50 protein-coding genes and 1 pseudogene (2 of these 51 cut by a window edge) are annotated in these 56,414 nt (G+C 71.3%); 18 read left to right on the top strand and 33 right to left on the bottom strand.

The window, feature by feature from the left end; translation table 11 throughout:
* Both ACLIN4_RS23070 and ACLIN4_RS23065 read left to right on the top strand, forming a co-directional pair.
* Positions 1 to 445, top strand: partial view of a heavy metal transporter gene (locus ACLIN4_RS23070; RefSeq protein ID WP_307653549.1) — the 3' portion only. Its footprint begins 470 nt before the window's first position; the window shows 445 of its 915 coding nt (coding positions 471-915); its start codon lies off the left edge, out of view; the stop codon is at positions 443 to 445.
* A 344-nt stretch (positions 446 to 789) separates the two neighbouring features.
* A complete protein-coding gene (locus tag ACLIN4_RS23065; RefSeq protein WP_289904157.1) occupies positions 790 to 1,221 on the top strand; it encodes an ATP-binding protein in 432 nt (143 codons plus the stop codon).
* Between the two features lie 196 nt (positions 1,222 to 1,417).
* On the opposite strand, the gene ACLIN4_RS23060 is transcribed toward ACLIN4_RS23065, so the two are convergent.
* Entirely contained in the window at positions 1,418 to 2,515 is a 1,098-nt protein-coding gene (locus ACLIN4_RS23060; RefSeq protein WP_290014957.1) for a bifunctional succinyldiaminopimelate transaminase/glutamate-prephenate aminotransferase, read from the bottom strand.
* Positions 2,516 to 2,632: 117 nt separating this feature from the next.
* Positions 2,633 to 2,950 (bottom strand): ferredoxin, encoded by a 318-nt coding sequence (gene fdxA, locus ACLIN4_RS23055; protein ID WP_005480604.1) that lies wholly within the window; start codon positions 2,948 to 2,950, stop codon positions 2,633 to 2,635.
* Positions 2,951 to 3,091: 141 nt separating this feature from the next.
* On the opposite strand from fdxA, the gene ACLIN4_RS23050 reads away from it, so the two are divergent.
* Entirely contained in the window at positions 3,092 to 4,099 is a 1,008-nt protein-coding gene (locus tag ACLIN4_RS23050) for a GNAT family N-acetyltransferase (protein ID WP_289904179.1), read from the top strand.
* Positions 4,100 to 4,129: 30 nt separating this feature from the next.
* Positions 4,130 to 5,014 carry a transglutaminase-like domain-containing protein gene (locus ACLIN4_RS23045; protein ID WP_269955368.1) on the top strand — a complete coding sequence of 295 codons (885 nt, stop codon included), beginning with the start codon at positions 4,130 to 4,132 and terminating at the stop codon, positions 5,012 to 5,014.
* Between the two features lie 110 nt (positions 5,015 to 5,124).
* Here ACLIN4_RS23045 and ACLIN4_RS23040 read toward each other — a convergent pair whose 3' ends face one another.
* From ACLIN4_RS23040 to ACLIN4_RS23025, 4 genes are all read right to left on the bottom strand, one after another.
* Positions 5,125 to 7,512, bottom strand: a complete 2,388-nt coding sequence (locus ACLIN4_RS23040) for a hypothetical protein (protein WP_289904183.1) — start codon at positions 7,510 to 7,512, stop codon at positions 5,125 to 5,127.
* 157 nt (positions 7,513 to 7,669) lie between these two features.
* A complete protein-coding gene (locus ACLIN4_RS23035) occupies positions 7,670 to 8,092 on the bottom strand; it encodes a DUF6113 family protein (protein ID WP_107476884.1) in 423 nt (140 codons plus the stop codon).
* Positions 8,089 to 8,976, bottom strand: a complete 888-nt coding sequence (mshB, locus tag ACLIN4_RS23030) for an N-acetyl-1-D-myo-inositol-2-amino-2-deoxy-alpha-D-glucopyranoside deacetylase (protein ID WP_411576164.1) — start codon at positions 8,974 to 8,976, stop codon at positions 8,089 to 8,091. Before mshB ends, ACLIN4_RS23035 begins: the two co-directional genes overlap by 4 nt.
* Positions 8,977 to 9,126: 150 nt before the next feature.
* On the bottom strand, positions 9,127 to 9,321 hold the full coding sequence (locus tag ACLIN4_RS23025; RefSeq protein WP_043380305.1) for a hypothetical protein: 195 nt from the start codon (positions 9,319 to 9,321) through the stop codon (positions 9,127 to 9,129).
* A gap of 187 nt (positions 9,322 to 9,508) precedes the next feature.
* Here ACLIN4_RS23025 and ACLIN4_RS23020 point away from each other — a divergent pair, with 187 nt between their 5' ends.
* Complete coding sequence (locus tag ACLIN4_RS23020; protein WP_411576163.1) at positions 9,509 to 11,635, top strand: prolyl oligopeptidase family serine peptidase; 2,127 nt, start codon at positions 9,509 to 9,511, stop codon at positions 11,633 to 11,635.
* 116 nt (positions 11,636 to 11,751) lie between these two features.
* On the opposite strand, the gene ACLIN4_RS23015 is transcribed toward ACLIN4_RS23020, so the two are convergent.
* From ACLIN4_RS23015 to ACLIN4_RS22960, 12 genes are all read right to left on the bottom strand, one after another.
* On the bottom strand, positions 11,752 to 12,873 hold the full coding sequence (locus tag ACLIN4_RS23015) for an ABC transporter ATP-binding protein (protein ID WP_411576162.1): 1,122 nt from the start codon (positions 12,871 to 12,873) through the stop codon (positions 11,752 to 11,754).
* Entirely contained in the window at positions 12,866 to 13,849 is a 984-nt protein-coding gene (locus tag ACLIN4_RS23010; protein ID WP_100046217.1) for an ABC transporter ATP-binding protein, read from the bottom strand. Before ACLIN4_RS23010 ends, ACLIN4_RS23015 begins: the two co-directional genes overlap by 8 nt.
* 8 nt (positions 13,850 to 13,857) lie before the next feature.
* Entirely contained in the window at positions 13,858 to 14,844 is a 987-nt protein-coding gene (locus tag ACLIN4_RS23005) for an ABC transporter permease (RefSeq protein WP_179342330.1), read from the bottom strand.
* Positions 14,837 to 15,760, bottom strand: coding sequence for an ABC transporter permease (locus ACLIN4_RS23000; protein WP_100046216.1), 924 nt, complete (start codon positions 15,758 to 15,760; stop codon positions 14,837 to 14,839). The genes ACLIN4_RS23005 and ACLIN4_RS23000 overlap by 8 nt, the downstream gene beginning before the upstream one ends.
* A gap of 9 nt (positions 15,761 to 15,769) precedes the next feature.
* On the bottom strand, positions 15,770 to 17,398 hold the full coding sequence (locus tag ACLIN4_RS22995) for a peptide ABC transporter substrate-binding protein (protein ID WP_100046215.1): 1,629 nt from the start codon (positions 17,396 to 17,398) through the stop codon (positions 15,770 to 15,772).
* Between the two features lie 225 nt (positions 17,399 to 17,623).
* Entirely contained in the window at positions 17,624 to 18,763 is a 1,140-nt protein-coding gene (locus ACLIN4_RS22990) for an ABC transporter ATP-binding protein (protein WP_100046214.1), read from the bottom strand.
* Positions 18,764 to 18,790: 27 nt separating this feature from the next.
* A complete protein-coding gene (locus ACLIN4_RS22985) occupies positions 18,791 to 19,852 on the bottom strand; it encodes an ABC transporter ATP-binding protein (protein WP_107476888.1) in 1,062 nt (353 codons plus the stop codon).
* Between the two features lie 10 nt (positions 19,853 to 19,862).
* Positions 19,863 to 20,840, bottom strand: coding sequence for an ABC transporter permease (locus ACLIN4_RS22980; RefSeq protein WP_100046212.1), 978 nt, complete (start codon positions 20,838 to 20,840; stop codon positions 19,863 to 19,865).
* Between the two features lie 113 nt (positions 20,841 to 20,953).
* The gene (locus ACLIN4_RS22975) at positions 20,954 to 22,753 is read right to left on the bottom strand and encodes an ABC transporter substrate-binding protein (protein WP_107476889.1); all 1,800 of its coding nucleotides are present in this window, start codon (positions 22,751 to 22,753) and stop codon (positions 20,954 to 20,956) included.
* A gap of 112 nt (positions 22,754 to 22,865) precedes the next feature.
* On the bottom strand, positions 22,866 to 23,897 hold the full coding sequence (locus ACLIN4_RS22970) for an ABC transporter permease (protein WP_100046210.1): 1,032 nt from the start codon (positions 23,895 to 23,897) through the stop codon (positions 22,866 to 22,868).
* A gap of 910 nt (positions 23,898 to 24,807) precedes the next feature.
* Positions 24,808 to 26,715: a translational GTPase TypA gene (typA, locus tag ACLIN4_RS22965; RefSeq protein WP_100046209.1), complete on the bottom strand. Its 1,908-nt coding sequence runs from the start codon at positions 26,713 to 26,715 to the stop codon at positions 24,808 to 24,810.
* Between the two features lie 155 nt (positions 26,716 to 26,870).
* Positions 26,871 to 29,120 carry an ABC transporter substrate-binding protein gene (locus ACLIN4_RS22960; RefSeq protein WP_411576161.1) on the bottom strand — a complete coding sequence of 750 codons (2,250 nt, stop codon included), beginning with the start codon at positions 29,118 to 29,120 and terminating at the stop codon, positions 26,871 to 26,873.
* A 347-nt stretch (positions 29,121 to 29,467) separates the two neighbouring features.
* Here ACLIN4_RS22960 and ACLIN4_RS22955 point away from each other — a divergent pair, with 347 nt between their 5' ends.
* The 4 genes from ACLIN4_RS22955 to ACLIN4_RS22940 are packed head-to-tail and all read left to right on the top strand — an operon-like array spanning position 29,468 to position 33,356.
* Positions 29,468 to 29,758: a hypothetical protein gene (locus ACLIN4_RS22955; RefSeq protein ID WP_100046220.1), complete on the top strand. Its 291-nt coding sequence runs from the start codon at positions 29,468 to 29,470 to the stop codon at positions 29,756 to 29,758.
* Between the two features lie 27 nt (positions 29,759 to 29,785).
* Positions 29,786 to 30,622, top strand: coding sequence for a hypothetical protein (locus ACLIN4_RS22950; RefSeq protein WP_411576160.1), 837 nt, complete (start codon positions 29,786 to 29,788; stop codon positions 30,620 to 30,622).
* Positions 30,623 to 30,648: 26 nt separating this feature from the next.
* The gene (locus ACLIN4_RS22945) at positions 30,649 to 32,592 is read left to right on the top strand and encodes a fumarate reductase/succinate dehydrogenase flavoprotein subunit (RefSeq protein WP_411576159.1); all 1,944 of its coding nucleotides are present in this window, start codon (positions 30,649 to 30,651) and stop codon (positions 32,590 to 32,592) included.
* On the top strand, positions 32,589 to 33,356 hold the full coding sequence (locus tag ACLIN4_RS22940; RefSeq protein WP_107476891.1) for a succinate dehydrogenase/fumarate reductase iron-sulfur subunit: 768 nt from the start codon (positions 32,589 to 32,591) through the stop codon (positions 33,354 to 33,356). The genes ACLIN4_RS22945 and ACLIN4_RS22940 overlap by 4 nt, the downstream gene beginning before the upstream one ends.
* Here ACLIN4_RS22940 and ACLIN4_RS22935 read toward each other — a convergent pair.
* The 7 genes from ACLIN4_RS22935 to ACLIN4_RS22905 all read right to left on the bottom strand — a co-directional run bounded on the left by ACLIN4_RS22935 (position 33,353) and on the right by ACLIN4_RS22905 (position 41,490).
* Entirely contained in the window at positions 33,353 to 34,549 is a 1,197-nt protein-coding gene (locus ACLIN4_RS22935; protein ID WP_289904220.1) for a hypothetical protein, read from the bottom strand. The genes ACLIN4_RS22940 and ACLIN4_RS22935 overlap by 4 nt on opposite strands.
* 239 nt (positions 34,550 to 34,788) lie before the next feature.
* Positions 34,789 to 37,371 carry a SpoIIE family protein phosphatase gene (locus tag ACLIN4_RS22930; RefSeq protein WP_100046203.1) on the bottom strand — a complete coding sequence of 861 codons (2,583 nt, stop codon included), beginning with the start codon at positions 37,369 to 37,371 and terminating at the stop codon, positions 34,789 to 34,791.
* Positions 37,372 to 37,616: 245 nt separating this feature from the next.
* A complete protein-coding gene (locus ACLIN4_RS22925; protein WP_289904224.1) occupies positions 37,617 to 38,027 on the bottom strand; it encodes an ATP-binding protein in 411 nt (136 codons plus the stop codon).
* Between the two features lie 137 nt (positions 38,028 to 38,164).
* Positions 38,165 to 38,587 carry a (deoxy)nucleoside triphosphate pyrophosphohydrolase gene (locus tag ACLIN4_RS22920; protein ID WP_107476893.1) on the bottom strand — a complete coding sequence of 141 codons (423 nt, stop codon included), beginning with the start codon at positions 38,585 to 38,587 and terminating at the stop codon, positions 38,165 to 38,167.
* A 100-nt stretch (positions 38,588 to 38,687) separates the two neighbouring features.
* On the bottom strand, positions 38,688 to 38,879 hold the full coding sequence (locus ACLIN4_RS22915; protein WP_100046200.1) for an SPOR domain-containing protein: 192 nt from the start codon (positions 38,877 to 38,879) through the stop codon (positions 38,688 to 38,690).
* A gap of 490 nt (positions 38,880 to 39,369) precedes the next feature.
* Positions 39,370 to 40,122: a GntR family transcriptional regulator gene (locus ACLIN4_RS22910; protein ID WP_100046199.1), complete on the bottom strand. Its 753-nt coding sequence runs from the start codon at positions 40,120 to 40,122 to the stop codon at positions 39,370 to 39,372.
* 147 nt (positions 40,123 to 40,269) lie between these two features.
* Positions 40,270 to 41,490 carry a DUF4190 domain-containing protein gene (locus ACLIN4_RS22905; RefSeq protein WP_289904226.1) on the bottom strand — a complete coding sequence of 407 codons (1,221 nt, stop codon included), beginning with the start codon at positions 41,488 to 41,490 and terminating at the stop codon, positions 40,270 to 40,272.
* Positions 41,491 to 41,613: 123 nt separating this feature from the next.
* Here ACLIN4_RS22905 and ACLIN4_RS22900 point away from each other — a divergent pair, with 123 nt between their 5' ends.
* Positions 41,614 to 42,819: a serpin family protein gene (locus tag ACLIN4_RS22900; protein ID WP_290014211.1), complete on the top strand. Its 1,206-nt coding sequence runs from the start codon at positions 41,614 to 41,616 to the stop codon at positions 42,817 to 42,819.
* A 7-nt stretch (positions 42,820 to 42,826) separates the two neighbouring features.
* Here the strand turns inward: ACLIN4_RS22900 and ACLIN4_RS22895 are convergent, their stop codons facing one another.
* Positions 42,827 to 44,416, bottom strand: a complete 1,590-nt coding sequence (locus ACLIN4_RS22895) for a S8 family peptidase (protein ID WP_290014210.1) — start codon at positions 44,414 to 44,416, stop codon at positions 42,827 to 42,829.
* 259 nt (positions 44,417 to 44,675) lie between these two features.
* Here ACLIN4_RS22895 and ACLIN4_RS22890 point away from each other — a divergent pair.
* A pseudogene (locus ACLIN4_RS22890) lies at positions 44,676 to 44,786 on the top strand (LysR family transcriptional regulator); the annotation flags it as partial.
* Positions 44,787 to 44,809: 23 nt separating this feature from the next.
* Here ACLIN4_RS22890 and ACLIN4_RS22885 read toward each other — a convergent pair.
* Positions 44,810 to 45,385 carry a helix-turn-helix domain-containing protein gene (locus tag ACLIN4_RS22885; RefSeq protein ID WP_100046196.1) on the bottom strand — a complete coding sequence of 192 codons (576 nt, stop codon included), beginning with the start codon at positions 45,383 to 45,385 and terminating at the stop codon, positions 44,810 to 44,812.
* A 95-nt stretch (positions 45,386 to 45,480) separates the two neighbouring features.
* Here ACLIN4_RS22885 and ACLIN4_RS22880 point away from each other — a divergent pair, with 95 nt between their 5' ends.
* Positions 45,481 to 46,107, top strand: coding sequence for an SAM-dependent methyltransferase (locus ACLIN4_RS22880; RefSeq protein ID WP_100046195.1), 627 nt, complete (start codon positions 45,481 to 45,483; stop codon positions 46,105 to 46,107).
* 39 nt (positions 46,108 to 46,146) lie between these two features.
* A complete protein-coding gene (locus tag ACLIN4_RS22875) occupies positions 46,147 to 46,647 on the top strand; it encodes a DinB family protein (protein ID WP_411576158.1) in 501 nt (166 codons plus the stop codon).
* 86 nt (positions 46,648 to 46,733) lie between these two features.
* Here the strand turns inward: ACLIN4_RS22875 and ACLIN4_RS22870 are convergent, their stop codons facing one another.
* Positions 46,734 to 47,477 (bottom strand): ABC transporter permease, encoded by a 744-nt coding sequence (locus tag ACLIN4_RS22870; protein WP_107476898.1) that lies wholly within the window; start codon positions 47,475 to 47,477, stop codon positions 46,734 to 46,736.
* The gene (locus ACLIN4_RS22865) at positions 47,470 to 48,435 is read right to left on the bottom strand and encodes an ATP-binding cassette domain-containing protein (RefSeq protein WP_107476899.1); all 966 of its coding nucleotides are present in this window, start codon (positions 48,433 to 48,435) and stop codon (positions 47,470 to 47,472) included. The genes ACLIN4_RS22870 and ACLIN4_RS22865 overlap by 8 nt, the downstream gene beginning before the upstream one ends.
* A 110-nt stretch (positions 48,436 to 48,545) precedes the next feature.
* Between ACLIN4_RS22865 and ACLIN4_RS22860 the strand changes: the two genes are divergently transcribed.
* Entirely contained in the window at positions 48,546 to 49,304 is a 759-nt protein-coding gene (locus ACLIN4_RS22860; protein WP_290014207.1) for a TetR/AcrR family transcriptional regulator, read from the top strand.
* 152 nt (positions 49,305 to 49,456) lie between these two features.
* Here ACLIN4_RS22860 and ACLIN4_RS22855 read toward each other — a convergent pair whose 3' ends face one another.
* Entirely contained in the window at positions 49,457 to 51,637 is a 2,181-nt protein-coding gene (locus tag ACLIN4_RS22855) for a DEAD/DEAH box helicase (RefSeq protein WP_411576157.1), read from the bottom strand.
* Positions 51,638 to 51,784: 147 nt separating this feature from the next.
* Here ACLIN4_RS22855 and ACLIN4_RS22850 point away from each other — a divergent pair, with 147 nt between their 5' ends.
* Both ACLIN4_RS22850 and ACLIN4_RS22845 read left to right on the top strand, forming a co-directional pair.
* The gene (locus ACLIN4_RS22850; RefSeq protein ID WP_289904236.1) at positions 51,785 to 52,036 is read left to right on the top strand and encodes a hypothetical protein; all 252 of its coding nucleotides are present in this window, start codon (positions 51,785 to 51,787) and stop codon (positions 52,034 to 52,036) included.
* Entirely contained in the window at positions 52,036 to 52,428 is a 393-nt protein-coding gene (locus ACLIN4_RS22845) for a DNA-binding protein (RefSeq protein WP_107476902.1), read from the top strand. Before ACLIN4_RS22850 ends, ACLIN4_RS22845 begins: the two co-directional genes overlap by 1 nt.
* A 119-nt stretch (positions 52,429 to 52,547) precedes the next feature.
* Here the strand turns inward: ACLIN4_RS22845 and ychF are convergent, their stop codons facing one another.
* Positions 52,548 to 53,636 (bottom strand): redox-regulated ATPase YchF, encoded by a 1,089-nt coding sequence (gene ychF / locus ACLIN4_RS22840; protein ID WP_100046190.1) that lies wholly within the window; start codon positions 53,634 to 53,636, stop codon positions 52,548 to 52,550.
* 377 nt (positions 53,637 to 54,013) lie between these two features.
* Here ychF and ACLIN4_RS22835 point away from each other — a divergent pair, with 377 nt between their 5' ends.
* Complete coding sequence (locus ACLIN4_RS22835) at positions 54,014 to 54,415, top strand: DUF6542 domain-containing protein (RefSeq protein WP_411576156.1); 402 nt, start codon at positions 54,014 to 54,016, stop codon at positions 54,413 to 54,415.
* A 31-nt stretch (positions 54,416 to 54,446) separates the two neighbouring features.
* Here the strand turns inward: ACLIN4_RS22835 and ppgK are convergent, their stop codons facing one another.
* Both ppgK and ACLIN4_RS22825 read right to left on the bottom strand, forming a co-directional pair.
* Positions 54,447 to 55,211, bottom strand: coding sequence for a polyphosphate--glucose phosphotransferase (gene ppgK / locus ACLIN4_RS22830; RefSeq protein ID WP_289904241.1), 765 nt, complete (start codon positions 55,209 to 55,211; stop codon positions 54,447 to 54,449).
* Positions 55,212 to 55,240: 29 nt separating this feature from the next.
* The gene (locus ACLIN4_RS22825) at positions 55,241 to 56,272 is read right to left on the bottom strand and encodes a 4-hydroxy-3-methylbut-2-enyl diphosphate reductase (RefSeq protein WP_100046187.1); all 1,032 of its coding nucleotides are present in this window, start codon (positions 56,270 to 56,272) and stop codon (positions 55,241 to 55,243) included.
* Positions 56,273 to 56,388: 116 nt separating this feature from the next.
* On the opposite strand from ACLIN4_RS22825, the gene ACLIN4_RS22820 reads away from it, so the two are divergent.
* Positions 56,389 to 56,414, top strand: the beginning of a protein-coding gene (locus ACLIN4_RS22820; RefSeq protein WP_289904244.1) for an APC family permease. The gene runs 1,351 nt beyond the window's last position; the window shows 26 of its 1,377 coding nt (coding positions 1-26); its start codon is at positions 56,389 to 56,391; its stop codon lies beyond the right edge, outside the window.

The raw sequence follows: 56,414 nt of genomic DNA, 5'->3' as shown, positions 1-56,414 counted from the left end.
GACCGGGCGGTCCGCGGCGACGCTGACCTGCGAGGGCCGCCCCGGCGCCACCCGGGCCGGCGGGCCCGACGCCGTCCGTGCGGCGCTCGTACGGGACTTCGGGCGCGATGTGCTCCGGCCGGCCGGCGCGGAGGCGGGAAGCGACGTCGGCGCCCCGAAGCCGACGCCCTCACCGGCCGGCAGCGGCTCCGGCGGGCGGACCGTGACGCTGCCGGTCGCCACCGGCGCCGGCTCGGGCACGGAGGCGAGCCCGGAACGACGCGGCTGGCAGTTGGCGCACTGGGCGGTGGCCAACGCCTCCTCGCTGCGCATCGAGCGGGTCTCCTACGCGGGCCGGCAGTGGACCGCGGGGAACACCGACAGCAAGTGGTATCCGACGGGCGAGGGCGGCGCGCGGGGCGCTGAGCGGGCCGCGGGGGCGGTCCGGATCACCACCGCGCGGTAGCTGCTCCGGCCCGCGGGCCACGGCACTCATCCGTCCGATCCATCACCCCTGGGGGTTACCCGGGGCGGCGTCGTGTCGACGCGGGGCCTGGGATTTCCTCATCTCGCCGCCGAAACCGCTGGAACCCAGGGAAATCAAGGGATGTAAGGATTCGGCAGACTTCCGACCGACTCCCTTTTGCCCGTTTTTATGGGCACCCGATAATGCGACGCATTGCCAATTCTTTACGTTGTGCGTCCGCAACCTTCGTGGCCTTCGAGCGGTAGTCACTGCGTCCGAGCCCGGTCGATCACTCGCCGGGCACGGTCGGATTCCTCATCGTTGACTTCCGTCGAAGGAGCATCATGTCCCTCCCCCTGACCCGCCGGATCGCCCGTGCCGCGCTGCTCGTCGCTGCGGGAGCGGCCGCCGGGGTCGGTGCGGCCGGCTCCGCCAGCGCGGCTCCCGAACTGCCCGCCGCCCCGAACCTCGGCGGACTGACCGCGCTGGACGGGGCGAACGTCGGCAACACCGTCGACGCCGCGGCCCAGAACGTCACCAAGACCGCGGGCGACACCGGCAGCAAGGCCGTCAAGAAGACGGTGCCGGCCGCGGGCAAGACCGGCGGCTCGCTCGTCAAGAAGACCACGCCGGTGGCGCAGAAGGCCGCGGGCGACGCGGCGGGCTCCGCCGGGGAGGTCGTCGGCGACACGGCGAAGACGGCCACCGGGAGCGGGCTGCCGACGGACGCGCTGGGCAAGGGCGGTCTGCCGGTGCAGGGCCTGCCGGTCGGCTAGTACCGGGCTGGTACGGCGCCGGGGCCCAGGGTCGCTTCCCTGGGCCCCGGCGTTCTGCGTGCCAGCGTCGGCGCAGTGGGCGTTGTCGGCCGGCGCCCGGCGTCGGTGGCTGTGCCCACCCTCCCCCATTGCCTGAAGGGCATGGGAGGTGCCCCCATCGCCCTGCGGAGCGACTGCCCACGGCCAAGCCAGGGCGTCAGGCCGTCAGTCTGGTCACCGCCGCGTGTACGCGTTCGTCCGTGGCCGTGAAGGCGACTCGGACGAAGTGGGCGCCCGCCGGCCCGTAGAAGTCGCCGGGGGCGACCAGGATGCCGCGTTCGGCGAGGTGGGCCACCGTGTCCCAGCAGGACTCGTCGCGGGTGGCCCAGAGGTAGAGGCTGGCCTCGCTGTGCTCGATGCGGAAGCCGTGGCCGAGGAGCGCCTCGCGCAGGGCCGTGCGGCGGGCCGCGTAGCGCTCGCGCTGGACGCGGACGTGCTCGTCGTCGCCGAGGGCCGCCACCACGGCCGCCTGCGTCGGCGCGGACGTCATCATGCCGCCGTGCTTGCGGATCTCCAGGAGGGGCCCCAGGACGGCCGGGTCGCCCGCCAGGAAGGCCGCGCGGTAGCCGGCGAGGTTGGAGCGCTTGGAGAGCGAGTGGACGGCGACCAGGCCGTCGTACGAGCCGCCGTTGACGTCCGGGTGCAGGACGGAGACCGGGTCGGCCTCCCAGCCCAGCTCGAGGTAGCACTCGTCGGAGACGACGAGGACGCCGTGCTCGCGGGCCCAGGCCACGATCCGGGTCAGGTCGGCCTCGGACAGCACCTTGCCGGTCGGGTTCGACGGGGAGTTGAGCCACAGCAGCTTCAGCCCCGCCGGGTCCAGCTCGGTCGGGTCGTCGTACGCCTCGTACTCGGCGCGGGCCAGCCGCGCGCCGACCTCGTACGTCGGGTAGGCCAGGCGAGGGAACGCGACCCTGTCGCCGGGGCCGAGGCCCAGCTGGGTCGGGAGCCAGGCGACGAGTTCCTTGGAGCCGACGATGGGCAGGACGTGGCGGTGGGTGACGTCGCGGGCGCCCAGGCGACGCTCGACCCAGCCGGTGATCGCGTCGCGCAGTGCCGGGGTGCCCCAGACGGTCGGGTAGCCCGGGGAGTCCGCCGCGTCGACCAGGGCCTTCTGGATCAGCTCGGGGACCGGGTCGACCGGCGTGCCGACGGAGAGGTCGACGATGCCGTCCGGGTGCGCGGCGGCCGTCTTCTTGTAGGGCTCCAGCTTGTCCCAGGGGAAGGTGGGCAAGCGGTCGGAGACTGCGGACACGGTTACTGGCTCACTTTCGTCGGTACACGTCGGCACGCGCCGCCAAGGCGAACGCCTCGGCCCCGTGCGGCGCCGATCGGGTGACCGGGCCGTACGGGACCGAGGCGGCGCGGGTGCTTACGCCTGCGGCGGCAGCGCGGCGACGAAGGGGTGGTCGCGCTCGATCAGCCCCAGCTTGCTGGCGCCGCCGGGCGAGCCGAGCTCGTCGAAGAACTCGACGTTCGCCTTGTAGTAGTCCTTCCACTCCTCCGGAGTGTCGTCCTCGTAGAAGATCGCCTCGACCGGGCAGACCGGCTCACAGGCACCGCAGTCGACGCATTCGTCCGGGTGGATGTACAAGGACCGCTGGCCCTCGTAGATGCAGTCGACCGGGCACTCCTCGATGCACGCCTTGTCCTTGACGTCGACACAAGGCTGCGCGATGACGTAGGTCACGCTGTCGTTCCTCCTCGATACGGGCGCTGGCGGGCCACCTCAGGCTCCGCCGCCTGGCGCGCGGGAGCGCGGCGTCGTCGATGCCCACCCCTAGTATCTCCGTTCTTGGGCATGATCCGAACAGGAGGGGTGCACCGACCCGTGGAAATCTCTGCCGCAGGCCGTCTCGAAGTCCGCATCACCGCTGCTGACGTGGGCAAAAGAGTCTCCGTAAGGCGCTTGAACGACGCCGGGGGCGCAGCGGAGAAGTTCACCGACACGGTCGGCGTTCTCACATCATGGGACAACGGTGTGCTGGTGATCACACGGAAGAGTGGCGAGAGCGTCCGCATACCCGAATCCTCGCTGGTCGCCGGCAAGATCGTGCCGTCCGCCCCGGCGCGTCGCCGGGGCCCCGCCGCCTCCTACGAGGAGCTGGCGCGCGTCGCCTCCCGGGCCTGGCGTCCGGTGGAGAGCGAGTGGCTCGGCGAGTGGGAGCTGCGGGCGTCGGGCGGATTCACACGGCGGGCCAACTCCGTGCTGCCCCTCGGCGATCCGGGCCTGCCCCTCGACGAGGCGCTGACGGCCGTACGCCGCTGGTACGGCGACCGCGGCCTGCCCGCGTACGTCCAGACCGCCACCGGCGCCGAGGGCACGCAGGAGCTGCTGTGCGCGGAGCTGGAGCGGCGGGGCTGGGTGCGGGAGGTGACGGCCGAGCTGTGGACCGGCGGACTCGCTCCGGTCGCCGATCGGGCGGAGGGCACCGGCGTCGTCCTGTCCCGGGATGCGGACGAGGCGTGGCTGGCGCGGTACCAGCGCAAGGGCGTGAGCGACGTGGCCCTTCGGGTGCTGGGCTCCGGGCCGTCGGTGTGGTTCGCCACGGTGCCCGGTGAGGGCGCACCGGCCGCCATCGGGCGGTGTGTCGTGGACGGACGGTGGGCCTCCTTCGCGGCCGTCGAGGTCGATCCCGCGATGCGGCGCCGAGGGCTCGCCACGACCGTGCTGGCCGCGCTGGCCCGGCGCGCGCTCGACGAGGGAGCGTCGGCGGCGTGGCTCCAGGTCGAGGCCGACAACGCGGCGGCGCGGGCGCTGTACGGCGGGATGGGCTTCGCGGCGCATCACGCGTACCACCACTACCGGGAGCCGACCGACGCCGGTACGGGCCGGTAGCCGATCGCCGTGGAAGGGCACGAACCAGTCATGCGTCACCCTCAGTCCCCGCACCCGCCGTCCCCGGAACGCTCCGCCGAGGTGCGGCGGCGGTTCGCCGAAGAGGCGCGGTCCGAGCGGCCCGACCTGTCGACGCTGTGCCTGCTGGTGGGCGCGGAGGCGGACGGGACACTGGACGACGCGGGTCTGGACGCCGCTCAGGTGGAGCTGGACCGGCTGGCCGGGGAGCTGCCGTTCCGGCCGGGTTCGCCGCGGGCCTGGGCCCGGGCGCTGCGGGACCTGCTGGGCGAGCGGTACGGGTTCCACGGGGTCGCCGCGGACTACCAGCGGCTGGAGTCCTCGCTCCTGCACGAGGTGGTGCGGCGCCGGCGCGGGCTGCCGATCATGCTGTCGGTGGTGTGGCTGGAGGTGGCCAGGCGGGCGGGGGCGCCGGTGTACGGGGTCGCGCTGCCGGGGCACTTCGTGGTCGGGTTCGGTTCGGAGCTCGGTCCGGAGTTCGGGGCGGACGAGGAGCGGGTGCTCGCCGATCCGTTCGACGGGGGCCGGGTGCTGGAGGGGAACGACGCAGAGGTGCTGGTGGCCGGGGCCACGGGGGCGGCGTTGCGGCCGTCGATGCTGGCGCCCGCGGCGCCGTTGGACGTGGTGGCACGGGTCCTGAACAACATCCGGGCGTGGGCGGCGGGCCGTCCGGAGCAGTCGGCGGTCGGGCTGTGGGCGATCGAGCTGGCGTTGCTGTTGCCGGCGCATCCGGCGCGGCTGCGGTACGAGCGGGCGCGGTTGCTGGTTCAGCGGGGGGAGTTCCTGGCCGGGGCCGGGGAGTTGGAGGCGTACGCGGAGGTGGTGGGGGCCGTGGACGAAGCGGTCGCGGAGGAGATCCGGCGGGAGGCCCGGGTGGCTCGCGCCATGCTCAACTGAGATCTGCGAGCGCGTACCCGGCCCGCACGGCCGTGGAGTGCCGTACGGCCCTCGTACGACGGTAGGGGCGCCCGGCGAGTGCCGGGCGCCCCTACCGGGGTGTGGCGTCGTCAGCTGGGGTCGGTCTCGATGACCGCCAACCGGTCGGTCTTGCTCATGAGGGCCTGGCGCAGGGCGCCGTAGACGTCCTGGGGGGTGACGGGCGTCTTCTCACCGTTGGCCCGGGTGATGAGCACGCCGTCGAACGCCCCGCCGTAGAGGTCCTCGAGGGCCTTCAGGTCGGGCTTGTCGACCAGCTTGCCGTTGACGGCCGTGACCCGCAGGAACTTCCACAGCGACTTCTCCGGACTCATCGGGACGGAGTGCGCGGGGTCCGTCTGCACGGTCACCTTGGCCGACATCGCCGGCTCGGCGAACTCCTTCATCATCCGGTCGACCTCGGCCTTGGAGACCGTGGGCTGCTGGGTGGTCGTCGGCACGTTCACCGGGGTGGCGGTACCCGTCTCCACCTGGGCGCGGTACGCCTCCCGCACGGCCTCGGTGGACTTGGCGACGTCGATGCCCTTGCCCGGCTTGCCGTACACGGGCACGGCCTTGCCGGACTCGAACTCGATGGTCCCCTCGGTCACCGAGCCCGCGCCGCCGGCCGCGTCCTCCAGGGCGGCGTGCAGCTTCTCCTCGTCGACGGGCATGACCGGATCGACGACCCGCTCCTGGCCGAAGAGCGAGCCGATCACGGAGACCGGGTTGTAGTCGCTGGTCGCCGCGTTGCTGGCCGTGGCCTGCGTGTCGAGCTGGAGCCCCGCCTGGTCCGGCTTCAGGGAGACGGTCTCGCCGCCCACCGTGAGCTTGAGCGGCTTGCTCGCGCGGGCGGCGAGGACGTCGTCCAGCTTCTCGACGGCGTCGTCGCGCGTGCTGCCACCGATGTCGACGCCCAGCACGGTGGTGCCCTTGGGGACGTCGGAGCGGTTCATGAGGAGGCCCGCGCCGTAGGTGACACCGGCGACGACGACCAGGCCGCCGACGAGCAGCGGAAGCTTGCCGCGCCCCTTCTTCTTGGCGGGCTTGGCGGAGCTCGCCGGAGGCGTGGAGACCGGCTCGGGCAGCTTCGGGGGCGTGTGCGGCAGCGGTCCGTCGGCCGGCCCGCCCTGGAACGGCGTGTTCCGGTCGGCGGCCGGTACGACGGGGATGCCGCTGGTGACGGTGTTGCCGGAGACGTTGTCCGGGTTGCCGTAGCCGGGGGTGCCGGGCTCGGGGGCGGGCTTCTGCGGGGTGAGGATCGCGGTGTCGTCACTGAGCCCGCCGCCGGGACCGAGCCGGGCGGCGTCGGGACCGGCGCCGGGGCCCTGCGGCCGGCCCGGGCCGCCGGGTCGGCCGGGAGCGCCGGGGCCGTTGGGGCCGCCCGGACCACCGGGGCCACCGGAAGCGCCCGGTCCGGCCGGACCGCCCGGACCACCGGGGGCCCCGGGGCCGCGCAGGCCGTCGCCCGCGGGGCCGCGCTGCCCGCCGGGCGCGCCGGGCCCCTCGGGCATCCCCGGCGCGCCGATGCCTCCGGCCGACGGCGACGCCAGCGCGCTGTCCCCGGTGACCGGGCCGCCCGTCGGACCCGCGGGGCCCCGGGCCGCGCCGTACGGTGACTGCCCGTTCGGGCCGTGCTGCCCGTCACGGGGGCCGGGGGCCCGGTTGCCCTGCCCGTCCCCCGAGAAGTACGGGAGGTCGTCGTGGCGCGGCTCGCCGGCGTCGTCCCTGCCCGCAGGTGTCCCGTCGCCGTTGCCGAGGGGCCCCGCCGCCAGTGCCTCGGTGACGTCGAAGGAGCCGGTGCCGCCGCCGTGGCCGGGCGCCACGGGACCGCCGGTCGCACCGGAGCGACCGGCGCCCTTGGCGGACCCGGGCCGGGAGCCGCCCGGAGCGTTCATGGAGCCGACGACACCACCGGGACGGCCACTCCCGCCGCCCGGTCGCGCGCCCGCACCCGTGGCACCGGCGCCCGAGCCCGCGGGACCCGCCCCGGGCGCGCCCGGCGCACCGGCCGCCGCTCCGGAACCACCGGACGGACCGGCACCGTTGGTGGAGCCACCACCCTGAGCGCCCTTGCCCGGACCGGACTTGCGCGGCGCGAACCAGTCGCTGGCCGGCTTGTCCTCGGCCGGCCGGGCGTGCTGCGCGGGCTCGGCGGGAGTCTCCGCGACGCCCGGGGCCGGCGGGGCGGCGCTCGGCTCGGACCGGTCGGCCGTCTCCGCTTCACCGGCGCCCTCGGCGTCCGCGACGGGCTTGCGCATGACGACCGGCGGGATGGGCCGCGACCCGGGGATGTTGATCCGGATACGGGTCGTCAGCGTCGTCTCGGTCTTGCGCTCCTCCGGCCGCGTGGCCGAACGGCCCGCTTCCGCACCGGCGTCGGAAGCCGTGGGTGTCCCGTAGGGCGGGGTGCCCGACGGGTAGGCGGCTCCGCCGCGCCCGTGGGGCCCGGAGGACGGACTGTCAGTTTCACGACTCAAGGCAGGTTCTCCCGGTTGGCTCCGCCGCCCGTCACACCTTCAAAGCGGGCGGCTCGGCGGCGCGCACCACCATACTGGCCACTTCTCGCGCGTATCCCGTGACCGCTGGGGAAACCCACACCGGACGCGCACGCCGGTGTCACGGCGAAGCGGTACGTCACTTGCGAAGTCGGACGGCGTCGCCGTCCGGTTGCCGCACCGGTGCGAGGGTGGCGCACATCACAGCAATGGCGATCCCGCCGAGCAGGAAGAGATAGGAGCCGTTGCCGGCGGCGAAGAGGAAGTCGCCCTCCGGCCGGCTGGTGGTGAGCAGGACCACGGCGAGTGCCCAGCCGGCGGCTGGCGCGACGGCCCCGCCCCGGCGTCCCACGGCCCGGCCCGCCCCGAGACAGAGGCCCGCCTCGGCGGCCAGCGCGAGCAGCAGGCCGCCCGGGAACCACGCCGGCTGCACCAGCGCCCCCGCCACGCCGACCACGGCGCCGAGCACGAAGAGCCCGAGGTAGAGGGCCGCCCGCCCCGGGGACGGCGGGCGCAGCGGCTGGGCCAGGGCGGAGTTCGTCGGCTCGGTGCGCCCGCTCACGACGCCTCCTCGATCCCGTTGCCGATTCCGGCGAACAGGTCGTTCTCGCGCCCGTGTTCCCCGTCACCGGGGCCCCGCTCGCCACGCACCAGTTCGTAGTACTCGGTGGTGAAGAGGGGCTGGGCCAGCTCGTTGGACAGGACGAAGCAGGACCCGTCCACGGTGATCTGGGTGGCGTGCGCCCGCATCGCGGCCGCCTTGGCGGCCTGCGCGAAGCCCTCGCCGCGGATCTCGGTGGTGATCCGCTCGTCGTCGACGACGCCCGGTACGTCCTCGATGCCGGCCGCCTTCTCGAAGGGCAGGCCGGGCAGCGCCTCGCGCAGCCGGGCGAAGGCTTCCTCGGCCACGGTGCGCGGCACGCGGTTCCAGTAGACCTTGTCGACCGGGCACCCGGTCTCGGCCGCCAGCTCCACCGCCCGCATGGCGATGCGGTGGGCCTGGATGTGGTCGGGGTGGCCGTATCCGCCGTCCGGGTCGTAGGTGACGAGGACCTGGGGGCGCACCTCGCGGATCACCTCGACGAGGAGCCCGGCGGCCCGGTCGACGTCGGCCTGCCACAGGCAGCCGGGGTCGTCGTTGTCGGGCAGGCCCATCATCCCGGAGTCGGCGAACCGGCCCGGCCCGCCGAGCAGCCGGAAGTCGTCCACGCCGAGCGCGCGCATGGCGGCGGCCAGCTCCTCCCGGCGGTGTCCGCCGAGGGCGGCTCCGGTCAGGTGCGCGAGCTCGGGCGGGATGACCTCGCCCCGCTCACCGAGGGTGCAGGTCACCAGCGTCACGTGGGCGCCTTCGGCCGCGTACCTGGCCATGGTGACGCCGCTGTTGATCGACTCGTCGTCCGGGTGCGCGTGCACCAGCAGCAGACGCCGGGCGGGCATGTCCGTCATGGGACCACCCTATGAGGCCGCGTGCTCGTCCTCGTAACGCGGGAGACCGTCCGTGGGACCGCCCGCTCCGCGACGGTAGCTTCCTCACCGTGGAGGACCGCGCGGACGGGGATGGTGAGCAGTGCGCGGCGCACGCGCCCCGGCCGACCGTCAGAAGCTGATGCTCCCGATCATCCCCGCGATGTTCGTCGTCAGCTCACTGATCGTGGGCGCGACGGTCGACGAGGCCAGGTAGAAGCCCAGCAGCATGCAGACGACCGCATGCCCCGCCTTCAGACCTGACTTCTTGACCAGCAGGAAGACGATGATCGCCAGCAGCACAACCGCCGAAATCGAGAGTGCCACGGCGGCTCACCTCCAATAAGCCCAGGGACATGGGGGGGTCGGACGCAGTCGAACCTTGGGACAGATAAATCCACGCAGCGGGCACCTGGTTGATACCCACTGTGCGCTAGTGATCATAACTATCCGTGCGCGCGCATCTCTCGGCGCACGGCCGCACAAGGGGGCGCATGGCCAATATGGTCAAGGCATGACGACCGAGTCCGAGTCCTTCCCCAAACGGCACGCCCGCACCCAGCGGTTCACGCTCGGCGCGCCGCGTTCCTTCACCGTGGCGCCCGGTGGTTCACGGGTCGCCTTCCTGCGCTCAGGTTCCGGCACGGACCGGGCCAACGCCCTGTGGATCCTCGACGTCGAGGAGGGCGGGGAGCGCGTCGCAGCCGACCCGCGCGCCCTCCTGGGCGGTGCCGAGGAGCATCTGTCGCCCGAGGAGCGGGCCCGGCGCGAGCGCAGCCGCGAGGGCGGCGCCGGCATCGTCGGCTACGCCACCGACTCGGCCCTCGAGCTGGCCTCGTTCGCGCTGTCGGGGCGGCTCTTCACGGCCGAGCTGCAGGCCGGGACCGCACGCGAACTGCCCGTCCCCGGACCGGTGATCGACCCGCGCCCCTCCCCCGACGGACGGCACATCGCCTACGTCGCCCAGGGCGCCCTGCGGGTCGTCGGCGCCGAGGGGGACGGCGACCGGGCGCTGGCCGAGGCGGACGGGGAGGGCGTCACGTACGGGCTCGCCGAGTTCATCGCCGCCGAGGAGATGGGCCGCAGCCGGGGCTTCTGGTGGGGTCCGGACTCGGACCGGCTGCTGGTGGCGCGCGTGGACGACACGCCGGTCCGGCGCTGGTGGATCTCCGACCCGGCGCACCCCGACCGTGCTCCGCACCAGGTGCCGTATCCGGCGGCGGGCACCGCCAACGCGGACGTACGGCTGTTCGTGGTCGGGCTGGACGGGGGGCGCACGGAGGTCCTGTGGGACCGGGCGCGGTATCCGTATCTGGCGCGAGTGCACTGGTCAGCGGCGGGAGCGCCGCTCCTTCTCGTGCAGTCGCGCGACCAGCGCAGTCAGTTGTTCCTCGCCGTGGACGTGGAGTCCGGGACGACCCGGATGGTGCACGCCGACGAAGATCCAATTTGGCTGGAACTCTTCCCCGGCGTCCCCTGCTGGAGCCCCTCCGGGCAGCTCGTACGCATCGCCGACGAGGGTGGGGCGCGGGTCCTCGCGGTCGGCGAACGGCCGCTCACCGGAGCCCAGTTGCACGTGCGGGCCGTGCTCGACGTCTCCGACGACGACGTGCTGGTCTCCGCTTCGGCGGGCGAGGAGGCGGCCGATCCGGAGACGGGTGAAGTGCACGTCTACCGAGTGAACGAACTCGGCGTGGAGCGTGTCTCGCAGGAGCCCGGCGTGCACTCGGCGGTACGCGCCGGGGGCGTGACCGTTCTGGTCTCGGCGACGCTCGACCGGCCGGGGGCCCGGGCACAGGTCCTGCGGGACGGGAAGGCGACGGCGACCGTGGCGTCCTACGCCGAAGACCCCGGTTTGTCCCCGCGCGTGACGCTCACCCAAGGGGGCGCACGCCGTGTCCCGTGCGCCGTGCTTATGCCAAGGGACTACCACGGTGACACCCCCCTCCCCGTCCTCGTGGACCCGTACGGTGGCCCGCACGGCCAGCGCGTGGCGGCCGCGCACAACGCCCACCTGACCTCGCAGTGGTTCGCCGACCAGGGGTTCGCGGTGATCGTCGCCGACGGCCGCGGCACCCCGGGGCGCTCCCCCGCCTGGGAGAAGGCCATCAAGGACGACGTCGCGGCCGTCGTGCTCCAGGACCAGGTGGACGCCCTGCACGCCCTCGCCGCCGACTTCCCGCTCGACCTGGACCGCGTCGCCATCCGCGGCTGGTCCTTCGGCGGCTACCTGGCGGCGCTCGCCGCCCTGCGCCGGCCGGACGTCTTCCACGCCGCCGTCGTGGGCGCCCCGGTCACCGACCTGCGGCTCTACGACACCCACTACCAGGAGCGCTACGTCGGCCACCCGGACGAACAGCCGGAGGTCTACCGCCGCAATTCGGTGATCGACGACGCGGGCCTGGTGGACGCCGCCGAACCGCACCGGCCCATGATGGTCATCCACGGACTGGTGGACGACAACGTGGTGGTCGCCCACTCCCTGCGCCTGTCCTCGGCCCTGCTGGCCGCGGGCCGCCCGCACGAGGTGCTTCCGCTGTCCGGGGTCACGCACATGACACCGCAGGAGTCGGTCGCCGAGAACCTGCTGCTGCTCCAGGTGGACTTCCTCAGGCGGTCGCTCGCCCGACGCCGCCCGTAGCCGCCGACCGCTTTAACACGCGGGCAACTTCACCGACGCGGTACCGATATACGGACGCGTGAAGCTGATCGACGTACGGCCGTGCGGGTGCCGTGAGCGGGCCGGGGAGCGCCATGTCACCCCGGCCCGCTGCCCTGTCCGCCCTCCTCCGGGCTGTCCTCCCGGTGCGCTCCGTGCGGGCCGCTCGCGCCGTGCGCGCTGTCGCCGGGCTCCTCCGGCGGCACGACCTGCTTCTCCTCCGCGAAGTGGCACGCCGAGTCGTGGGCCGCGGGCCCGGGGACACCCCGGAACTCGGCGGGCACCGCCAGCGCCGGCACCTCCAGGGCGCAGCGCTCCCGCGCCTTCCAGCAGCGGGTGCGGAAACGGCAGCCGGAGGGGATGTCGGTCGGGGACGGCACGTCACCGGCGAGGATGATCCGCTCGCGGTGCTCCCGGGCCTCCGGGTCGGGCACGGGCACGGCGGACAGCAGCGCCTGGGTGTAGGGGTGGGTCGGGTGGTCGTAGATCTCGGCGTCGCGGCCGGTCTCCACGATGCGGCCGAGGTACATCACGCCGACCCGGTCGGAGATGTGCCGGACGATCGACAGGTCGTGGGCGATGAAGATGTAGGACAGGTCGAACTCGTCCTGGAGGCGGCCCATCAGGTTGATCACCTGGGCCTGGACGGACACGTCCAGCGCCGACACCGGCTCGTCGGCGACGATGATCTCCGGGCGCAGGGCCAGTCCCCGCGCGATGCCGATCCGCTGGCGCTGGCCGCCGGAGAACTGGTGGGGATAGCGGTTGATGTACTCCGGGTTGAGGCCGACCACGTCCAGCAGGTGCTGGACCCGAGCGCGCCGGTCGCCCTTCGGGGCGACCTCCGGGTGGATGTCGTACGCCTCCCCGATGATGTCGCCGACCGTCATGCGGGGGTTGAGGGAGGTGTAGGGGTCCTGGAAGACCATCTGGATGTTGCGGCGTACGGCCTTCAGGGCCTTGCCGGACAGCCGGGTGATGTCCTCGCCCTTGTAGCGGATCTCGCCGACCGTCGGCTTCTCCAGGTTGACCAGCATCTTGGCGACCGTGGACTTGCCGCAGCCGGACTCGCCGACGATGCCCAGGGTCTCGCCGCGGGCCAGTTCGAAGTCGACGCCGTCGACGGCCTTCACCGAGCCGACCTGCTTCTTGAAGAGGATGCCGGAGGTCAGCGGGTAGTGCTTGACCAGCCCCCTGACCTGAAGGATCGGCTCAGCCATGCAGGCACTCCCTCCAGAAGTGGCAGGCGCTGCCCCGCTCCGCGTCGGACTCCGTCACCTCGTACAGGGGCGGTACGTCGGTGCGGCAGACGTCCTGGGCCATCGGGCAGCGCGGGTGGAAGGCGCAGCCGGGCGGGATGCGGGTGAGGTTGGGCGGCAGGCCCTTGATGGCGTACAGCTCCTGGCCCTTCTGGTCCAGGCGCGGGATCGACTCCAGCAGGCCGCGGGTGTAGGGGTGGGCGGGCGCCTTGTAGATGTCGTGGACGGGTGCGGTCTCGACGATCCGGCCCGCGTACATCACCGCGATCTTGTCGGCGACGTCCGCGACCACGCCGAGGTCGTGGGTGATGAGGATCAGGCCCATGTGCAGCTCGCGCTGGAGTTCCGCGAGGAGGTCCATGACCTGCGCCTGGACGGTGACGTCGAGGGCGGTGGTGGGCTCGTCGGCGATGATCAGCTTCGGCTCCAGGGCCATCGCCATGGCGATCATGATGCGCTGGCGCATGCCGCCGGAGAACTGGTGCGGGTACTGCTTCACCCGCTCCTTCGCGGCGGGGATGCGGACCCGGTCCATCAGCTCCACGGCCTTGGCGCGGGCGTCCTTGCGGGACATCCCCCGGTGCACGGTGAACATCTCGCCGAGCTGGTCGCCGACGGTGAGGACCGGGTTCAGCGACGACAGCGCGTCCTGGAAGATCATCGCCATCTCCGCGCCGCGGACCTTCCGGCGTTCCTCCTCCTTCAACTTCAGCAGGTCCCGCCCCTCGAAGAGGACCTCTCCGGCAGTGATCCGGCCGGGCGGCATGTCGAGGATGCCCATGACCGTCTGGGCGGTGACGGACTTGCCGGAACCGGACTCGCCGAGGACGGCCAGCGTCTCGCCCGCGTCCACGCCGTAGCTGACGCCGTTGACGGCCTTGGCGACGCCGTCCCGGGTGTGGAACTCCACGTGCAGGTCGCGCACTTCGAGCAGCATCCGGCGGCTCACCTCAGCTTCGGGTCGAGGGCGTCGCGCACCGCGTCGCCGAGCATGATGAACGCGAGCACGGTGACGGCGAGGGCTCCGGAGGGCCAGAGCAGGGCGTGCGGGGCGTTGCGTACGTAGGGGGCGGCGGCGGAGATGTCGATGCCCCAGGAGACGCTGGGCGGCTTGAGGCCGACGCCGAGGAACGACAGGGTCGCCTCCAGGGAGATGTAGGTGCCGAGCGCGATGGTGGCGACGACGATGACGGGGGCGACGGCGTTGGGCGCGATGTGCCGCAGCAGGAGCCGGGAGTTGGAGGCGCCGAGCGCCCGCGCGGCCTGGACGTAGTCGTTCTGCTTGGCGGTGATGACGGAGCCGCGGGCGATGCGGGAGATCTGCGGCCAGCCGAGCAGCACGATGAAGCCGATGACCGGCCAGACGGTGTTGCTGGTGATGACGGAGAGCAGGACCAGGCCGCCGAGGACCACCGGGATGGCGAAGAAGACGTCCGTGATCCGGGAGAGGATCGCGTCGCCCGCGCCGCCGAAGAACCCTGCCAGCCCGCCGAGCACGCTCCCGAGGACCGCGACGCCGAGCGTGGCGAGGACGCCGACCGCCACCGACGTGCGGGCGCCGTAGACGGTGCGGGTGTAGACGTCGCAGCCCTGGCCGTTGAAGCCGAAGGGGTGACCGGACTGGGAGCCCTCCTGGGCCTTGGCCAGGTCGCACTTGAGGGGGCTGCCGGAGGCGATCAGGGACGGCCAGATGGAGATGACGATCAGGAAGAGGATCACCAGGGCCGAGATGATGAAGACGGGGTTGCGGCGCAGGTCGTGCCAGGCGTCGGACCAGAGGCTGCGCGGTTTGTCCTGGGGGCCGGTGCCGTCGGGGCTCTCCGGCGCCTTCTCCAGGGTGATGGCCTCGCTCGCGCCCAGGTCCATCTGCCCGCCCATGCCGGTGCCGGCGACGGCGCGCTCGGGCTCGTAGGGCTGCTGCTGGTCAGGCATAGCGGATCCTCGGGTCGAGTACGGCGTACAGGAGGTCGACGAGGAGGTTCGCGACGAGGAAGACCAGGACCAGGACGGTGACGAAGCCGACGACGGTCTGGGTGTTCTGGCGCAGGATGCCCTGGTAGAGCTGGTAGCCGACGCCGTGGATGTTGAAGATCCGCTCGGTGACGATGGCGCCGCCCATCAGGGCGCCGATGTCGGTGCCGATGAAGGTGACGACCGGGATCAGGGAGTTGCGCAGCAGGTGCCGGGTGATGACCCGGTGGCGGGGCAGGCCCTTGGCGATGGCGGTGCGGACGTAGTCGGAACGCCGGTTCTCCGCGATGGAGGTGCGGGTCAGGCGGGTGACGTACGCCAGGGAGACGGAGGCGAGGACCAGGCCGGGGACGATCAGCTCGCCGAAGGTCGCCTCGGTGGAGACGGCCGGGTCGATCCAGCCCCACTTGACGCCGAGCAGCAGCTGGAGCAGCAGGCCGGTGACGAAGGTGGGGACGGAGATGACGACGAGGGTCAGGAGCAGCACCCCGGTGTCGACGGGACGGCCGCGGCGCAGGCCGGTGACGACGCCGAGGATGATGCCGACCACGATCTCGAAGAGGATCGCCACGATGGTCAGCCGGATGGTGACCGGGAAGGCCGTACCCATCAGCTCGGTGACCGGCTGGCCGTTGAAGGCGGTGCCGAAGTCGCCGGTGAAGAGGTTGCCCATGTAGGTGGCGTACTGCTGCCACACGGGCTGGTCGAGGCCGAACTCGTGCCGCAGCCGCGCGGCCGTCGCCGGGTCGCACTCGCGGTCGCCGCAGAGCCCCGCGATGGGGTCGCCCATCACGTTGACCATCAGGAAGATCAGCAGCGTGGCCCCGATGAAGACCGGGATCATCTGGAGCAGCCGCCGGACGACGTAGCGTCCCATGGCGCCCCCTCAGCCGACCTTGATCTCGTTGTAGACCGGGACGCTGAACGGATTGAGCTCCACGTTCGACAGCCGGTCCGAGTAGCCCGCGCTGCCGTTCTGGTACCAGAGCGGGATGGCGCCCATCTCGTCCCGCAGGACCTCCTCGGCCTGCTGGAAGAGGCCGATGGCCTTGGCGGTGTCCGTCTCGGCGTTGGCCCGGTCGACGAGGTCGTCGAACTTCTCGTTGGACCACTTGCCGTCGTTGGAGGAGGCGTTGGTGTAGTAGAGCGGCTGGAGGAAGTTCTGGATGAGCGGGTAGTCCATCTGCCAGCCGGCGCGGAAGGGGCCGCTCATCTTCTGGTCGGTGATCTGGTTGCGGAAGTCGGCGAAGGTGCCGACCGGGTTGCCGACGCAGGCGCGGTCGTTGTCCAGGGCGTTGTTGATGGAGTTGCAGACCGCGTCGACCCACTGCTTGTGGGAGCCGGTGTCGGCGTTGTACGTGATCTTGACCTGGCCGCCGGGGAGGCCGCCGCCGTCCTTGATCAGCTGCTTGGCCTCGTCGGGCTTGAACTCGCAGGCCTCGCCGCACAGACCGGCCTTGTAGCCGCCGTCCTCGCCGAGGACGGGCGAGGTCCAGTCGGTGGCCGGGGTGCGGGTCTGCTGGAAGATCGTGTCGGTGATCTGCTTGCGGTCGATCGCCATGGACAGGCCCTTGCGGACCTTCTCGGAGCCGGGCTTGCTCCAGTCGTTGTCGTAGAACGGGAACGCGAGCGTCTGGATGATGCCGGCCGGGGTGTTGATGTACCGGTCGCCGAGGTCGCTCTTCACGTTCTTGAGCTGGGCGGCGGGGACGTCGTCGACGAGGTCGAGGTTGCCGGCCATCAGGTCGGTGTAGGCGGTGTTGTTGTCGGTGTAGACCTTGAGGTCGACGCCGCCGTTCTGCGCCTTGTCCGGGCCGGGGTACTGCTCCCACTTGCGCAGGGACATCTGGGAGCCGCGGGTGTAGTTGTCCACCATGTACGGGCCGTTGCCGATGGGCTTCTTCAACCAGGCGTCGTGGTCGTCGAAGAAGGCCCGGGGCAGCGGCGCGAAGGCCGGGTAGCCGAGGGTGTCGGGGAAGGTGGAGAACTTCTGGCTGAGCCTGACGGTGAAGGTGAGCGGCCCGGTGACCTTCAGCCCGGAGAGCGTGTCGGCGCTCTGCTCGCCGCTCTCGGGGTGCACCTTGTCGTAGCCGTCGATGTACGCGAAGAAGTACGCGTTGCGCTGGTTGTTCTTCAGACTGGCGCCGTAGTTCCAGGCGTCCACGAAGGACTGGGCGGTGACCTTCTCGCCGTTGGAGAAGGTCCAGCCGTCCTTGACGGTGACGGTGAAGTTCTGCGAGTCGGAGGTCTCGATCTTCTCGGCGAGCATGTCCTGTGCCTCGCCGGTCTTCGGGTCGTACTTCTTCAGCCCCCGGAAGATCATGTCGAGGACCTTGCCGCCCTGCACCTCGTTGGTGTTGGCCGGCTCCAGCGGGTTCTGCGGGTCGCCCCAGGAGGAGCTGAGCACCGCGCCGGCGTCTCCGCCGCCGCCACCGCCCCCGCCTCCGCAGGCCGTCGCCGCGAGGACTGCCGCCGCCGCGCAAGCGGCCCATTTGGCGTGCCTGACTCCGCGCATGGGGTGCCTCCTCGTGCCCTGACTCGTCCGGCTCTGCCACCGGCTCGTCCGCCGGCTCTTCCGCTGATCCATTACCGGCCAGCATCAGGGGGCGGGCACGAAAGCGCCTGTTCGTCCGTCCGTACGGGTACGGGACTGCTCCGGACGGGGGGGCCGGACACACGGGAACCGGGGCGGGAGCCCGTGCTCCCGCCCCGGTTCCGGGGTGCCGTGCCGGTGGCCGGCTCAGCCCTTGGCGACCTCCGTGTGGCCGCCCTCCTCCAGGGCCTTCAGCCCCGGGTCCATCACCACGTCCTCGGCCCGAGCCGCGATGGTGGGCTCCTCCGGGAAGTGGCACGCGGTCAGGTGGCCCGCCTTGCTGCCCTCGATGCGGACCAGCGGCGGCTCCTCCGTCGCGCACTTGTCCTGCGCCTTCCAGCACCGGGTACGGAACCGGCAGCCGGACGGCGGGGCGATCGGCGAGGGGACGTCGCCCTCCAGGCGGATGCGCTCCCTCTTGTCGCCGTCGATGTCGGCTTCCGGCACCGCGGACAGCAGCGCGTGGGTGTAGGGGTGCCGGGGCCGCGTGTAGATCGACTCGCGGTCCGCGATCTCCACGATCTTGCCGAGGTACATCACCGCGACGCGCTGCGAGAAGTGGCGCACGATCGCCAGGTCGTGGGCGATGAAGACGAACGCGATGCCCATCTCCCGCTGCACTTCCTGCAGCAGGTTCACCACCTGGGCCTGGATCGACACGTCCAGGGCCGAGACCGGCTCGTCGGCGACGATCAGCTTCGGCTCCAGGGCGACGGCGCGCGCGACACCGATGCGCTGGCGCTGACCGCCGGAGAACTCGTGCGGGAAGCGGTTGTAGTGCTCCGGGTTGAGACCGACGATCTCCAGGAGCTCCCGGACGCGCTTCTCACGGCCGCCGGGCGGGTTGATCCCGTTGATCTCCATCGGGCCGGAGATGATCGTGCCGACCGTCTGCCGCGGGTTCAGCGACGCGTACGGGTCCTGGAAGATCATCTGGATCTCGGACCTGATCGGCGCCAGCTGCCTGCGGCTGGCCCGGCTGATGTCCCGGCCCTTGTACTCGATGGTGCCCTGGGTGGGCTCGTACAGCCGGGTCAGCAGCCGGCCGGTCGTCGACTTGCCGCAGCCGGACTCACCGACCAGGCCGAGGCTCTCCCCGGGGTAGACCTCGAAGTCCACGCCGTCGACGGCCTTGACGTGGCCGACGGTGCGCTTGATCGGGAAGCCGCCCTTGATCGGGAAGTGCTTCGTCAGGCCGCTGACCTTGAGGAGCGGTCCGCCGTCGCCGTCCCGCTGCTGCGGGATCGGGTCGGCCACCGCCGTGGTCGTCTTGCTGTTGTCGCTCATGGTGATGCCCCAGTCGCCGGTTTCCGCTCAGCCCAGCCGGGGCTGAATCTTCTCGATGAACGCCTGCTGCCGCTGTTCCCCCGTCAGGTGACAGGCCGCGGCCCGCCCGGCGGCGAGCGCCGGCCGCTCACCGGAGCAACGGTCCCCGGACACCTTGTCGGTGAAGGCGCACCGCGGGTGGAACGCGCAGCCCGAGGGCGGGTTGAGCAGCGAGGGCGGCGACCCGGGAATGGGCAGCAGCGGCTCGTCCACGTCGGACGCGAGCCTCGGCATGGAGCCCAGCAGCCCCCAGGTGTACGGGTGCTGAGGCGTCTTGAGCACCTCGCGCACCGTCCCGCGCTCCACGGCCCGGCCCGCGTACATCACGAGGATGTCGTCGGCCATGTTGGCGACCACGCCGAGGTCGTGGGTGATCATGATGATGGCGGAGCCGAACTCCTGCTGCAGGTCCTTGAGCAGGTCGAGGATCTGCGCCTGCACCGTCACGTCGAGTGCCGTGGTCGGCTCGTCGGCGATGAGCAGGTCCGGGTCGCAGGCGAGCGCCATGGCGATCATGGCGCGCTGCCGCATACCGCCGGAGAACTGGTGCGGGTAGTCGTCGACCCGCTTCTGCGGGTGCGGGATGCCGACCTTCTCCAGGAGGTCGATGGCGCGCACCCGGGCGTCCTTCTTGGAGGCGCCGGTGTGCTTCATGAACGGCTCGCCGATCTGCCGGCCGACCGTGTAGTACGGCGACAGCGCGGTCAGCGCGTCCTGGAAGATCATCGCCATCTTCTTGCCGCGCAGCGTCTCCAGCTGCTTCTCACCGGCGTCGGTCAGTTCCTGGCCGTCCAGCTTGATCGACCCGTCGATGGCGGTCTTCCGGCGGTCGTGCAGGCCGAGGACGGCCAGGTTGGTCACCGACTTGCCGGAGCCGGACTCGCCCACGATGCCGAGGGTCTTGCCGCGCTCGAGGTCGAAGGAGAGCCCGTCCACCGCCTTGACGACGCCGCCCTCGGTGGAGAAGTGGACCTTGAGGTCGCGCACCGAGAGGAAGGCGTCCCCCGCCGCGGCGGCAGCGGCCTCTTCGGGCTTGGTCTGAGTGGTCACGGTGGTTCTCCTAGGACAGGCGCACGCGCGGGTCGATGACGGCGTACAGGGCGTCCACGATCAGGTTGAAGACGATGATGAGCGCGGCACTGACGAGCATGACGCCCATCAGCATCGGCAGGTCCTTGTTGGTCACGGAGTCCAGCGCGAGCCGGCCGATCCCGGCCAGGCCGAACGTCATCTCCGTGACCATGCCGCCGCCCATGAGCGCCGACAGGTCGATGCCGAGGATGGTGACGATGGGGATGAGGGAACCGCGCCAGGCGTAGCGGAAGAAGGTGTAGTTGCCCGACATGCCCTTGGCGCGGGCCGCTCTCACATGCTCTTCCTGTAGCTGCTCGATCATCGACGAGCGGCTCATCCGGGTGTAGTTGGCGGTGAAGATGGTCGCCATGACGAGCCAGGGGATCAGCAGACCCATGAACCAGCCGCCGAGGTCCTCGGAGAAGGGCACGTACTTCGGCTTGTCCAGCCAGCCGGTGCTGTACACGAACGCCAGCAGCACGAGCGGGCCGAGGAAGTAGATCTGCAGGGAGCTGACGACCAGCGACCCCGAGCTGAACACCTTGTCGATCCAGGTACCGCGGTTCTTGGCCGCCAGCATGCCGGCGCCGAGACCGAGGATGAGGAAGACGACCAGGCTGCCCACGGTCAGCGAGATGGTCAGCGGGAAGCGGTCGAGGATCGTGTCCCAGACGTTCTGGTCGTTGGCGAAGGAGACACCGAAGCAGGGGGCGGGACAGTGTCCGACGGCGAAGTCGCGGCCGGCGAAGATGCCGACCATGAAGTCCCAGTACTGGACGGTGACCGGCTTGTCGAGGCCCAGGTTCTTGTGGATGATCGCCAGTGCGTCCGGAGTGCAGTTCTTGCCACAGGCCAGCATGGCCGGGTCCTGCGGGATCGCGAAGAACATGAAGAACGTGAACGCACTGATCAGCAGGAGGATCAGCGCCGCGCCGAACGTCCGGCGAATGAGGAATTGAAGCATGGCAGACAGCTGCTCTCAGGACGGCGGCAGTCGGGTGGGAGGTCTGGGAGGGGTACGGGCCCGGTGGTGGGCGCTCCGCCGCGCGCCCACCACCGGTTCTCCGACCTGGCGGATTACTTCTTCAGGAAGATCCGGGTGACGTCCACGTAGCTCGAGTCGGAGCTGTAGCGGATGCCGCCGATGTTCGAACCGAAGATCTGGAAGACCTTGGTGTAGTAGATCGGCGCGGCCGGGTTGATCTTCTCCGAGATGTACTTGGACAGCTCGGACCAGGCCTTGGTGGCCTCGTCCATGTCCGTGATCTTCTCGATCCGCTTGATCTCGGAGTTCACGTGGTCATCGTTGATGTGCGAGTAGTTCGACGCACCGTCCTGGATCTGCGTGCCGTCGTAGGACGGCGGGATGACCGTGGAGGCGGACGGCCAGTCCTGGCCCCAGCCGGTCATGTAGAGGTCGTAGCCGTTCTTGACCTTGCCGACCTGCTCGTACCAGGTGGCGGAGTCGATCTCCTTCTTCTGGATGTCCAGACCGATCTTCTCCAGCGCGTCGGCGATCAGGACGGCCTGCTTCTGGCGGGTCGGCGTGTTGCCGTAGGCGTAGACGAGGCTCTTGCCCTCGAAGCCGCCTTCCTTGATCAGCTTCTTGGCGGCCTCGATGTCACCGTTGGGCTTCTTGTGGCGCTCGAAGGGGTCGAACGTCTCGTCGTAGCCCGGAGTCGTGGGCGACATCAGCGAGTTGGCGACCTCACCGCCGTACGCACCACCGTCGGCCTTGTAGACCGAGTCGGAGGGCAGCGCCAGGGTGATGGCATCGCGGAGCTTCTTGTCCTTGATGCGGTCCATGTTGAAGTTCAGCTGCCACACGTAGGGCGCGTAGCCCTGGATGGTGCGCTTCATCGCCTCCTTGTTGCTCACCACCTGCTGGAGCTGGGTGGTGGCGACCTGACCCGTGAACATCATGGCGTTCTTGGCTTCGCCCTGGTCGGCGAGGAGGGTCTTGGTCTGGTCCTCGTCGTCGTGGTTCATCGAGATGTTGAACCCGTCGACGTACTGGTGACGCACGGAGTCGGACTTCGGGTCCCACTGGTCGTTCTTGACCAGCGTCATGGACTTGCCGGGCTTGAAGTCGGAGATCTTGTACGGGCCGACGGCGACCGGGTCGGAGTCGTACTTCGCCTTGGTGTCCGTCTCCTCCGGGACGACGCTGTAACCGGGCATGGTCAGCATCTGCGGGAGGTCGGGGCGCGCTTCCTTGAAGTGGAAGACGACCGTCTTGTCGTCCGGCGTCTCGAGGACGGAGTCGGGCAGGTGCTTGCCCTTGTCCGGACCCTCGTACGCGTCGCGGTAGGTGGTGCCGGCGCCGGACAGCCACTGCTGCAGGTAGGTCGGGCCGTCGGTGATGTAGTCCGAGTACAGGCGCTCGATCGTGTTGCGGATGTCCGCAGCGTTGATCGGGTTGCCGTTCTCGTCCTTCAGGTTGTCCTTGAGGGTGTACGTCCAGGTCTTGCCGCCGTCCGACGACTTGCCCGCGTCGGTGGCGAGGTCGCCCACGACGGTCAGGTTGCCCTGGTCGTCCTCGGAGTACTGGGTCAGGCCGCGGAAGATGAGGCGGCTGAGCAGCTTGCCGTCCGAGACGTAGATCTGGCCCGGGTCCAGGTGCGAGAAGTCCGCCTCCTGGTAGACCGTCGCGACACCGCCCGGCTTGGCGCCCGGAACCTCGGGGGCCGGACCGGTCGACGCCTGGGCGTCACCGATCTGGACCGGCTTCGACTGCGACTTGGCGTCCTCCTTGGTCTTGCTCTTGTCCTGGGAGGAGCTGTCGCTGCCGCCACCACCGCAGGCGGTGAGAGTCAGTGCGCCGGCCGCGACCGCGACTATCGCGGCCGTGGCGGTGCGGTTACGGAAGATGCTCATAGGGACGAATCCACCTGCCTGTGAGTAGTGAACACTGCTGGTGCTTGGCCGGGGCCGGGCTGAGCGGCGCCGAACCGGCCGGGCGGGGGTGTGGGGGGATTCCCCTGGGGGATCAGCGGCTCGACTTGGGATCGAAGGCGTCCCGCACCGAGTCGCCGAGGAGGTTGAAGGCCACCATGAAGACCACCATGGCCACTCCGGGGAAGAGCATGTAGTAGGGGTCCTGCTCGACGATGCCGGCACCGATGGCGAACATCCGTCCCCAGTCAGGCGTGGGCTCGACGTAGCCGACACCCACGAAGGAGAGGAACGCGATGCTCAGGATGGTGCTCGGCAGCGTCAGCGTCGCCTGTACCAGCGTGGGGGTGACGATGTTGGGCAGCAGTTCCTTGCGGATGATGCGCCAGGGCGAGGCCCCGGAGATGCGCGCCGCTTCCACGAACTCCCGGTCGCGCAGGGAGAGGGTGGCGCCGCGGACGATGCGGGCCATGCTCATCCAGCCCAGGAAGGACAGGACGATGATGATGGCACAGGCCCGCACGTAGGTGGGGGTCTCCTTGTCGGGGGCGACGAAGACCGTGGTGATGACGGGCATCGCGGCCACGAAGAACAGCTGGCTGGGCAGCGCCATGAAGAAGTCGGTCACCCGGCCGAGCCAGTAGTCGACCTTCCCGCCGAAGTAGCCGCCGGTGAGACCGATCAGCACGCCCAGGATGGTCATGATGAGGGTCGCGGCCAGCGCGGTGGCGATCGAGTTGCGCATGCCGTAGAGCAGCTGCGTGAACACGTCGCGGCCCAGGCCCGGTTCGATGCCGAACCAGAACTCGCCGTCGATACCGCCGAAGGGCGCCGCCGGCATGGTGAACATGTCGAGCAGCTCGGGCCGCTCCTGCCCGTAGAGCGTGTACGGGTCCTTGCCGTAGATCTTCGAGATCAGCGGCGCCGCCGCGGAGATCACGAGGAAGAACAGGACGACGCACGCGGAGATCACGCCGGCGCGGTCGCGCTTGAAGCGCGCCCACATCAACTGCCCCGGCTTCTGCCCCACCGGCTCCTTCGGCTTGTCGGCGTCGCCCTTCGGCGCGCTCTCCTTGTCCAAGACGGAAGAGGCTTCAGCACCCTCAAGCTCGATTGGACTCGTCATGATTCGTCCGTTTCACAGGTTGGAGGTCGTCGGGGGCGCACTGCGGTCCGACGGCCTTCGCACGGCGTACGTCATTCGCAGCGCGCGAGGGGAACAACGACGGAGGGGCGTCACCACCCCTGGGGAACCCTGGGCTCGCGGTCGGGGCCTACCGACCGACGGGCCTGGTCGTCAAGGGAGTTCGCGACGTCGCGTCGCTACCGCAACCACCGTGACGGCACAGGACGCGCCCGCGGGGCCTACAGCCGCCATCGGGGACGATGCGACCCATATGGCGCTTGTGGCACCTCGCATGGGTTCCTCCTCATGAATCCGCTGGTTCACCGCAAAGAGGAGCACACGACACATCCCGGCCACCTCGCGGTGCCTGAATTCGTCTGGTGCCCCCGCGCTCGCGAGCCTTCGCCATCAGCGCGTGACCCGTTCATCCGAGCTCTACGCGCCTAACTATCTGCCATTCTCGGGGGAACGAACCACACTCTTGAGGTCTCGGTTCGATCACAGATAGAGGCCAGACCTTTCAAAATCCGGACAAAGGGTTTGGTGAGAGATCACTGCGAAACGGACTTGTTACACATCTGGCGGTGGTCACTGTCCGCATAACGAACGCCGCTGTGACGAAAAGTGATTGCGCGTAACGCGTCCGCAGTGCAGAGTCCCGTGCAGGACTGTCCTGCGTTCGACACACGCCGCGCCGGCGGGCCGGGCGGAATGCTTCCGCGGAGATTAGTGCGATTCCAGCCCTTCGAGGACGTCCGGCCTCCGAATCGAGGGTTTTCCCTACGGGTTGGCCCCTGACCGACAGGCTGTGCGTGCGGCCGACCAAGCGAAACGGCACCGGGCACCACGCGTGATGCGTGGTGCCCGGTGCCGTTGTCCGGACGGGCTGTCAGCAGTGCCCGGCGCGGGGTCAGCCGTGCTTGGCGCGGCTCGCGGCGCGGGCGCGCTCGCGGGCGTCCAGGTTCACCTTGCGGATGCGCACGGCCTCCGGGGTCACCTCGACGCACTCGTCGTCGCGGCAGAACTCCAGCGACTGCTCCAGCGACAGCTTGCGCGGCGGGACGATCGACTCGGTCACATCGGCCGTGGACGACCGCATGTTGGTGAGCTTCTTCTCCTTGGTGATGTTGACGTCCATGTCGTCGGCGCGGGAGTTCTCGCCGACGATCATGCCCTCGTACACCTCGGTGCCGGGCTCGGTGAAGAGCACGCCGCGCTCCTGAAGGTTCGTCATCGCGAACGCGGTGACGGCACCGGCGCGGTCGGCGACCAGCGAGCCGTTGTTGCGCGTCTGCAGCGTGCCGAACCACGGCTCGTGGCCCTCGTGGATCGAGTGGGCGATGCCGGTGCCGCGCGTCTGGGTCAGGAACTCCGTCCGGAATCCGATCAGGCCGCGGGACGGCACCACGAACTCCATGCGGACCCAGCCCGAGCCGTGGTTGGACATGTTGTCCATCCGGCCCTTGCGCACGCCCATCAGCTGCGTGACCGCGCCCATGTGCTCCTCGGGCACGTCGATCGTCATGCGCTCGACGGGCTCGTGGACCTTGCCGTCGATCTCCTTGGTGACGACCTGCGGCTTGCCGATGGTCAGCTCGAAGCCCTCGCGGCGCATCTGCTCGACCAGGATGGCCAGTGCCAGCTCACCGCGGCCCTGCACCTCCCAGGCGTCCGGCCGCTCGGTGTCCAGGACGCGGAGCGAGACGTTGCCGATCAGCTCGCGGTCCAGGCGGTCCTTGACCTGGCGGGCGGTGACCTTGCGGTCCTTGACGGCCGCCTTGTTGTCCGCGCCCTTGCCGGTGGCGCCGCGGCCGACCAGCGGGGAGGTGTTGGTGCCGATCACCATGGAGATCGCGGGCTCGTCCACCGTGATCAGCGGCAGCGGGACCGGGTTCTCCTGGTCGGCCAGGGTCTCGCCGATCATGATGTCGGGGATGCCGGCGACCGCGCAGATGTCACCGGGGCCGGCCTTCTCGGCGGGCTTGCGGGTGAGCGCCTCGGTCATCATCAGCTCGGAGATGCGCACGTTGCTCACCGAGCCGTCGCGCTTCATCCAGGCGACCGTCTGGCCCTTCTTCAGCTCGCCCTGGTGCACGCGCAGCAGGGCGATGCGGCCGAGGAAGTTGTCGGCGTCGAGGTTGGTGACGTGCGCCTGGAGCGGGGCGTCCTCGTCGTAGGTCGGGGCCGGGATGTGTTCCAGGATGGTGGAGAAGAACGGCTCCAGGTTGGTGGAGTCCGCGGGGACCGTGCCGTCGTCGGGCTTGGTGAGGGAGGCGACGCCGTCCCGGCCGCAGGCGTAGACGATCGGGAACTCGATCTGCTCCTCGTCGGCGTCGAGGTCGAGGAAGAGGTCGTAGGTCTCGTTGACGACCTCGTCGATCCGGGCGTCCGGACGGTCCGTCTTGTTGATGCACAGGATGATCGGCAGACGCTGGTGGAGCGCCTTGCGCAGCACGAAGCGGGTCTGCGGCAGCGGGCCCTCGGAGGCGTCCACGAGGAGCACGACGCCGTCGACCATCGACAGACCGCGCTCGACCTCGCCGCCGAAGTCGGCGTGGCCGGGGGTGTCGATGATGTTGATCGTGATCGGGTCCCCGCCGTCCTTCGGGTGGTACTTCACCGCGGTGTTCTTGGCGAGGATCGTGATGCCCTTCTCACGCTCCAGGTCGTTCGAGTCCATCATGCGGTCGTCGACGGAGTCGAGCTGGTGCGCGGCGAAGGCACCGGCCTGCTTGAGCATTCCGTCGACGATGGTGGTCTTGCCGTGGTCGACGTGGGCGACGATGGCGACGTTGCGGATGTCGTGGCGCGTGGCCATAGTGAGGCGTACTCCCGGAGGTGTGAGGTCGGCCTCGCGTACGTCCGTGTCACGCGGGCCTGCCGGGCGGTACATGCCACGGCCTCACCCCATGGTACGGGGCCCCGGGGGCTGCGGCTTGCCGGGGCGGGGGCGCACCGGACGGGGACGCCCCGTCACGACGACGGGCTCGCCGGGGCCTCGGCGCCCCGCGCGCCCTTCTTCAGGAAGCCCATGTCCTCGTAGACCGGGGTCTCGAAACCGAAGGCGCCGGCGTTGGCGAGGTTCTCGCGGGCCGCCACGAGCTGGGGGCGCTGGTAGAGGGGGACGGAGCCGGCCGCCGCCCAGATCCGGGAGTCGGCCTTGCGCAGCAGGTCGCGGGCCTTGTCCTGGTCCAGCGTGCCCATGGCCTGGTCGAAGAGCTGGTCGACCTGGTCGGTGCCGACCCGGGTGTAGTTCTGCGCGACGTTCAGGGAGCCGTCGGCGGCCGGGACGGGCTTGGCGTAGATGGGGCGGGCGTCGGTGGCGGGGAAGGCGGAGGCGGGCCAGGAGTAGAGGGCCAGGTCGTACTCGCCGGAGGCGACGTGGTCCTTGAAGTAGCTCTCGTCCGGGACCTTGGTGATCTCGGTGCCGATGCCGATCTTCTCCAGCATGTCCGAGATCCGGTCGGCCACGGTGCGCAGGGCCCGGGAGCCGGGGCCGGAGGGGAGCACGAAGCGGAGGGTGAGCGCCTTGCCGTCCTTGGCGACGGGGGCCGCCGCGGCGCCGGCCGGTGCGGCGGTGCCCTTGGGGGCGTAGGCGCCGGGTGCCCCGCCCTGCGCGGTGTTCTTCCCGCTGCTGTGCTTCTCGCCGCTCTCCTGGTCGGTGCCGTCCTTCCCCTTCTCGTCCTCCCCGTCCGCGTTCTTGTCGTCCTCGCCGACGATGTACGTCCCGTCGTCGCCGCCGTCGGACTTCTTCCCGTCCTCGTCGTCCTCGGACTTCTCCGCGCCGGCCGCCTCCTCGCCGTCCTCGGTCTTCTTCACCGGCCCGCCGGGCACCCACCCGGCGTCCGCGAGGAGCGCGCGGGCCTCCTTGGCGTCCTGTTCGCCGAGGGCTCCGCTGCCGTCGGCGTAGGCGGGCTGGCCGGAGAGCGCGAGGTGGCTGCCCACCGGCTCGGCGGGCAGGCCCAGCGGCTTCAGCACCGCCTCGGCCAGCTTCTCCCGGTCCAGGGCGCGGGCCACGGCGCGGCGGACGCGTTCGTCGGCGAGGGGGTCGTCGGCGCCGTTGAGGGCGAGCTGGGTGTAGGCGGGCTCCAGCGACTTGCGGACCTCGAAGCCGCTCAGGGCCTTGCGCCGGCGCTCCTGCTTGGCCTCGGCCTTGCGCCGCTTCTCACGGGCGAGGGTCTCCTCCTCGGCGGCCTCCTCGTCGGAGCCGTTGGCGATCGCCCAGGAGCGCAGCGCCTCGGCGGCGGACCGGCCCTGCGGCCCGGGCAGCGCGGAGCCGCCCGAGCCCGGGGCCGGGGTGCCGTCCGGGCCCATGAGCGGGGTGCCGGTGCCGGCGTCCCGGGGGCCGGCGGCCTGGGCGACCTGCTCGGCGGTGTCCGGATCGATCTCGGCCAGGTCGAGCTTTCCGGCGATCAGCTCGGAGACCCGCTCGTCGCGCGGCACGGAGCGCAGGACGATCTTGTCCAGCTTGGCCGGCTCCCCCCACCAGCGCGGATTGCCGGTGAGAACCAGCTCGTCGGCCTTGGTGTCGACCTTCTCGACGGCGAAGGGGCCGGCGGTGACCTTGAGCGTCCGCCGGGCGCCGTCGTTGAAGGCGTCCGGGGTGCCCATGACCTCCTTCGGGTACAGCGGCGTGAACAGCGACTTCCAGTCGGCGTAGGGACGGCTGAAGGTGACCCTGACCTCCAGGTCGCTCGCCCCGCGCTCGATCTTCTCGATGCGGTCGTAGCCGGCGTTGCGGGCGGTCCAGTAGGCGCTGTCCTTGCCGGACAGGGCACGCCACTGGGCGGCGAAGTCGGCGGCGCCGATCTCCCGGCCGTCGCTCCAGACCGCCTGCTGGTTGAGCTTGTAGACCACGACCTGCTTGGGCTCGGTCTCGACGACCTTCGCCGATTCCAGGTAGTCGGGGTTGCGCCGCGGGCTGCCGGTCTCGTCCATCCGGTACATCGAGGGCAGCACGGCCTGCGCGACGCGGGTGGTGGTGGCGTCGGCGTCCGACTGGAAGGCGTTCAGCGTGTCCGGTACGGAGTCCACCGCCCAGCGCAGGGTGCCGCCGTCGGCGATCCGGGCGCGGGCCGCGGCGGCGACGTCCTGTTCGGCGAGGGGCTTGCCCGCCGGGTCCTCGGAGGTGCAGCCGGCCAGCGCGGGGACCGCGAGCACGCCCGCGGTGAGGAAGGCGACCGAGCGCATGACCGCACGCGGTCCGACGCGGACGTGGGACATCTCTGCTACCTCCGGAAGGCCGCGAGCATGGTGAGCACAGGACGGTGCCTGGATGACCTGGGATGCGGGGTATAGGGGATATGCGGTATTTGGAGTTGATCATTTGTATCCCCGGACGGGGATGCGGCCACTGAAGAGGAAACGGTTCGGCCACGCCGGGAGACACGGCGGTGACGGTGCGTAAGCTCACCCGTGCGGCGCAACGCCACCCTCGATGCACCGACACGCCCCGGCCAATCGCTGCACGTCCCTTCCCAGCGACAGGTGTGACGCGCGACACTCTCAGGCGCATGAACGTCACCACCAGGGCCGGCCCGTGCCGCGTCCGGCGGAAGCGAGGTCACGTCATGTCCGTGCACGACGACCTGTCATCGATCCAACGCAGTCTCGACGACCTGTCCCGGTCGGTGGCCCGGCTGGAACAGCGGCTGGGCAGCGGCGGCCTGGAGGTCCGCCGGGTCCGCACCGACGCCGACCACCTGCGCGAGAGCGTCGCGCTGCTGCGGGCGGCGGCGGCCGCACCGGACGCGCCCAGGCGTGCGGACCTCGTCACGATTCCCGACACGCCGTACGACGGCTCGCTGTGGACGGACTCGGACGACGAGGGCCTCGGCGCCCGCGACCGCCGCGCCCCCTGAACCGACCCGACCTACCGGAGTCGCCCAGTGGCCACTGGTACGGAACCCCCAGCCACCGACCCCCGTCCCCCGGGCGGCGGCGTCCACACCCCGACGCGCGCCGCAATCCGCGCCCCGCACCTGCGCACCGACCGCTGGTGGCTGGCACCGGCCGCCACCGCCGCCGGCCTGCTGGCTTTCGTCGTCTACTCGACCTGGCGGGCCTTCGCCAACGCGGACTACTACGCGGCCCCCTATGTCTCGCCCTTCTACTCCCCCTGCCTGGCGGAGAACTGCGAGCCGATGCGCGCGGGGCCCAACTGGGAGATCTTCGGCAGCTGGTGGGGCTTCTCCCCCGCGATCATCATCCTGATCTTCCCCCTCGGCTTCCGCCTGACCTGCTACTACTACCGCAAGGCCTACTACCGGGGCTTCTGGGCGTCGCCGCCGGCCTGCGCGGTGGCCGAGCCGCACAAGAAGTACACCGGCGAGACCCGCTTCCCGCTGATCCTGCAGAACCTCCACCGGTACTTCTTCTACGCCGCCCTCCTGGTCGCGCTGATCCTCACCTACGACACCGTGCTCGCCTTCCGCGACGAGCACTACGCGTGGGGCCACATGGGGCTGGGCACCCTGGTCTTCCTCGCCAATATCGTGCTGATCTGGGCGTACACCCTCTCCTGCCACTCCTGCCGGCACATCGTCGGCGGCAAGCTCAAGCACTTCTCCCGGCACCCCGTGCGCTACCGGATGTGGCAGCTGGTCGGGAAGCTCAACGCCCGGCACATGCAGCTCGCCTGGGCATCGCTGGTGAGCGTGGCGCTCGCGGACTTCTACGTGTACCTGGTCGCGTCCGGTGCCTTCGACGATCCGCGCTTCTTCTGACGAGTTCCGATGAGTGAGGCCTTCTGATGTCCGTGGTCGACCGGCAGGAATGGGACGTCGTCGTGGTGGGCGCGGGCGGCGCCGGGCTGCGCGCCGCGATCGAGGCCCGCGAGCGGGGCGCCCGTACGGCCGTGATCTGCAAGTCGCTGTTCGGCAAGGCGCACACGGTGATGGCCGAGGGCGGCATCGCGGCCGCCATGGGCAACGCCAACTCCGGCGACAACTGGCAGGTCCACTTCCGCGACACCATGCGCGGCGGCAAGTTCCTCAACCAGTGGCGGATGGCCGAGCTGCACGCCCAGGAGGCCCCGCAGCGCGTGTGGGAGCTGGAGACCTGGGGCGCGCTGTTCGACCGTACGGAGGACGGCCGGATCTCGCAGCGCAACTTCGGCGGCCACGAGTACCCGCGCCTCGCCCACGTCGGCGACCGTACGGGCCTGGAGCTGATCCGCACCCTCCAGCAGAAGGTCGTCTCGCTCCAGCAGGAGGACTTCCGGGAGACCGGTGACCACGAGTCCCGTCTGAAGGTCCTCCAGGAGTGCACGGTCACCCGGGTGCTCAAGGAGGGCGGGAAGGTCTCCGGCGTCTTCGGCTACGAGCGGGAGACCGGCCGCTTCTTCGTGCTGGAGGCGCCCTCGGTGGTGATCGCCACCGGCGGCATCGGCAAGTCCTTCAAGGTGACCTCGAACTCGTGGGAGTACACCGGCGACGGCCACGCGCTGGCGCTGCTGGCCGGGGCGCCGCTGCTGAACATGGAGTTCGTTCAGTTCCACCCGACGGGCATGGTCTGGCCGCCGTCCGTGAAGGGCATCCTCGTCACGGAGTCGGTGCGCGGTGACGGCGGGGTGCTCAGGAACTCCGAAGGCAAGAGGTTCATGTTCGACTACGTCCCCGATGTCTTCAAGGACAAGTACGCGGTGACGGAGGAGGAGGCCGACCGCTGGTACGACGACCCGGACCGCAACCGGCGTCCGCCCGAACTTCTCCCCCGCGACGAGGTCGCCCGCGCGATCAACGCCGAGGTGAAGGAGGGCCGGGGCTCCCCGCACGGCGGCGTCTTCCTCGACGTCTCGACCCGGATGCCGGCCGACGTGATCAAACGCCGGCTGCCGTCCATGTACCACCAGTTCAAGGAGCTGGCCGACGTCGACATCACGGCCGAGCCGATGGAGGTCGGGCCCACCTGCCACTACGTGATGGGCGGCATCGCGGTCGACTCCGACACGGCCGCCGCGCGCGGGGTGCCGGGCCTGTTCGCGGCCGGTGAGGTGGCCGGCGGCATGCACGGTTCCAACCGGCTGGGCGGGAACTCTCTCTCCGACCTGCTGGTGTTCGGGCGCCGGGCGGGCCGGCACGCCGCCGAGTACGCGGCGGAGCAAAGCGACGGGGCGCGCCCACGCGTGGCGGACGCCCAGGTCGACGCCGCCGCGGCGGAGGCGCTGCGCCCGTTCTCGGCGGAGGCGGAGGCCGAGGAGCCCGGCGACGGCCCGCCGGAGAACCCGTACGCCCTCCACCAGGAACTCCAGCAGACCATGAACGACCTGGTCGGCATCATCCGCCGCGAGCCGGAGATGAAGCAGGCCCTTGAGAAGCTGGCGGAGCTGCGGGTACGGGCCCGCCGGGCCGGGGTGGAGGGGCACCGGCAGTTCAACCCCGGCTGGCACCTCGCCCTGGACCTGCGCAACATGCTGCTGGTCAGCGAGTGCGTGGCGCGGGCCGCGCTGGAGCGCACCGAGTCGCGCGGCGGGCACACCCGCGAGGACCACGCGGCGATGGACCGCGCCTGGCGCAACGTCAACCTGCTGTGCGCGTTGACCGATCCCACGGGAGGCCTCGCGGCCACCGACCCGGTGCGCGGCCAGATCGCGCTCACCCGTGAGCGAACCGAACCCATCCGTCCCGACCTGCTCGCCCTCTTCGAGAAGGAGGAGCTGGTCAAGTACCTCGCCGAAGAGGAGCTGTCCCGATGAGCGGCTACGAGGCCCGCTTCAAGGTGTGGCGGGGTGACGTGCAGGGCGGTGGTCTGGAGGACTTCCGCGTCGAGGTGAACGACGGCGAGGTGGTCCTCGACATCATCCACCGCCTCCAGGCCACCCAGGCGCCGGATCTCGCCGTGCGCTGGAACTGCAAGGCGGGCAAGTGCGGTTCGTGCTCCGCGGAGATCAACGGGCGTCCGCGGCTGCTGTGCATGACCCGTATGTCCGTCTTCACCCGCGAGGAGACGATCACCGTCACGCCCCTGCGTGCCTTCCCGGTCGTCCGCGACCTGGTCACGGACGTCGGCTTCAACTACACCAAGGCGCGCGAGATCCCGGCGTTCGTGCCGCCCGCCGAACTGGGGCCGGGCGAGTACCGGATGATGCAGGAGGACGTCGACCGCTCGCAGGAGTTCCGCAAGTGCATCGAGTGCTTCCTGTGTCAGGACACCTGCCATGTCGTCCGTGACCACGAGGAGAACAAGCCGGCCTTCGCGGGCCCGCGGTTCCTGATGCGCGTCGCCGAACTGGACATGCACCCGCTGGACGCGGCCGAGGCCACCGGCCTGGACCGCGGTCGCACGGCCCAGGACGAGCACGGCCTCGGCTACTGCAACATCACCAAGTGCTGCACGGAGGTCTGCCCCGAAGGCATCAAGATCACGGACAACGCGCTGATCCCGCTGAAGGAGAGGGCCGTGGACCGCAAGTACGACCCGCTGGTGTGGCTGGGATCGAAGATCCGGCGCCGGTCCTAATCCGTGTTCTGGCGGACCCAGCCCTCGCGGTACTCCTTCCAGTTCGTCTCCGTCGCCGCGAAGTCGATGTACGGGGCGACCCCGAAGAGCTTCCGGTCGGCGTCCGTCCGGGACAGCCCGAGGCGGACGCCGCGGACGGCGGCTTCGACGGTCTCGGCGTGGCCCCAGTGGTCGAAGTTGCTCTCGTGGTAGAAGGGCAGGCCCATCAGCAGGTGGGTGGTGGGCGGGGTGACCTCCAGGGCGAGGGAGGTCTGCTGGGCGACGTAGCCGCCGTAGGTGCCCTCCAGCGGCTGCGCGGTGTCGTACGTCATCACGGCGATCTGGTCGACGCGGCGGGCGACCTGGCCGAAGAACTCCTGCGACCACCACTTGGGGTTCTCGGTGAAGACGCCGAAGACGGTGTGCAGGGCGGGCAGCGGGTCGATCTGGTGGGCGGCCACGGACAGCCGCGCGCCCCGGGCGCGGGTGACGGCGCGCAGGTCGTCCAGGAGGGAGAGGTAGTCGCGGTCGCCGGAGTGCAGGGGCTCCAGGTCGAGGTGGACGCCGTCGTAACCGGCGTCGAGCACCTGGCGGGCCGAGGCGACGACGGCGGCGCGGGTGTCGGCCCTGTCCAGACGCATGCCGTCGGGGCCCTCGGTGACGAGGACGTCGCCGAGGAAGGCCTGGACGCGGACGCCGGGCAGTTCGCGGTGCACGGCGTCGATCAGCCAGCGGGCCTTGGGGTAGCGGGCCTTCGGCAGAGTGCCGTCGTGTTCCAGCGGGCCGGTGTGGACGTACAGGTCGCGGATGCCGGTGGTCTTCAGGCGGGCGGCGAAGGCGGTGAGGTCCGCGTCGTCCTTGCGGCCGTCGACCCAGGCGTGGCCGAGCCACATCGCGTCGCGGTTCCTGGTGTGGGTGCCGTCCGCGGGGTCGCCCATGTAGTTGACGCGCAGGGCCGTCTCGGCGGTGAGGAGGGGGAGGAGCAGGACCAGGAAGGCGGCCAGGACGATACGGCGTGTGCGACGGAGCCGCTTCCTCTTCTGCTGTGGGAGCTGGTCGCCGTCGGCGGCTTTCGGATCGGGATTCGGTTCGGGTCTCGGTCCGGGTCCCGGTCCGGGATTCGGCTCGGGTCTCGGTCCGGGTCTCGGTTCGGGTCCCGGTCCGGGATTCGGTTCGGGTCTCGGTCCGGTGTCTCTCGGCTCCGTGTCCGCCACGGTGTCCCCTCCCTGCGGCCGTCCCCGGTCGCGATGGCCGGTTTCCGCGCATACGCTCGAACGTGTTGCCGCCGAGGACGACTCGAACCGGTGTTCCGGTTGCGGTCGGGGGTGCGTGGCGGTGATCTCCGCCGATCTGGTGCCGCCCCTGGCCACGGCCGGGGCGGCCCTGCTGCTGGCCGGGTGCAGCCGCGTGCGCCGCACCCGGCGGGCCCGAACCCGTACGACTCCGGGCCGGGTCAGAACAGGCTCAGCAACGCCTCCGCCGGGTCGGTGAGCTGGGTGTCGCCGCCCGGCAGCGGCAGCTCGAACCACACCGTCTTGCCGCGCGGCGTACGGCGCGATCCCCAGGCCGCGCTGAGCAGGCCGACCAGTTGCAGGCCGCGGCCGCCCTCGTCGGTGTCGCGGGCACGGCGCCGGCGGGGCTGCACCAGGCCGGAGTCCCAGACCTCGCAGACCAGGGTGCGGTCGAGGAGGAGACGGAGCCTGATCTCGCCCTCGCCGTACCTCAGGGCGTTGGTGACCAGTTCGCTGACGAGCAGTTCCGTCGTGTCGACCAGCGGTTCCATGCCCCAGTCGAGCAGCTTGGCGCGGGCCAGCTCGCGGGCCCGGCCGACGCTGCGCGGCTCGCGGGGCAGGGTCCAGTCGCCGACGGACTCGCTGGGCAGACCCTGGACGCGGGCCATCAGCAGGGCGATGTCGTCCTCGCCGTGGTGGCTGTCGAGGGTGTTGAGGACCTGGTCGCAGACGTCCTCCAGCGGGCGCGTGGGGTCGGTGAGCGCGCCGACGAACGCCTGGAGGCCCTCGTCGAGGGGGTGGTCGCGGCTCTCGACCAGGCCGTCGGTGTAGAGGGCGAGCAGGGCGCCCTCGGGCAGTTCGACCTCCACCTCCTCGAACGGCTCCCCGCCCACGCCGAGCGGCAGGCCCGGCGGTACGTCCAGCATCAGCGCGGACTCGCCGGGCTCGACCAGGACGGGCGGCAGGTGGCCCGCGTTGGCGAAGGTGCAGCGCCTGGTCACCGAGTCGTAGACGGCGTAGACGCAGGTGGCGAGGTAGACCTCGGAAAGGTCGGCCTCGCGGGGGCGGCGGGCGGCCCGGGTGGCCTGCTGGACGCCCCCGGGCGCGCCGAGGCCGCGGGCGATCTCGTCCAGCTGGGAGAGGACTTCGGCCGGTTCGAGGTCGAGGCCGGCCAGGGTGCGGACGGCGGTGCGCAGTTCGCCCATGGCGACGGCGGCGCGCAGGCCGCGGCCCATGACGTCGCCGACGACCAGCGCGGTGCGGTGTCCGGGCAGTTCGATGACGTCGAACCAGTCTCCGCCGACCTCGCTGGGCCGGCCGGTGGCCGCGTTGCCGGGCAGGTAGCGGCAGGCGATGTCGAGGCCGGACGCCTCGGGGTCGCCGGGCGGGAGCAGGGAGCGCTGCAGTATCAGCGCGCGTTCGTGCTCGCGCCGGTAGAGGCGGGCGTTGTCGATGCAGACGGCGGCGCGGGCGGCGAGTTCCACGGCGAGGTCGCGGTCCCGGTCGCCGAAGGGCTCGCTGCCCTTGGTGCGGGCGAACTGGGCGAGTCCGACGACGGTGTCGTGGGCGACCATCGGCACGGCGAGCGTGGACTGCACGAGGCCGCCGTCCTCGGCGGGGACGGTGCGCGGACGGGCGGTGCGCAGGGCGTCCGCGCAGGGCGAGTTGAACGGGTAGTGGTGGACGGCGCCGAGCTTGACCCGTTCGCCGGTGCCGTGGAACGGCGCGTCGGACACGGCGCTGGAGAAGGCCACGCGGCGCAGCTCCGCGCTGCCGTCGGCGAGGCCGGGCGGGGTCTCGTCGCCCACCAGCAGGCCCTGGTAGAGGTCGACGGTGGCCAGGTCGCAGAAGCCGGGGACGACGACGCCGAGGAGTTCCCGGGCGGTGGTCTCCAGGTCGAGGGAGTTGCCGATGCGGGCGCCCGCCTCGTTGAGGAGGGCCAGGTTGCGCCGGGCGGCGGCGGCCTCGCGGGCGGCCTCTCGGCGGGCGGTGATGTCGGTGCCGAGCCAGGCGACGCCGATGGGACGGCCGGAACCGCTGTGCACGCGGTAGAGGTTGACCGACCAGTGGCGGCGCTCCTCGGTGCCCGGGGCGAAGCCGGTGACGTGCATGTCGGTGATGGAGTCGCCGGTCTCCAGCACCCGGCGCAGGGTCGCGGAGACCCGGTCGGCCTCGGCGCGCGGCAGGTAGTCGTGGACGCCCTTGCCGCGGTGGTCGTCGGGGGTGCCGCCGAAGACGGAGGCGAACCGCTCGTTGGCGCGTCGCACCCTGAGGTCGAGGTCGATCAGCAGGAAGCCGAACGGAGACTGGCCGAATATGGCCTGCGAGGCGGCGAGGTCGGTCTCGATGCTGCGCAGCACCCGGACGTCGACGACGATGCAGACGGCGGCCTTCTCCCCGTCCTCGGTGCGCGTCGGCATGACGTACACCTCGGCGAGTCCGCGCTGTCCGCGTCGGCCGCCGTCTCCGGCACGGCCGTCCGGCACCCGGAAGGGGACCACGCCGGTCCACTCGCGGCCGTCGAGGATCTCCGCCATCTTGCGCTGGCCCCGTTCCCGCAGGTCGGGGTCGATGAACGCTTCGATGGGGTCGGTGCCGACGGCCTGTTCGGCCCGGATGCCGAGCAGTTGCTCGGCACGCAGGCTCCACTGGTCGACGAGACCGTCGGGGCCGATGGAGAAGGACGCGACCTTGATGTAGTCGTAGATGGAGCCGGGCGGGCTGCTCTGCCACACCGCGTCACCGAACGGCGCGCCGTCCGACGGGCCCTCGGACTCCGTGGCCCTCGCTGGTATCTCGCTCACGCGAACCGTCCCCTCCAGCTCACCGCATCCGGCACCGGTCACCGGAGGCGGCTGCCCGCAGTATCCAGCACTACGGCGCCGCACGACACGGTGTTCACGATCACAGCACGGTCCCGATGCTTTTCGGTCCGGACCGTGACAACACTTCCAGTCTTCTAACCAGCGGACACGGCATCGAATCACGCAGTTCGACAACTGCCACTGGCCTGAACCGGTTGGTCGGCGGAAAACGGAGCGTCACCCGGTCATTCGGGCACCGCCAGTTCGAACCAGACCGTCTTGCCCACCTCTCCGGGCCGGGTCCCCCAGCGGCGCGCGGAGGAGGCCACGAGTTGCAGCCCTCGGCCGTCCTCGTCCCCCGGCCGGGCGACGCGGGTGCGGGGCAGGTCCGGAAGCGGGTCGGAGACCTCCACCAGCAGGACGCCGTCCGGCCCGGCCCGGCGGCGTACCAGGCGGACGCCGATGGGCCCGGTGGCGTGCCGCAGGGCGTTGGTGACCAGCTCGCTGACCAGGAGGGCGGCGATGTCGCCGATGTCGTCGAGATCCCATCCCCGGAGGGTGCCGCGGACGAGTGAGCGGGCGGTCCGCACGGCGTCCGGCGCCGCGGGAAAGACCCACTCGGCACAGCCGCCTTCGCTGTCGATCACGCCGATCACTTCCCCGGCCGGCGACCCCCACCCATGTCCGGTTTCGTGGGGTTAATGGGCACATACCCGATTCCCGGGTGCCGGTACCGTCGACGAGGGCGCACAGTCGCACTCACGGCGCACGAGGCGCTCGCGCCGGGTCGTTCTCACGCGCCCCGCGCGTCCGTAGCCTCCAGTCCCAGGTGGGAGAGCGCCCGCTCGACGGCCGGTACGTCCTGGTCGAGCCACGGCACGTCCCAGATCTCGGCGGGGGTGAGCCAGCGCAGGTCGTCGTGGTCCTCGAGCGGCGCGGGGGCCGCGGAGCCGGGGAGCAGGCGTGCGGTCCACACGTGCAGGACGTAGGGGGAGCGCAGGGGCCACTGCCCAGGGACCCGCTCACCGGGCTCCGCCGTGACGCCCAGCTCCTCGCGCAGCTCGCGCACGAGTGCCGCCTCGGGCGTCTCCCCCGCCTCGACCTTGCCGCCGGGCAGCTCCCAGCGTCCGGCCAGCTCCGCCGGTGCGCTGCGGCGCGCGGCGAGCAGGCGTCCGCCGTCGACCAGGGCGGCGCCCACCACGATCCGTTCCGTCATGGGCGGGAGCCTACGGCTCATTCCGGGGGCGACGGCCCACCGGTCCCGTCGGCCGGGTGCGCGGTCCGGCCGCCCGGCGCGGTCACTCGGGCCGGCACGGTCAGTCCGCCGCGCCCCTGCCGTTCGGGCCGAGCTTCTCCACCCAGTAGAGCTGCTGGTGGCCGCGACCGTCGAGGGTGTCCGCGATCTTCTGGGCCTCGGCCCGGGTCGCGTACCGGCCCACGCGGTAGCGGTTGCCGTTGTCGTCCTGCCGGAACACCAGCCAGGGGAGAGTCACCGTGCCGTCGTTCATCGCGCCCCTCCACTTCCCGTCCACGGCCCGCGCCGCGCCCCGCCCGCTAAGGAAACCGCAATCCGCATATGCCCGAGCCTACGCCTAACCTTCACGCAGCGAATACGGCTTTACACAAAGAGGTACCCAACCGGCCAGAACGCAGGGGGCGCACGATACGGAACGCGCCGTCCGCGCTCCGACGCTTCGGGTCGAAGGCATGCCGACGACGCGAGGGCGACCTGCGGGAACGGCCGGATCACGGCCCCGCAGGATGCCGACGAGGGATGCGGAAGTCCGTACGGACACGGAAAAGGGGCGCGGGGGGGCGCACGAGAGGCGTGCGCCATCTCACACCACCGGGTACGCGCGAACTCCCCCGGCGGCGCCGCTACTTGACCGGCGGGCACTACCCCTGCCCGACCGGTCGGCGGTACGCCCGCCTGACCGGCCGGTGGTACGCCCGCTCGACCGGCAGGTGGTACGCCCGCCTGACCGACAGGCGGTACGCCTACTTGACCGGCAGGTGGTACGCCACCCGGTAACGGTCGGCGGGGACGACCACGTCGGCCGTCTCCACGGCCCGGCCCGAGGCGTAGAAGGTGCGCTGGATGGCCAGGACCACGTGACCGGGGACGCCGCCCAGCGCGAGCAGTTCCTCCGCGAGGCCGGGACGGGCGCCGACCTCCTCGGTCACGTTGTCGACGACGACGTCGATGGCGGCCATCCGCTCGACGACGCCCATGCCGCCGAGCGGACCCTCCTCGGGCAGCATCACCGGCGTCCGGCCGGTGAGGTCCAGCGGCTCCCAGGAGGTGGAGAGCATCATGGCCTCGCCGCCCTCCCGGAAGACGTACCGCGTGCACATCACCCGGTCCCCGGGCTTGATCCCGAGCCGCTCGGCGACGGCGCCGCTAGCCTCGGCCTGCTCGCTGCGCGACTCCCAGGTGCCGCGCGCCTCGCCGTCGGCCTGCTCCTGCCGGAAGGGCGTGGCGCCGCCCGCCGGCCGGAACCCGGAGCGGGCGACGCGCCGGGGCACGGGCCGCTCGCGCACATACGTCCCGGACCCGGAGCGGCCCTCGACCAGCCCCTCGGCCATCAGCACCTTGCGCGCCTCCAGAGCCACGGTGTCCGAGACGCCGTACTCCTCGCGGATCCGCGCCTGGGACGGAAGGCGGGTGTGGGGCGGCAGCAGTCCGTCGGTGATCTTCTTGCGGAGATCGCCCGCGACGCGGAGATACGCCGGCTGCTCACCGAATGTCACTGGCCGCTCCCATCAGGTTGTACAGACAGCAACAGCGTGGCAACCGTAGGTTGTGCCAGGCAAGCAAAGGCCAGAGAATCACTCGATGTGATGACTTGTGGCGCCGGGGGGCTTCACGCAGGCACTTTCTCCCCGCTATGGCGGCCGTCACACCTCCTTGCCGGGGCTCTCGCCCCCGCCGTCACCGGCCTCCTCGTACACCGGCGGCGTGGTGTCCAGGCCCAGGGACTCGCGCGCGGTGACCGTGCTGTCGGCCTCGATGAGCAAGAGGGCCTTGTCCAGGTGTTCGTAGTACGTGTCGGCGTCGGCCGCCTCGGACGCGAGGCCGAACTCCTCCCGTGCCGTGTCCAGGTCCTCGACCAGGTCGGCGACCGGCCGCTCGGCGGTGGCGGGCCAGCTGTGCCCGCGCAGCATCCCGGTCTCGCGGTCGAGCGCCGTCGACACCCGACCCGCCCAGGACCGGTACCCGGCGAGGTCGTCCTCGACGGTCTGCGCCGCGGGCATCTCGTCCATGGCGAGGTTGAGCTGGAACTCCGCCGTCAGGTAGGCGTGCTGGTCGGTGTCGAGCGTCGTGGCGTCGTTGCGCAGGGAACCGGTCAGCGTGCCCCGCTCGTCGGTGTTCCCGAACAGGCAGGTGACCTCCCGGTCGCCGCCGCGCCAGCTCTGCGAGGTCGGCGTCAGGTAGTACACGTCCACGTCGGTCGGCAGGGCCCACCGGTCCATGGCGTAGGTGTCCTGGAGCGCGTAGCACCGTTCGTCCGCGATCCGGGTGATCTCCCCGTCGCCGGGGAAGGCACCGCCCGGCAGGTCGAACACGGCGAAGACCTCGCCGTCGTGCTCCCGCGCGCAGGGCACCTGGTCGACGTCGTACGTCACGCCCTGCAGGGAGCCGCTCGGGGTGGTGAAGCACTCCCCCTTCTCGAGGGCGTAGGCGGTGCCCTCGCCCCGCGCGGCGTCCCGGAAGCCGTCCCAGAAGTCGGCGGCGGCGCCCGTGGAGAGCGACAGCACCCACAGGGCGAGGCCCACGGAGGACAGCACGGAACCGGCCACCGCGAGGCCCTTGCCCCGCTCGCCCCGCTTCCTGATCCGGGCCAGCGCGATCAGGCCCAGCACCAGCCCGACCGCCGGCACGAAGCAGAGGACACCCAGCACGAAGGCGGCAATGGCGAGACCGTTGACGGGCGGCCGGCGGGGGTACGTCCCGTACGCCCCGTAGGGCTGCCCCCAGGCGCCGCCCGGGTACTGCTGCTGCGGCGGGTACGGACCCTGCGGGTACTGCCCCGGGGGGTACTGCTGCGCGGGCTGCTGCCCCGGGTACTGCCCCTGGGCGTGGGGCTCTTGGGGGCCGGGCGGCGGCGGTATGGACACGTGTACCGTGCTCCTGTTTCGGGCGGTGACGCGGAGGCGCCGCGGGGCTGGCGGCCGGGCCGCCCGCGAGGTGGGCCGGCCGATCACTGAGCGCATGTTAAGCGCGCGGAGGGCGAGGACGGCATGCGGGTCGCGAACGCGACGGTCCGGGCGGTGAACGGGCTCACGGCACGCTGGGCGGCCACGACGGGTGGGGGCACGGTGTTCTCGGCGGTGGGCGTGTGGCCCCTGCTGGCCCTGCTCGCGGACGGCGCGGCGGGCGCGGCCCGGGCGGAGCTGGAGGAGGCGGTGGGCCTGCCGGCCGACGACGCGGCCCCGGCGGCCCGCGAACTGCTCGCCGCCCTCGGGTCGGTGCGCGGTCTGGAGGCCGCCCTGGGCCTGTGGACCGCGCGCACGCTGGAGCTGCGCGAGGAGTGGGAGGCGGGGCTGCCCGCCGACGCGCACGGCGTGCTCACGGGCGACCCGGAGGCCGACGGGGCGGCGCTGGACGCCTGGGCGGCGAAGCGCACGGGCGGGTTGATCGAGCGGATGCCGCTGACGGTGACTCCGGACACCGAGATGGTTCTGGCGAGCGCGCTCACGCTGCGCACCCGGTGGCTGAAACCCTTCGAGGAGGGACACCTCACTCCGGAGGCCGGCCCCTGGGAGGGCCGTGAACTGGCGGGCCTGTGGCGCCACAGCACCCTGCTGGACCGGATCGGCGTGGCGGACACACCCGACGGTCACGTCACCGGGCTGAAGGTGCTGGGCGACACCGCCGTGGACGTCCATCTGCTGCTCGGTGAGGAGGGCATGACGCCCGGACAGGTGCTCGGGGCGGGTGTCGGCGTCCTCGCCCGCAGGCACCCGGTGACGCCGGGTTCGCACCTGCCGTACGGGGAGGTGGGTCCGGGCCTCGACGTCGTGCGGGAGCACACGATGCTCCCCGAGCCGCCGACGCTGGAAGTGACCCTGCCGCCGTACGCGGTCACGTCAGAGCACGATCTGCTGGAACGCCCGGAGCTGTTCGGGCTGACGACGGCCGTGCGGCCCGTGCCCGGCCACTTCCCCGGCGTCAGCCCCCGCCCGCTGTGCGTCGAGTCGGCCCGGCAGTCCGCCCTGGCCCGGTTCGACGCCCGGGGGTTCGAGGCGGCCGCGGTGACGACGTTGGGCGGGATGGCGGCCGGCATACCGGAACTGCGCTGGCTGCGCACCACCGTCCGGGCCGTCTTCGACCGCCCCTTCGGTTTCCTCGCCGTGCACCGGCACACGCGCCTCGCCCTCGCGGCGGGCTGGGTCACCGACCCGGAGCCGTTCCGCGAGGACGAGGTCATCGGCACCTACGGCTGATCAGGCGTCAGAACTGCAGGGCCCAGGCGTCGATCCGCCCGGTGTCCCAGGACGCGTTGTCGCTGACCCGCAGCTTCCACGTGCCGTTCGCGGTCTCCGAGGAGGCGTTCACGGTGTACGTGGTGTTGATGTCGTTCGCGCTGCCGCCGGTGCCGTACGCCTTGAGCGTGTAGGCGGTGCCGTCCGGGGCGACCAGCTGGACCTGGAGGTCGCCGATGTAGCTGTGGACGATGTTCACGTCGACGGAGAGCGCCGAGGGCGCGTTGCCGGAGACGCCGGAGACGGTCACCGGGGACTCGACGGTGGCGTTGTCCCGGATGGTGTAGTCACCGGTGTTCTCGAAGCGGTCGCCCGGCGGGGGCGTGGTGCCGCCGTCGCCGACGTACAGCAGCCGGTTGGGCGAGCCGCTGCCGGGGTTGGTGACGACGCCGCTGGTGGCGGCGGACGTCAGCGCGGAGGCGACCTGGGCGGGGGTGGCCGAGGGGTTGTCGGCCAGGTGGAGGGCCGCGGCCCCGGCGACGTGCGGGCTCGCCATCGACGTACCGGAGATGGTGTTGGTGGCCGAGTCGCCGCTGTTCCAGGCCGAGGTGATGGAGGAGCCCGGCGCGAACAGGTCGAGGACCGAGCCGTAGTTGGAGTAGGAGGCGCGGGCGTCGCTCGACGTGGTGGCGCCGACCGTGATCGCCTCCGTCACCCGGGCCGGGGACTTGGTGGAGGCGTTGGTGGACTCGTTGCCGGCCGCGACGACGAAGGTGACGCCGGAGGCAATGGCGTTGCGGACGGCCGCGTCGAGGGCACTGTCCGCGCCGCCGCCCAGCGACATGTTGGCGACGGCCGGCTTGGCGGCGTTGCGGGCGACCCAGTCGATGCCGGCGACGACCTGGGCGGTGGTGCCGGAGCCGGAGTTGTCGAGGACCCGGACGCCGACGACCTTCGCCTGCTTGGCGACGCCGTACGCGCTGCCCGCCACCGTGCCGGCGACGTGGGTGCCGTGGCCGTGGCCGTCCTGGGCGGTGTTGTCGTTGTCGATGGCGTCGTAGCCGTAGGAGGCGCGGCCACCGAAGTCGCTGTGGGTGATGCGCACGCCGGTGTCGATGACGTACGCCGTCACGCCCTGTCCGGCGCTGTCCGGGTAGGTGTACGAGTTGTCCAGCGGGCGGTTCTGCTGGTCTATGCGGTCCAGGCCCCAGGAGGGCGGGTTGGGCTGGGTGCCGGTGACGTGGAAGGTGCGGTTCTGCACGACGGAGGCGACGGCCGGGTCGGCGGCGAGACGCTTCGCCTCGGTCTCGGAGGCCTCGACCGCGTAGCCGTTGAGGGCCTTGGTGTAGGTGCGCTCGATGTCGGCGCCGTACTTCTTCGCCACGGCCCGGCCTTCGGCGGAGCCGGACTTCGCCTCGTCCGGCTTCAGGGTCACGATGTAGCTGCCGGCGACGGCGTTCACCGCGTCCTCGTACTGGACGACGCCCTCCGCGGCGGCCGGGGCGGCGCCGGCGGGGAGCGCGGAGACGAGGCTCGCGGCGAGAGCCGCGGTGGCGGCGGCACTGACGGCGGCCAGTCTTCGCCGGGTGGTGCGGTGGTGGTGACGCAGCACTGCCATGTGAGGGGTCCTCCTCGGTGGGGTGGTGCATGGTGGGGTACGTGCACGCCGAGCAGACCGCCCGTCAGGACATGGACAGGACACGGGTAAGTCATGACCATGTCAACGCGGGGCGGCTTTGGTGCGTCAGCCGAAAGATTGAGGCTTCCAGAGGAATTGCACAAGGGCCCTGCACGGATGTGCGGAGCCCCGCGTCGTTTGAGCGAGCCTCGCCCGCCACCGGTTCCTGACCCGTCGTTCAGTCCCCGAAGGCGGGGACCTGCCGCCGCGGGCGGGCGTCCCGCGCGACTTCTGGCCGGCACTGGACCGACGGCGGATCGCCGGTACGGAGGAGACGTACGAGGCCCTCGTCGCCGGCCTCGGCATCTGCCCCGGTTTCAGGACGTCCGCCGCTCACCCGCTGCGCACATGCGCCCGCACCCCCTGCAGCCCGAAGAGGACGAGCAGTTCCACCGCGCCGCCGTCGGCGCTCCCCAGCCAGTGCGGCAGGGAGGTGTCGAACTCGGCCGCCTCGCCGGGAGACAGGGTCAGATCGCGCTCCCCGACCAGCAGCCGCAGCCGGCCGCTGAGCACGTACAGCCACTCGAAGCCCTCGTGGGTCTGCGGCGTCGGTTCGAGCGGCGCGGGACGGCTCGGAATGATCATCTTGAACGCCTGGGTCCCGCCCGGCCGCCGGGACAACGGCACGAAGACCATCCCGAACCGCCGGATCGGCTTCAGGTGGATCCGGGGGTCGCCCGTGCGCGGGGCGCCGACGAGGTCGTCCAGGGGGACGTCGTAGATCCTGGCGAGCGGCAGCAGCAGTTCCAGGGTCGCCCGGCGCTGTCCGCTCTCCAGCCGGGACAGGGTGCTCTCGGACACGCCGGTCGCCGCCGAGAGGTGGGCGAGGGTGATGCCACGCTCGCGGCGCAGGGCGCGCAGGCGCGGGCCCACGGCGTCGAGCACGTCGTCCGTTCCGGCGTCGTCCATCGGGCCACCTTGCCACAACGGCAAGTTTTCGTGCCGGGTTCGGCGACGCGTGGTGAGACTGGCCGCGTCTCCTCCTCCCGGCCCAAGGAGTTCCGATGAGCACGACGGACCCGGTCGCCTTCTGGGACGGCCTGTACGCGGCCCGCCCGACGGCCACCGACCCCCGCCCCAACGCCCGCCTCGTCGAGACGGTCGCGGATCTGCCGCCCGGCGACGTACTGGACCTCGGCTGCGGCGACGGCGGCGACGCGCTGTGGCTCGCCCGCCGCGGCTGGCGCGTCACCGCCGTCGACATCTCACCGGTGGCGGCCGAGCGGCTGACCGCCCGGGCCCGCGCACAGGGTCTCGGCGACCTGATCGACGCCGCGCCGCACGACCTGCGCGCCTCCTTCCCGGAGGGCCGCTTCGACCTGATCTGCGCGCACTACCTCCACACCCCCTTCGAGCTGGACCGGTCGGCGGTCCTGCGCACGGCCGCGCACGCGCTGCGGCCCGGCGGGCGGCTGCTGGTCGTCGACCACGGCTCGACCGCGCCGTGGTCGTGGAACCAGGACCCGGACGTCCGGTACCCCACCCCGCGCGAGGTCGCGGCGGACCTCGGTCTCGACCCGGCGACGTGGCCGGTCGAGCGGGCGGACGCACCGCGCCGGACCGCGACCGGCCCGGACGGACGCACCGCGGAGGTCGTCGACCACGTCCTGATCGTCCGCCGCGACGGCTGACGCGTACGCCCGCGTCGCCCGCCCCTCATGGAGGCCGCCATGCCCAGCCCACCGCGTCGCACCCACCGCCGGGACACCCCTCCACCCCGCGCCCGAAGCAGCGAGGCCGAGACCCTGCGCGCGTTCCTCGACTATCTCCGGGACTCGATCGCCGCCAAGGTCGACGGCGCCCCGGAACCGCAGGTCCGCACGGCCGCGGTGCCGTCCGGCACGAATCTGCTCGGGCTGCTCAACCACCTGACCCACGTCGAGCGCGCGGTCTTCCTCGGAGAGGACGTGCGGGACTGGCCGGCGACGTTCCGCGCGGCACCGGAGGACACCGTGGCCGGGATCGTCGCCCGCTACCGGGAGACCGTCGAGCACGCGAACCGGGCACTCGACACGTGCACCGACCCGGGCGAACCGCTCCCCCGCTCCCGCCCCGACCGGCCCGCCCCCAGCGTCCGTTGGGCCCTCACCCACCTGATCGAGGAGACCGCCCGCCACGCCGGCCACGCGGACATCCTGCGCGAGCTGATCGACGGCTCGACGGGACGCTGACTCGGCGGCTGCGGCGCGACACCCAACGTCAGCCGCCCGCGATACGCCGGCACCAGCGGCCCGCGATGCTCCGGCGTTCCGCCGATCTAGTGCGTGCGGCGCCGGAACAGCGCCCCGGCCGCCGCCACCGACACCACCGTGATCCCCGCGCACCACGCCAGCGCCAGCCACGGGTCATCGCCCACCGGCCGGTCGAGGAGCAGACCGCGCATGGACTCGATCACCGGCGTCAGCGGCTGGTGCTCGGCGAAGCCGCGGAGCCAGGACGGCATCGTGTCGATCTGCACGAAGCCGCTGGACGGATACGGCAGGAAGGCGATGAGGAAGGTGAATCCGCCCGCCGCCTCCGGGGACCTGGCGATCAGGCCCACTCCCGCCGACAGCCACGACAGCGCGACGATGTAGCAGACCAGCACCCCGATCGCCGCGAGCCACCCGGCCGCCGACGCCTGCGGGCGGAAGCCGATCGCGGCGGCCACGCCGAAGACGACCGCGGTGGCGGCGAGGTTGCGCACCACCGAGGCCGCGACATGTCCGGCCAGGATCGCCGTACCGGCGACGTCCATGGACCGGAAGCGGTCGATGATCCCGCCCCGCATGTCGTTCGCGACGCTCATCGCGGTGTTGCCGGCGCCGAAGCCGGCACAGAGCACGAGCACGCCCGGCACCACGTACTGCACGTACTTCCCGCCGGTCTCGATCGCCCCGCCGAAGAAGTAGACGAAGACCAGCATCAGCATCACCGGCATCACGAGCGCGGTGATCAGCGCGTCGGGTGTACGGGCGCTGAGCCGGACGGACCGGCCGGTCAGGGTGAGGGCGTCAGACATGGGCGGGCTCCTCGCGTTCGTCGTGGCGCGCACTGCCCGTGAGGGCCATGAAGACGTCGTCGAGGGTGGCGCCGTGTACCGCGAAGCGGGTGACGAGGCGGTGCTCCGGGTCGACGGCGTCGAGGAGTTCGCGCACGTGGTCGGCGCGACCGCTGGTGGTCACTGCGAGCCGCAGGCCGTCCGGGTCGCGCCGCACGACGAGGTCGCCGAGCAACCGCACGGCGGTTCTGTACGCCTCGGGGTCGGCGAGAATCAGATCCAGCCGCTCGCCCGCCACTCGCCGTTTCAGCTCCTCGGCCGTGCCCTCGGCGACGATCAGCCCGCCGTCGATCAGCGCGATCCGGTCGGCGAGGTTGTCGGCCTCCTCCAGGTACTGCGTGGTGAGGAGGACCGTCACCCCGGAGTCCGCCAGTCCGGCGACCAGCTCCCACACCTCCTGCCGGCTGCGCGGGTCGAGTCCGGTGGTCGGCTCGTCGAGGAAGACGACGGCCGGCTCGCCGACGAGCGACGCGGCCAGGTCGAGGCGCCGTCGCATGCCTCCGGAGTACGTGCCCACGCGCCGGTGCGCCGCGTCGGTGAGCCGGAAACGGGCGAGCAGCTCGTCGGCGCGAGTGCGGGCGGCGGCGCGTGGCAGGCCGGCGAGCCGGGCCGTCATGCGGAGGTTCTCGGCGCCGGTGAGCTCCTCGTCGAGGGCGGCGTACTGGCCGGTGAGGCTGATCGTCCGGCGGACCGCGGACCGCTCGGCGACGATGTCGCGCCCGGCGATGCGGGCCTCACCGGCGTCCGCGGCGAGGAGAGTGGCGAGGATCCGGACGGTGGTGGTCTTGCCGGCGCCGTTGGGCCCGAGCAGGGCGAAGACGGTGCCGGGGGCGATGGCGAGGTCGATGCCGCGCAGGACACCGACGTCTCCGTAGGACTTGGCGAGGCCGCGGGCCTCGATGGCGGGTGGGCTCTCCACGCTGACTCCTTGCCGACTCTTCTGCGTACGTCACACGCGCTACTGCGTAGACCATACACGTCACTGCGTAGAACGTACACGGTACTGCGTATGACATAAACTCACTCGTCATGGAGAGCGAGACCCCGGACCCCTTCCCCGCCGGCCTCGAGATCGCCTGGGGTCTGCGCGACCGCCCGCACAAGGGCCCGAAGCGCGGCCTGACCCTGGACGGCATCGTGACGGCGGCGATCACCGTCGCGGACGCCGAGGGCATCGAGGCGGTGTCGATGAGCCGAGTGGCCAAGGAGCTGGGCGCATCGACGATGGCTCTGTACCGGTACGTATCGACCAAGGACGAGCTCGTCATGCTGATGGTCGACGCGGCGATCGGCCCGCCGGTGCCACTGCCGGAGACGGCCAGGGGCAACTGGCGGGCAGGGCTGGAGCACTGGGCGACGGCGATGCGCGATTGCCTGCTCAGGCACCTGTGGGCCGTCCCGCTGGTGGCGGCACACGGCCCGCCGGTGACGCCGAACCAACTGGCCTGGCTGGACCAGTGCCTGGCAGTGCTGGCGGACACGCGCCTCGGTCACGGCGAGAAGATCGCGGTGTCGCTGCTGATCAGCGGCCAGGTGCGGAGCGAGCTGAGCATCCTGTCACTGCTGCACCAGGACCCGGAGGGGTCGGCGCGGCGGATGGCGGGTTACGGGAAGTTCCTGCGCCGGGTGACGGAGAGCGGCCGGCTTCCGGCACTGCGCGATGCGGTGACAGACGGCGCCTTCGACGACTTGGACGCGGACACGGCACCTTCGGCCGACGACTTCGACGACTTCGCCTTCGGACTCGCGCGGGCGCTGGACGGGGTGGCGGCGTACCTGGGCGAGTGAGGGTGGTGCGGTCTCCTGCGGGCAGGGCCCGACTCCGAGGAGCCGGGCCTTGTCCGAACTGCGCGTTCGCCGGATCGGTGATGTCGCGACCGGCAGCCCGCTACACGTCGAAGCGGAGTGCCTGCGGGCTGGCTGCGGACCGTGGGACACCCTCACTCGGATGACGTGGGCCTCTCGTCCGTCATACCCAGACGAGCCTGTTCCTCCTCGACGATCCGACGTGCCAGCTCGGTGTCCGACACGTCGACCGCGTCCGGGGTGGCTTCGGCCACTGCGCTGCGGCGGGCATAGGCATCGAACAGGCGCGTCTTGGTTTCCAGCATCTTCACCATGCGTTCGTCCACGCCTCCGGTGGCGAGGAGACGGTGCACGCGAACCGGCCTGGCCTGGCCCATCCGGTGGGCCCGGGCCACCGCCTGATGTTCGATGGTCGGCTTGACCTGGGGTTCGCAGATGACGACGACGGAAGCGGCCTGCATGTTGAGGCCGACGCCCGCTGCCTGGATCTGCCCCAGGAGCACCGCGGGGCCCTGGACACCGGCGAAGTCGTCGACGATCTCCTGGCGGCGCTGGGCCGGGACGCCGCCGGTCAGCGGACCGAACACCGGTGTGACCCTGAGGGTTTCGGCCGCGAGGGCCTCCTTCACCACGGCCAGTACGTCCTTGAAGTTGGAGAAGACCACCGTCTTCTGCCCGTTCTCGCCGGCCTCCTGAACGATCTCCCGAAGCCGTTCCAGCTTGGCCGACTTCTCGGGGCGCATGTACGCGGCCCTGCGCATGGCCATGAAGTTGCCCGCGCGCACGGCTTCGCGGTACGCCTCATCGTCCGAAGTACTCAGCTCTTCCCACTCGTCGGTCTGCTGAAGGCTCGGGAGTTCCGTCAGCACGTCCTCCTGGTTGCGCCGCAGGTAGACCGGGGCCACAACCTTGCGAAAGGCAACCGATCCGGCCAACGCGTCCCGTTCACCGAGGGAGTCCGCGACGTCGCCGTCGAGCATCCGCACCAGGTTGTGGAACTCCACGACCTTGTTCTCCATCGGTGTTCCGGTCATGAAAAGGGTGCGCTCGCAACGCTCCGCCCACAGGCCGACCGCCTGGGACCGCTTGGCCTTCGGGTTCTTCACGGAGTGCGCTTCGTCGACCACCAGCAGCCCGACCTCCCCACCGCCCGGAGCAGGAAAGCCGCGCAGCGCGTCGAACGTGGTCACCCCGACGCCGCCCCGCCCCTTCCAGTCGGCGAACGCGTGGTGCCGGTCGGGACCGTGGAGCACCATGACGCGCAGGGCGCTGCGGGCCTCGATCTCCCGTGTCCAGTTCACGAGGACGCTCGCGGGGCAGACGACCATGAAGTGGCTCTGTCCCTCGGCGGCCAGGTGGGCGAGGACGGCGATCGCCTGGATGGTTTTCCCGAGGCCCATCTCGTCGCCGAGTATCACCTTGCGCTGCGCAAGCGCGAACCGTGCGCCGAACGCCTGGTAGCCGCGCAGGGAGACCCGCCGGTGCGTGTCGTCGAGGTGCTGGGTCCGTACCCGCTCTGCAACCTCGTCCGGCAAAAAACCCTCTGCGGCAGCCGCGTCCGGCGGCCGTCCGGAGATCTCGGCGAGCAGGCTGTAGTACTCGGCGGAACGGAGTTCGAAGTCCACCCAGGCCGCAACGTCGGACGAAGGACCTCGGAGCAGGTCCACCGACGCCTGGGCGAGCAGCTCGGGCAGGCCGGCCTGCTCCGCCTCGTCCACCAGCGACCGGGTCGCGGCGACCGCCGCCCACGCGCGAGCCCTCTTCTCCCGGCCGGCCAGAAGCATACGGACCCTTCCGGCGGCCGGTCTCGCGTCGGCCAGCAACGGACCGAGCCGTTCCGTCAGGACGGTGGCCTTGTCGACCGCACGCCGGGCCTCCGGGCCGGCCTCCACCAGTACGTGCAGGGCCGTGACGAGCGCGGTGGTGCGCGGTTCCGGCCGGTCCACGTCGATGTGGACGGCCACGGTCTCGTGCACGGCCTCGGAAAGCCGGCGGGCCGCGGCGAGCATCTGGTCGACGGTGCGCTGCCCGACACCGGGAATCTGCCGCAGCCGGTAGGGGCCCGCTTCGAGAACACTGCCCAGGGTGCGCAGTCCGCTCCTCTCGACGCTCCCCAGCCGCAGTCGCCCTTCGGTGACGTCCTGCAGCCGGGCGACGGGAATGGCGTCGAGCTCCCGCTTCACCGCCGCATCGTGGATCGGCCTCAGTGCTGCCCTTACCGCCTCCACTGCCCTTCCGTGGTCACCGACCACTGTCTGCGCCGCCTCGTACAGTCGCGCTCCCCTCTCGACCGTGTCCCGCTCGCCACGCCCCACGCTTCCCGCCCCTCTCCGGCCCTCCCCGCATCCTCCCACCGCCCGCACCCGGCCTCGACGGGCGTTCTCAGCTTCCTGCGGACCGACCGAGCCCCGGCTCGGTCATTTCGCGCCACAGGACTTACGACCACCGGTAGGATTGGCACCATGAGCGGTAGTAGGAAGTATTCGATCAGCCTGCCCGAGGATCTCGCCGAGGCCGTACGCGCCCATGTCGGGCCCGGCGGTTTCTCCGCCTACGTCGCCGAGGCTCTCGAACAGAGGGTCGCCATGGACAAGCTGCGGGAGATCGTCGCCGACTTCGAGACCGACAACGAAGCGCTCACCCGCGGAGAGGTCGAAGCGGCCCGGGCGCTGCTGCGCCACGACCACCGGCAGGCCGGCGGGGCCGCCGCCTGATGCCCGGAACCCTCCTGCTCGACAGCGAAGGACTCTCGAAGCTCTACCGCAAGGACCGCACCGTCGCCGCTCTGGTCCAGGCGGCGTCGGAGGAGGGCGTCCGCGTCGCCACAAGCGCCATGACCACGCTAGAGGCCGACTACGAGCGCATCCACCCGGCCCGCATCAAGTGGGTCCTCTCCCGCATCGACGTTCACGACGTCACCAAGGAGATCACCGACCGGGCCGCCACGCTCCTGCGCGCCCATCACCTGCACGGCCACAAGTACGCCATCGATGCCGCCTTCGCCGTCATCGCCCGCGACGCACCCCGGCCGGTCACCGTCCTCACGTCCGACCCCGAGGACCTGACACTCCTTTGCGGCCCTTCCGTGGAGGTCGTCAAGGTCTGAGGCTGCCCGTCACGCCGACAGACCTGCCGCTGCCCCACATCGCGGGCAAGGACCCCACACGGACAGACACCTGTGCCCGACCCACCGACAGGCGGGTCGGGCACAGTGTTGACGCTACGTCAGACGTTGAAGCGGAACTCCACCACGTCCCCGTCCTGCATCACGTAGTCCTTGCCCTCCATGCGCGCCTTGCCCTTCGCGCGGGCCTCGGCGACCGAGCCCGTCTCGACCAGGTCGTCGTAGGAGATGACCTCGGCCTTGATGAAGCCCTTCTGGAAGTCGGTGTGGATGACACCGGCGGCCTCGGGCGCGGTGGCGCCCTTCTTGATGGTCCAGGCGCGGGATTCCTTGGGGCCGGCGGTCAGGTAGGTCTGCAGGCCGAGGGTGCGGAAGCCGACGTGGGCGAGGGTGGCGAGGCCGGGCTCGTCCTGGCCCACGGACTGGAGGAGTTCCAGGGCCTCGTCCTCGTCCAGCTCGGCGAGGTCCGCCTCCAGCTTGGCGTTGAGGAAGATCGCCTCGGCGGGAGCGACCAGGGCGCGCTGCTCGTTCTTGAAGTCCTCGTCGGTCAGCTCGTCCTCGTCGACGTTGAAGACGTAGAGGAAGGGCTTGGTGGTGAGGAGGTGCAGGTCGTGGAGGAGTTCCGCGCGCTCGGTGCCCTGGAGGATGCCCTGGGAGAAGAGGGTGTCGCCCTTCTCCAGGATCTCCTTGGCCTCCTCGACGGCCTTGACCTTCGGCGCGACGTCCTTCTTGATGCGCGACTCCTTCTGGAGGCGCGGGAGGACCTTCTCGATGGTCTGGAGGTCGGCGAGGATCAGCTCGGTGTTGATCGTCTCGATGTCGTCCTTGGGCGAGACCTTGCCGTCGACATGGACGACGTTCTCGTCCTTGAAGGCGCGGATGACCTGGCAGATCGCGTCGGACTCGCGGATGTTGGCGAGGAACTTGTTGCCCAGGCCCTCTCCCTCGCTCGCACCGCGCACGATGCCCGCGATGTCGACGAAGTCGACGGTGGCCGGGAGGACCTTCTCCGAGGAGAAGATCTCGGCCAGCTTCGTCAGGCGGGGGTCGGGGACGCCCACGACGCCGACGTTGGGCTCGATCGTGGCGAACGGGTAGTTGGCCGCGAGCACGTCGTTCTTGGTCAGGGCGTTGAACAGGGTCGACTTGCCGACATTCGGCAGACCGACGATTCCGATCGTGAGCGACACGTTGCGACTTCCCGTACGTGAGGATGCGGAGGGTGGGGCGGGCCGGGCAGGGGGCCGATCCACCAGTCTACGGGGTGGCCGGAGTCGGACTCGCGCGGTGTCGAAGAGCGGCCGGGCATCGCCGCACGGCGTGTCTGTCGGGCTATTCGGCACATAAACCGACCTAAGTTGGTCCAGTGGAGCAACACAGGACGCGACCTGCGCAGTACGGACCGCGACGGGACCGGGCATCGCTGCCCCCGCAGGGGCGGGGACCGGCGGGCGGCCGAGTACGCAGAGCTGCCGCCGCACGCCCGGTACCGGCACGTGCGGTGGCGGAACGGCCGACACCACGGCCCGTTCCGCCGGTGGCACGGGTGGTGCGTGCCCTGCGCCAGATGCCCAACCCACGGCTGACCGGGCTGGGCAGCGGCCTGTTCTGCGGGGCGGTGATGCTGGTGCTCGGGTTCCTCGACCAGGCGCTGTTCGGCGCTTCCCTGACGGTGTACGGCGTGCTGTTCCTGCCGGTGTGCCTGGTCACCGCGCTCTGGGTGCGCAGGGGTGACCTGCTGACCGCCCCCGTCGTCGTGCCGATCGCCTTCGCCGTGGGACTGGTGACCGTGGCCGAGAGCGGCAAGGGGGTGGGCGGGCGGCTCATGGGGCTGGTGACCGCCCTGGCCACCGAGGCCGGCTGGCTGTACGGCGGGACCCTGGTCGCCGGGTCCACGATGCTGGTGCGCCGGGTACGGATGCTGCGGCGGCGCCGGGCCGTCGCCGCCCGGGGCCGTACGCCCGTGTGACGGGCGGCTCCGGCCCGCGACGCCGACCTGCTCAGCCCGCGGACGACCTGCCCGCGCCCTCCGCGGCCCGCATCGCCGCGCCCACGATCCCCGCGTTGTTCTGCAGCTCGGCGGGGACGATCTCCGCCTTGATGCCCTCGATGTGGTGCAGGAACTTGTGGGCCTTGCGGCTGACCCCGCCGCCGATGATGAAGAGCTGCGGCGAGAACAGCATCTCGACGTGGGCGAGGTACTTCTGCACGCGGTGCGCCCAGTGCTCCCACGACAGGTCGTGGTCGTCCTTGGCCTTGCTGGAGGCGCGCGTCTCCGCGTCGTGGCCCTCCAGCTCCAGGTGTCCCAGCTCGCTGTTGGGGACGAGGACGCCGTCGGTGAAGACGGCGCTGCCGATGCCCGTACCGAAGGTGAGCAGGATGACCGTGCCCTCGCGGCCGCGTCCGGCGCCGAAGTGCATCTCGGCGACGCCCGCCGCGTCCGCGTCGTTGACCACCGTCACGTCGAGCCCGCCCAGCCGCTCGCCGAACAGGGCCCGCGCGTCCGTGTCCACCCAGCTCTTGTCGACGTTGGCCGCTGTGCGGACCGTGGCGCCGCCCGTCACCACGCCCGGGAAGGTCAGCCCCACCGGCCCGGTCCAGCCGAAGTGCTCGACGACCTCCTTCACCCCGTCGGCCACGCCGTCGGGGGTCGCCGGGTGCGGGGTCAGTACCTTGCAGCGCTCCTGGGCCAGGTCGCCCCTGTCGAGGTCCACAGGGGCGCCCTTGATCCCGGATCCGCCGATGTCCACGCCGAAGATCTGCATGGCACCACGTTACGACGGACGACTGACGGTCACGCCCCGGCCGTGCCGGAGGCGGTCGTGCCGGAGCCGCCGCGCTCCGCCATCAGCGCCGCGGCCTCCTCGCGCAGGTCGCGGCGGAGCTCCTTGGGCAGCGAGAAGGTGATCGACTCCTCGGCCGCCTTGACGATCTCCACGTCCTCGAAGCCGCGCTGCGACAGCCACTCCAGGACCTGCTCGACCAGCACGTCCGGGACGGAGGCGCCGGAGGTGACGCCGACCGTGGTCACGCCCTCCAGCCAGGACTCGTCGATCTCGTCGGCGAAGTCCACCAGGTAGGCGTCGCGCGCGCCCGCCTGCTTGGCGACCTCGACGAGGCGCTTGGAGTTCGAGGAGTTGCGCGAGCCGACGACGATCACCAGGTCGGCCTCGGCGCCCATCTGCTTGACCGCGAGCTGACGGTTCTGCGTGGCGTAGCAGATGTCGTCGCTCGGCGGGGAGATGAGCTGGGGGAACTTGTCCTTGAGGGCGTCGACGGTCTCCATGGTCTCGTCGACGGAGAGGGTGGTCTGGGAGAGCCAGACGACCTTGGACGGGTCGCGGACCTCGACCTTCGCCACGTCCTCGGGGCCGTCGACGAGCTGGATGTGGTCGGGTGCCTCGCCGGAGGTGCCGATGACCTCCTCGTGGCCCTCGTGGCCGATCAGGAGGATGTCGTAGTCCTCGTTGGCGAAGCGGACGGCTTCCTTGTGCACCTTGGTGACGAGCGGGCAGGTGGCGTCGATGGTGGCGAGCTTCCCGCGCTCGGCCTCCTCGTGGACCACGGGGGCCACGCCGTGCGCGGAGAACATCACGATGTTGCCCGGGGGGACCTCCTCCGTCTGCTCGACGAAGATCGCGCCCTTCTTCTCCAGGGTCTGGACGACGTACTTGTTGTGGACGATCTCGTGGCGGACGTACACCGGAGCCCCGTACTGCTCCAGGGCTTTCTCGACGGCGATCACGGCGCGGTCCACACCCGCGCAGTAGCCACGGGGGGCGGCGAGCAGGACACGGCGGCCAGGCGAAGCAGTCATGGCACCCATCGTAAGGCCGCGTTCGGCGGGTCAGAGATCGCGTGGGTGCGATGTCACCGGGGAGACTGACGGGGACGTCGACGGGGACGTGACGAGGCGGAGTCCGAGGCGCTGGCGGAGGCACGATGTCCGAGACCGGTACGGCGGCCCA

Source organism: Streptomyces mutabilis (genome assembly GCF_046628145.1).
In the GTDB taxonomy this organism is placed as follows: Bacteria; Actinomycetota; Actinomycetes; order Streptomycetales; family Streptomycetaceae; genus Streptomyces; species Streptomyces mutabilis.
Note: the sequence above shows the minus strand (reverse complement) of the source record. Positions and strands in the feature narration are given on the sequence as shown.

Bases quoted from the DNA above. Each gene is read 5' to 3' on its own strand.
- ppgK (WP_289904241.1), bottom strand. From the start codon at position 55,211: ATGCAGATCTTCGGCGTGGACATCGGCGGATCCGGGATCAAGGGCGCC.
- ACLIN4_RS22995 (WP_100046215.1), bottom strand. From the start codon at position 17,398: ATGCGCGGAGTCAGGCACGCCAAATGGGCCGCTTGCGCGGCGGCGGCA.
- ACLIN4_RS22885 (WP_100046196.1), bottom strand. From the start codon at position 45,385: ATGGACGACGCCGGAACGGACGACGTGCTCGACGCCGTGGGCCCGCGC.
- ACLIN4_RS22835 (WP_411576156.1), top strand. From the start codon at position 54,014: ATGCCCAACCCACGGCTGACCGGGCTGGGCAGCGGCCTGTTCTGCGGG.
- ACLIN4_RS23015 (WP_411576162.1), bottom strand. From the start codon at position 12,873: ATGGCTGAGCCGATCCTTCAGGTCAGGGGGCTGGTCAAGCACTACCCG.
- ACLIN4_RS23020 (WP_411576163.1), top strand. From the start codon at position 9,509: ATGACGACCGAGTCCGAGTCCTTCCCCAAACGGCACGCCCGCACCCAG.
- ACLIN4_RS22900 (WP_290014211.1), top strand. From the start codon at position 41,614: ATGCGGGTCGCGAACGCGACGGTCCGGGCGGTGAACGGGCTCACGGCA.
- ACLIN4_RS22850 (WP_289904236.1), top strand. From the start codon at position 51,785: ATGAGCGGTAGTAGGAAGTATTCGATCAGCCTGCCCGAGGATCTCGCC.
- ACLIN4_RS22915 (WP_100046200.1), bottom strand. From the start codon at position 38,879: ATGAACGACGGCACGGTGACTCTCCCCTGGCTGGTGTTCCGGCAGGAC.
- ACLIN4_RS22870 (WP_107476898.1), bottom strand. From the start codon at position 47,477: ATGTCTGACGCCCTCACCCTGACCGGCCGGTCCGTCCGGCTCAGCGCC.
- ACLIN4_RS23045 (WP_269955368.1), top strand. From the start codon at position 4,130: ATGCGTCACCCTCAGTCCCCGCACCCGCCGTCCCCGGAACGCTCCGCC.
- typA (WP_100046209.1), bottom strand. From the start codon at position 26,715: ATGGCCACGCGCCACGACATCCGCAACGTCGCCATCGTCGCCCACGTC.
- ACLIN4_RS22975 (WP_107476889.1), bottom strand. From the start codon at position 22,753: ATGAGCATCTTCCGTAACCGCACCGCCACGGCCGCGATAGTCGCGGTC.
- ACLIN4_RS22960 (WP_411576161.1), bottom strand. From the start codon at position 29,120: ATGTCCCACGTCCGCGTCGGACCGCGTGCGGTCATGCGCTCGGTCGCC.
- ACLIN4_RS22825 (WP_100046187.1), bottom strand. From the start codon at position 56,272: ATGGGTGCCATGACTGCTTCGCCTGGCCGCCGTGTCCTGCTCGCCGCC.
- ACLIN4_RS22845 (WP_107476902.1), top strand. From the start codon at position 52,036: ATGCCCGGAACCCTCCTGCTCGACAGCGAAGGACTCTCGAAGCTCTAC.
- ACLIN4_RS23005 (WP_179342330.1), bottom strand. From the start codon at position 14,844: ATGCCTGACCAGCAGCAGCCCTACGAGCCCGAGCGCGCCGTCGCCGGC.
- ACLIN4_RS22875 (WP_411576158.1), top strand. From the start codon at position 46,147: ATGCCCAGCCCACCGCGTCGCACCCACCGCCGGGACACCCCTCCACCC.
- ACLIN4_RS22980 (WP_100046212.1), bottom strand. From the start codon at position 20,840: ATGCTTCAATTCCTCATTCGCCGGACGTTCGGCGCGGCGCTGATCCTC.
- ACLIN4_RS22955 (WP_100046220.1), top strand. From the start codon at position 29,468: ATGTCCGTGCACGACGACCTGTCATCGATCCAACGCAGTCTCGACGAC.
- ACLIN4_RS22880 (WP_100046195.1), top strand. From the start codon at position 45,481: ATGAGCACGACGGACCCGGTCGCCTTCTGGGACGGCCTGTACGCGGCC.
- ACLIN4_RS23000 (WP_100046216.1), bottom strand. From the start codon at position 15,760: ATGGGACGCTACGTCGTCCGGCGGCTGCTCCAGATGATCCCGGTCTTC.
- ACLIN4_RS23065 (WP_289904157.1), top strand. From the start codon at position 790: ATGTCCCTCCCCCTGACCCGCCGGATCGCCCGTGCCGCGCTGCTCGTC.
- ACLIN4_RS22895 (WP_290014210.1), bottom strand. From the start codon at position 44,416: ATGGCAGTGCTGCGTCACCACCACCGCACCACCCGGCGAAGACTGGCC.
- ACLIN4_RS22945 (WP_411576159.1), top strand. From the start codon at position 30,649: ATGTCCGTGGTCGACCGGCAGGAATGGGACGTCGTCGTGGTGGGCGCG.
- ACLIN4_RS22940 (WP_107476891.1), top strand. From the start codon at position 32,589: ATGAGCGGCTACGAGGCCCGCTTCAAGGTGTGGCGGGGTGACGTGCAG.
- ACLIN4_RS23010 (WP_100046217.1), bottom strand. From the start codon at position 13,849: ATGCTGCTCGAAGTGCGCGACCTGCACGTGGAGTTCCACACCCGGGAC.
- ACLIN4_RS22920 (WP_107476893.1), bottom strand. From the start codon at position 38,587: ATGACGGAACGGATCGTGGTGGGCGCCGCCCTGGTCGACGGCGGACGC.
- mshB (WP_411576164.1), bottom strand. From the start codon at position 8,976: ATGACGGACATGCCCGCCCGGCGTCTGCTGCTGGTGCACGCGCACCCG.
- ACLIN4_RS22970 (WP_100046210.1), bottom strand. From the start codon at position 23,897: ATGACGAGTCCAATCGAGCTTGAGGGTGCTGAAGCCTCTTCCGTCTTG.
- ACLIN4_RS22990 (WP_100046214.1), bottom strand. From the start codon at position 18,763: ATGAGCGACAACAGCAAGACGACCACGGCGGTGGCCGACCCGATCCCG.
- ACLIN4_RS22860 (WP_290014207.1), top strand. From the start codon at position 48,546: ATGGAGAGCGAGACCCCGGACCCCTTCCCCGCCGGCCTCGAGATCGCC.